Genomic DNA, 48,796 nt, shown 5'->3' on the forward strand with positions numbered 1-48,796 from the left:
GGGAGCCGCAGCCGCAGGAGGCACGAGCACCGCGTCGATCACGTGCACGACGCCGTTACAGGCGTTGATGTCTGCGCGGGTCACGTTCGCGTTGTTGATCCGCACCGCGTTGCCCGACACGCTGACCGTCAGGGTGCCGCCCTGCACGGTGCGGACGCTGCGCACGCCCCGGACCTGCTGGGCGGTGACCTTGCCGGGCACCACGTGGTAGAGCAGCACGGCGCGAAGCTGCTCGGGGTCGTTGAGCACCGCCGCGAGCGTGTCGCTGGGGAGCTTGGCGAAGGCCGCGTTCGTCGGTGCGAAGACCGTGTACTGCCCGCTGGAGAGCGTCTCGGCGAGCCCCGCCGCCTGCACCGCCGTCAGCAGCGTGCTGAACTGGGGATCGTTCGTGATGAGCTGCGCGATGGGCTGGCACGCCGCCCCGCCCGTCGCGGGCCGCGCGGCAGGAGCGCCGCCGCCCCCCGCCAGGGCAGGCGTGGCGAGCAGCAGACTGAGCGTGATCAAGCTGGTTTGCTTCTTCATGAACTCACCTCTGGATTGAAATGTCCGCTTCCCAATGTTCACCACACTCCCGTGAAAAGCAACTTTGGTATCCGTTGAGACAGAACATCTAAACGAAGTTCCCGCACGGTTTTGCCGAGTCCTCACGCGAGGTTCATGCGGGCCGCTGGCCTCCTCCGCCCCCTTCGTTCCCGTGGAAGGGCGCACGAGGAGGGCGGGGAGGCCCGTGACCTCACCCGCCCCGCCGGTGCCCGGCGCCTTACCGTCCGAAATACTCCGGCAGGTCGGCCTCGGTGATCAGGACCTCGCGCGGCTTGCTGCCCTGGTGCTTGGAGACGATGCCCATCGCCTCGAGCATGTCCATCAGCTTACCTGCCCGGGCGTGGCCCACCGAGAGGCGCCGTTGCAGCCGCGAGACGCTGCCCTGGCCCTCCTCGATGCAGATCAAGGCGGCCTGGCGCAGGTGGGGATCGGAGAAGTCCATGTTCGCCTTGTCGGCTGTGGGCCCGCTCGCCGAGACGGTGCCGTCGAAGTCCGCCCCGTACTCCTCCACGAACACGTCGTCGAAGACCTGCCGCCGCAATTCGTCGGTGATGCGCGCCGACTCCACCTCGGAGATGTAGGGCCCCTGGAGGCGCAGCGGCTTGATCAGGCCGGGCTGGTAGAACAGCATGTCGCCCATGCCGGTCAGCCGCTCGGCACCCACCGAGTCGAGGATCGTGCGCGAGTCGTGGCTGCTGCTCACCGCGAAGGCGACGCGGGCGGGCACGTTCACCTTGATCAGGGAGGTCAGGATGTCCACCGAGGGGCGCTGGGTCGCCAGCACGAGGTGCATCCCGGTCGCGCGCGCCATCTGCGCCAGGCGCATGATCGCCGACTCGACCTCCTTGGGCGAGGTGATCATCAGGTCCGCCAGCTCGTCGATGATGATGACGAGGTGGGGCAGCTCCGCGTCCCCAACCTGGCGCATCTTCGCGTTGTACTGCTCCAGGTTCTTCGCGCCGACCTGGCTCATCATCTTGTAGCGCCGCTCCATGTGCGCCACGCCGCCGAACAGCACGCCCGCCGCGTCCATCGGGTTGGTCACCACGGGCCGCACGAGGTGGGGAATCCCGTCGTAGGGGGTGAGTTCCACCATCTTGGGGTCCACCATCAGGAAGCGCAGCTCGGTGGGCAGGTAGCGGTAGAGCAGCGAGGTGATCAGCGTGTTCACGCACACCGACTTGCCCGAGCCCGTCGAGCCCGCGATCAGGAGGTGCGGCATCTTGGCGAGGTCGCCGACCATCAGCTCCCCGTCGATGCTCTTGCCCAGGATGATGGGAAGCTTGGCGCGCGTTCCCCGGAAGGTGGAGGAAGCCGCCGCTTGGTGGAAGGTGACGGGCTCGCGCTCGGTGTTGGGGACCTCCAGGCCGATCACGCTCTTGCCGGGCACCGGGGCCTCCACGCGCACCCCGCCCACCGCGAGCGCCCGCGCGAGGTCGTTGGAGAGGGAAGCGATGCGGCTGATCTTCTCGCCGGGGGCGGGCTCGATCTCGTAGCGGGTCACGGTCGGCCCGCGCGCGAAGTCCACCACCCGCGCCTGGAGGCCGAAGTGCCGCAGCGTCTGGTCGATCACCGCCGCCCGCTGCCGCGCCGCCACGTCAAGCTGCGCGGGGTTCACCGTGCCCACGGGCAGGGGGTCGAGCAGGTCGTAACCGGGGAGGGCCAGGTCCACCGCCCCCTGCGCAGGGCGGCGCCGTTCGGGTTTCGCGCTCTCCCAGGGGGCGGCGCTCTCGTCGTCTTCCTCTTCCAGCGTGGCCTGGGCGGCGCGGCGGCTGGGAGCGCTCGCCTGCACACCTGAACTGCCCAGCAGCGGCTCGGAGGCGCGGGGCGGCACGGCGCCGATCACGGTGGTGGAGGGGGGAGGGGAGAGGGGCGTCGGCTGCTTTTCCTCGCTGAGGTTCACCGTGCCCCCCCGCGCCGGGGCCTCCCCCGTGAAGTCGAAGTCGAGGGCCGGGGTCTCGGTGGAGCCCACCGCCATCAATTGTACCCGCTCCAGCGCCTCCTCCTGGGCGCGGGCGAGGCGGGCCCGCCACTCCTCCTGGGTACTCAGGGTGCCGTCGGGGTCGCCCGCCAGCGCCTCGGCGAGGGTGGCGGCGATTTCCGTGGGAGCGCGGTCGAAGGCCGCCGCGAGGTCGGGCCAGCCGGGGTAATGCCGCTCGCGCTCACGCCACGCGGTGAAGTCCTCGGCGAGGTCGCGCCACGCCCGCTCGCGCTCGCGCCACGCCGGCAGCTCGCGCGTCAGGGTGGCCGCGTCCGCCTTGCCGAGCGCCTTGAGGGCCGCCTGCCGCTCGCGCTCCAGCTTTCCGGCGCGGCCCGCCAGCCGTTGCAGGTCGGCGACCATGTTGCGGCGCAGCCGCTCCAGGGCGCCGCTCGCCAGGGTGCTGGGGAGTTCGATGCTCAGCTCGTGCCGCCCGGCCCGGACCTCGTTCGCCACGGCCTCGGCCTGGGCGCCCGCGTCGGGGGCCTCGCGGGAGACGGCCTCGCGCAGGTCGCGGGCGGCGCCCCGGGCGAAGGTGCTCAGGCCCTCGCGCCACCGGCCCAGCTCGCCCTCCATGCCCTTGAGGCCGGACTCGTCGAGACCGCGCACCTCGCGGCGGGCGGCGCGGACCTCCTCGTCGAGGCCTCCCAGCTCGCGGGCCTCGGGGTAGAGACGGCGCAGGGTCTCCACGTCGCGGGCCTGGGCCGCCAGCCCCTGCCGCACGCCCGCCCGGGCCCGGGCCGCCTCGCGCCCCTCCTGCCGGGTCTCGATCACGCCCTGCACGCGGGTGGTCGCTCCCCCCAGCAGCACGCTCAGGCGCCGGAAAAGCCCCTTGAGCAGCGTGAGGGGCCGCAGCCGCAGCATGATCTCCAGGCCCAGGGTCAGCGTCACGAGCGGGAAGAGGACCGCCGCGTACCCCAGGGCGTCCACCAGCGGGCCCATCAGCCGCGCCGCCCCCTCGCCCGCCGCGCCGGGAGAGAAGACCTCGTGCAGCGCGAGAAGGGAGGCCACCACGACCACCCCGCCGAGCACGCGGCGGGTCAGCCCCTTGAGGTCCCGTCCCAGAAACACCAGCACCCCGTACGCGATGGGCACCACGGGCAGGAGGTAAGCCCCCCAGCCCAGCCACCCGGTGAGTACCGCACGCGCCTGCGTCATAAACCCGCTCTCCGCGATCTGAGGCAGGGTCAGGGTGACCGCCAGGAAGATTCCCAGCGCGAACAGCACCAGCCCCAGCGCCTCCCCGTCGAAGCGGCTGGCCGGAGGAGCGCTTTTTGCACGAGCCTTCGCCATGAACAGAATTGTAGCCCACCGGACCCACCCGCCACGGCGCGCCCAGCGCGCATTTTCGGAACCCGCGCACTCTGTGGACCCGGGCACGATTGCCGCGCTCCCCCCCCGCCTGGGCCCGATAATGCCCGGGTGGCCCTGATCCTCCCCCCGCCGCTCGCGCACGCCCTGTGGGCGCACGCCGGGCGCGAGGCTCCCCGCGAGTGCGTCGGGGCGCTCGGCGGCCACGCCCGCGACGGGGAGGCGGAGGCGGTCGCCCTCTACCCCCTGCCCAACATCGCGTCCGAGCCGGAGCGCACCTACCTCGCCGACCCCGGCCACCTGCTGCGGGCACTGCGGGCGATGGAGGCGGGCGGCCTCACCCTCGTCGCCCTCTACCACAGTCACCCGCTCGGTCCGGCCTCACCCAGCCCCACCGACCTCCGGCTTGCCGCGTACCCGGTGCCCTACGTCATCGCCGACCTGACGACCCGCACCCTGGCCGCGTACCGACTGCCGGGGGGAGAGGTGGTGCCGATTCGTGCCGGGGGCTGAGCCCGGTATCCACGCGCTGCACGGCTTCGTCGGGAGTGGCAAGACGACCCTTGCGCGGCGGCTGGAGCGCACGCTCCCGGGAATGCGCTTCTCACCCGACGAGTGGCTGGTCGCCCTGTCCGGCCCCGGCCTGAACGCCGAGGAATTTCCGCCCGCCTTCGCCCGCGTCATGGCCCTGATGGAGGAGCAGTGGACCCGCGCCCTGGAACTCGGCGTGCCCGTCATCCTCGACCACGGCTTCTGGAGGAGGGCCGACCGTGACGCCCTGCGCGCGCAGGCCGCCGCGCTCGGGGTACCCCTCACCCTCTACGCCCTGACCCTGCCCGACGAGGAGGCGTTGAGGCGGGTGCGGGTGCGGAACGCTCAGCCCGGCGCCCTGCCGATCAGTGACGAGACCTTTCGGCTACTGCGTGCCCCCTTCCAGCCGCTCGAAGCGGACGAGGAGGCGGTTTGGGTGGGGCAGGAGTAGGTGGGTGGCGGCAAGAGTTGGGCGGTAGATGGGGCTGGTTTGCGCGGCCTGTTCACCCCCTCCCAGCCTCTCGCGGTGCGAGCTGTACCAGTCCCCCTCAAGGGGGAGGGGTAAAAGATGATCGCTACGGCAACCTGCCCAGCCGCTCCAGCAGCAGACCGAACACCCCCTCGTCGTCCACGCTCACGGCGACCTCTGCGTTTGCGGGCTGCCGGGTGACCCCGAACAGGTCGCACACCGTCCGCCCGAAGTTCAACCCCTCCTGAAGCTCGACCTGCACGGACATGGGCTGCATCTTGAACAGGTCCGGGCGCAGCACGGCGGCCACCGCCACAGGGTCGTGCAGGGCGCCGCCGCTGAGCCCATAACGTTCGCGGTACACCCCCGCGTAGAAGGTGAGGAGTTCGGCGCTCACGGCCCCCGCCCGGTTTCCCAGAGCACGCAGGGCGTCCAGGCGATCCGGGGTGGCGATGACCTGCATGGTGACGTTGAGGCCGAACATCCGTAGGGGAACACCAGAGCCCAGCACGATGTGGACGGCGTGCGGGTCGGCGAGGGCGTTGAACTCGGCGGCGGGGGTGCGGTTGCCTCCGGCGGTGCTTCCGCCCATCCACACGACCTCGCGCAGCAGGCCGGGCACGTCTGGGGCCAGCCGGAAGGCGAGCGCTATGTTCGTGAGCGGCCCGGTGGCGACGAGGGTGACCTCGCCGGGCCGTTCGCGTGCCGTGCGGACGATGAAGTCCACCGCGTGTTCGGCCTCGGGCTCTTTTTCCGGTTCCGGCAGGTTGGCGGCGGGGAGGCCGCTGTCCCCGTGGACCGCCGCCGCCGTCAGCGGAGAGCGGACGAGCGGGCGGTCCGCCCCGGCATAGACGGGCACGTCCGCCCCCGCCAGCGCCAGCGTCACCCCGGCGTTGCGGGTGGTCAGGGGCAGGCCGACGTTGCCGTGGACGGTCGTGACGCCCAGCACCCGCACCTCCTCCGGGCTCGCCAGCGCGAGCAGCCAGGCGATGGCGTCGTCGAGGCCGGGGTCGCCGTCGAGGATGACGGAAAGGGGCAGGGAAGGGGCGGAGGTCACCCGGGCATTGTAGGAAGAGAGGCCGCCCACGCCACAACGCGGACGACCTCCCGGCAGGTTCTTCCCGGCTAAACCGTCAGGTTCCGCAACTCCTGCGCCGCCGCCTCCGGCAGCTTGTCGTTGGCGAACTCGCCCGCCCCCTGCTCGGTCCCGGCGAGGTACTTCATCCGGCCCGGGGCACGCAGGTAGGGGTAAATCTCGATGTGGAGGGGGAACTCGGGGTGAGGGTCGCCCCCCACCGGGCCCTGGTGGACGGTCAGCAGGTACGGCATCCGCACCCCGAAGAGGGCGTCTTGCCGCAGCAGGGCGTCTTTCAGCGTCCGGGCGAAGGCGGCCTTCTCCTCCGCGCTCAGCTCGCTCAGCAGGGCGACCGGGCGGGTGGGCAGCACCCACGTCTCGTAGGTGTAACGGGCGAAGGGAGGCACGACGCTTATAGCCGCGCCCTCGTCGTGCAGGACCCGCAGGCCCGCCTCCCGCTCCCCGGCCACGAAGTCGGCGAGCCAGGGGCGCCCGTTCTTCTCCAGGTAGCCCTGGGCCGAGTCGAGCAACCGCGCCTGCACGGGCGGGATGTGGTCGTACGCGTAAATCTGCCCGTGCGGGTGGTGCAGGGTCACCCCGACCTCGACCCCCCGGTTCTCGAAGGCGAGGACGCTCCTGATCTTGCCCGTCGCCGCGAGGCGGGTGGTGCGGTCGGCCCAGACCTCGATCAGGAGGGTCATCTGCTCGGGCGTCAGGTCGGCGAGGCGGCCTTCGGGGCTCTGGCTGAAGACGACGACCTCGCAGCGGCCCACTCCTGCCCGGACCTCGACATTGGGGAAAGGTTCGGGCTCGGGCGCGTCGAGGGTCAGGCTGGGGAAGCGGTTCTCGAAGACGGCGAGGTCGTACACGCCGCGCGGCAGCTCGGTGGGGTGGCCGCCCTCCCGGATCGGCGCGAGCGGGTTGTAGTCGGGCGGGGGCAGGAAGGTGCGGTTGAGGCGGTGGGCGGCGTACATCACCCACTCGGAGCGCAGGGGGTGCCAGCGCATCACCGGGCGGGCCTGCACCGGGTCGCCGGGGGTGGGAATCTCGGACTCGACCCGCACGGGTTCCAGGCCGTAGAGGGTCAGCTCGCGCCCGTCGGGCTTCTCGAAGGCCTCGGCGTGGAAGGTGGGAGAGGGCTGGGTCATGGTCGCTCCGCGTTCATGGGCCTACCCTACCCGCGCTGGAGAGGAATCGTCACTCGGCGGGGTCGGCGTCTCTACGACCTCGAAGCTCACGGGCGCGAGCGTCCGGCCCTCCCACTCCACCGCCTCCGGGTTCCAGTTCTGCACGAGCGTCACGCCCGCCCGGCGGCTGAGGCGCACCCCGCCCGGCAGGTCCACCGTCTCGACCCCCGCCTCGGCCAGCACGCCCCGCAGCACGGCGTGGATCAGGGGTTCGGAGTGGGCGCCGATGACGGTCGCGCGGCCCTGCCGGGTGACGGCGGGCAGGCCGTCCTGCGGGCCGCCGACGTAGGTGGACATGGCCTCTGCCCCCGTCAGCCGGTAGCTCTCCGCCCAGGCGTGGGCCTCGAACTCGCCGTCCGGCCCCTTGACCTTCTGCGTCAAGCCGGGCCGCAGCGAGTCGAATTGCAGGAGTTTCACGCCGAGCAGCTCCGTGAGCGGTCCCGGTTGCCCCTGCGCCCACGTCTGCCCGCTCGACGTGCGGACGCCCGTGCGGGGTCCGCAGACGAGCCGCGCGCCGCCCTCCGTCGCCGTCCACCAGCGGGCCGCCCGTTCCTCGGTCGCCAGCGTGATCGCCGGGGCCACGACGACCGCGTACCCGCTCAGGTCCGCGTCCGGGTGCAGGATGTCCACGTCCACCCCGAGCGAACGCAACGCCCGGTAGTACGTCACCGTCTGTGCCCAGTAGCTCAGCGAGGCGCTGTGGGGCTGCGCGCCCAGCAGCCACAGGCTCTCGTAGTCGTGGAGGAGGGCCACGCGGGCGGGCACTTCGCCGACGGGGAAGAGGTTTTGATCGAGCGCCGCGACCTCCGCGTATCCCCGGTCGGGCGTCTCGTCGTGGCGCAGGAGCCCCGAGTGCAAGACCTCCTGCGCCATCGTGGCCGCCCGCCAGCGGAAGTAGCTCACCACGTCGGCCCCGTGCGCCCACGCCTGCGCCGTCCACAGCGCGACCGCCCCATCGGCGGGGAGGGGGTTGAAGGGCGCCCAGTTCACCTGCCCGCACTGCTGCTCCATCACCCAGAAGCCGCTCGGGGTGCCCTCGCCCTCCCGGCCCAGCCTGCCTGCTCCCCTGACCAACCCGCGGTAGACGTCGTGGTTCCAGCCCACCAGATCGGGGTGCCCGGTGCGGGCGAAGCGAAGTTTGGCGTCCTCGCCTACCATGCGCCCCGCGAAGAACTCCAGCATCCCGGTCGGGTAGTTGTCCCAGGTGGCGAAGTCCAGGCCCTCGGCCACCCGGTAGTGGTCGAAGCCGCTCTCGAAGATCATGAAGTTGTGGGTGACGAAGCGCCCCGGCGAGAGTTCGCGCAAAATCTCGACCTGCTCGCGCTGGAAGGAGGCGATCTGGTCGGACGCGAAGCGGTAAAAGTCGAGGATGTGGGCCGGATTCGCCTCCGTCACGGTGAGGTTGGGCGGCCTGACCTGCGCCCAGTCGCCATACTCCATGCTCCAGAAGACGTTGCCCCACGCCTCGTTCAGCGCCTCCAGCGTGCCGTACCTCTCCCGCAGCCAGCCCGGGAAGGCCGCCGCGCTCGCCCCACCGTAGCTCCTCCCGGTGCCGTGGCAGGCGAACTCGTTGTCGGTCTGCCAGCCGACGACCGCCGGATGCCCGCCGTACCGCCCCGCCACCGCCCGGGTGACCCGCCGCGAGTGCTGCCGGTACACGGGCGAAGCGAAGTCGTAGTGCCGCCGCGAGCCGAACTCGCGCACCCGGCCCTCCTCGTCGTAGGGCAGGATTTCGGGGTGAGACCGGATCAGCCACGCGGGCGGAGTGGCCGTCGGGGTACACAGCACCACCCGCAGGCCCGCGGCGTGGTACGCCTCCACCGCCTCGTCCAGCCACCCCCAGTCGAACTCGCTGGGCCGGGGCTCCATGCGGCTCCAGGCGAACTCGGCGAGGCGCACGAAGGTCAGGCCGAGGTCGCGCTGCTGCCGGGCATACGTCTCCCAGCGGTCACGCGGCACATGCTCTGGGTAGTCGCACGAGCCCAGCAGGAGGTGAGGGGGGGTGGAGGCGTCGGGTGAGGTCATGGTGGGGTCCTGTCGGGGGAGGGGCTGGAGAACGAAGGAGGACCCGTGACGGCAACCACCGTGAGGGACCTCACCATCTTCCTTCTTTGCGGGGAGCTTAGGGGGATAGGCGGCGGAGCGTCAATCGGGCGCCGTGAACCCCGCTTCACGCCCGACACACGCGCCCCCACGCGGGCACGCCTACGCTTCCCCCCATGACCGGACGCAGCGACGACGAGCAGATGGGCGCGGGCGCCCCCCAGGCCCAGCGCAGCACCGATTCCGAGAGCGCGACGAAGTCCCCCACCCCTCAGTCCGGCGTCGTGCAGGACAGCCCCGGCACGACGGAGCTGAGCATGGAGGAGGCGGGCCTCATCGACGGGCAGGGCAACAACGTCGGCGACGACGACGTGGGCACGGGCGGCGGCTGAACGGCGAGGGAAAACAACGAGAACGCCCCAACCCGCGAAAAGAGGAGTGGGGCGTTCTTCTTGCCCTGGAACTTGACCGCTTCCCTCAGCGCACGTCCACGAGTTCCACGTCGAAGACGAGGGTGGAGTTGGGCGGAATGACGCCGGGAACGCCTGCCGCCCCGTAACCGAGGTGCGGGGGAATGGTGAGGCGGGCCCTGTCCCCCACCCGCAGTTGTGCAATGCCCTGGTCCCAGCCGGGGATGACGTAGCCGACGCCGAGCGGGAACTCGATGGGTTCTCCCCGGTCGCGGCTGGAGTCGAACTTGCGCCCGTCGGGCAGGGTGCCCGTGTAGTGGACGCGGACGGTCTTGCCGGGCGAGGCGGGGGTACCGTTGCCCTCCTGGTACTTCTCGACGATCAGTTCCTGCTGGTTCATGCCGCTCAGCGTAAGTCCCCACCCTCCCCCCGTCCCGGACTCTGAAGCGGGCGTGAAGGAGGGTGACTGCCGCCCCGTCCCCGCTGCTAGGATGCCCCGCGTGACGCCCGTTCCCTCCCGCCGGTCCTCGGGCGGCGATCTTCTCGGCGAGTTGCGGGCCTTCTGGCGGGTCTGGGTCCTCGGGGCGCTGCTCCCGGTGTGGGTCTTCACGACCTTCGTGGCGACCCTTGCGCGGGTGGACGGCGACAGCATGAACCCCACCCTGCATCACCGCGATCTGCTCCTGCTGCTCAAATACCCGCGCTGGCTGCACGCGTGGGGCCTGCCCACCTCCTACCCCCAGCGGGGCGACCTCCTCATCTTCAAGTCCCCGGCGGACAGCCCCTACAGCTACGAGACGGTGTGGGGCGTGCGGCACCGTCCTTACAACATCAAGCGCGTGCTGGGCCTCCCCGGCGATACGGTCGCCATCACGGACGGGCGCGTGATCGTGAACGGGCGGCCCGTGGCCGAGAGCTACGTCAACGACGGTGTTCTCACCGACCAGCCTGCCCTGCGTGTGCCGCCCGGCAAGGTGTGGGTGCTGGGCGACAACCGCCTGATCGGCGAGAGCCTGGATTCCCGCGCCTACGGACCCGTCTCGCTCACCGACGCCGCCGGACCCGTCAACCTGCGGCTGTGGCCGAATCCCGGGCTGGTGCACCGCTGAGGCTTTGAAGCACACCCCATGAGAAGGCCGTCAGCACCAGGCCGGACGAGACCCTTCACTTCGTTCAGGGTGACACTTCTTCCGACAACCGCTCTAGGCGTCCAGCCCCGGCAGCCGCTCCCCGGCGCGCACGGGCTGGGCCACCCAATTCTCGCGGGGGGGCAGCGGACAGGTCCACCCCTCCCCGTAGGCGCAGTACGGGTGATAGGCGAGGTTGAAGTCGAGGTGGACGAGCATCCCCTCACCCTCCGGCGCCCGGACGAGCGGCGCGTCGAGGTAGCGCCCCGCCCCGTAGGTCTCCGGCCCGCTCGTCGCGTCGCGGAAGGGGACGAAGACCCTCTGCGGGAAGTCCTCGCCGGGGGGGGCGTACAGGGTGAAGGTGTGCGGGCCGCCGGGCAGCTTCGCGGTCGCCGTGCCGAAGCGGGCCATGACGCGCGTCTCGCCCGTGTTCGTGCCCAGGGTGACCTCGGCTCCGTCGGCGCGCTCGACTGGAGCGGTGAAGGCCCAGGCCGGGTCGGGCGGGTAGTAGCTCAGGCCCCGGAAGCCCGCCAGCTCCGCCCCCGTGATCGGCCCGCGCCCCGAGGCGAAGTGCTCGTCCTTGCGGCGGCGGAAGTCGGTGACCGCCCGCGCGTGCGCCTCCCCCGCCGTCACCAGTCCACCCGCACGCGCTCGCCCGCGTACTCCACGATGTCCCCGCGCCGCAGCTTCTTGCGCCGCCGCGTCTCGATGGCGCCGTTGAGCCGCACCTCGCCGCCCTGCACCCGGAACTTCGCCTCGCCGCCCGTCTCGACCAGCCCGCGCAGCTTGAGGAAGTCCTGGAGGTCGATGGTGTCGCGCTCCTCGGGGGCGGGCCGTGCGTCCTGGGTCATGGGGGCAGGGTAACACCGGGGGTCGGGAGAGGGGAGGTCCGGGGTGAGGAGAAAGTCGCCTTCCCCGCCCCCTGCTCGACCCAGGACCAGCGGCACTCTCCTGGGCGGCGGCGTTCACTCCCCCACGTCCGGGGCCGGGTTCGCCGCTCCCTGACCCGGCGCCAGCCACGTCTGGGCCCACACGTCGAGGTGGCGCAGCACCCCGCCGAGCGCGCGGCCCTTCTCGGTGAGGTGGTACGTGATCCGCACGGGCGTGTCGGGAACGACGGTGCGGGTGACCAGGCCCTCGGCCTCGAACTCCTTGAGACGCTCGCTGAGCAGGCGTCCGCTCAGGCCCGGCACGGTCGCCGTCAGTTCCGAGAAGCGTGTGCGGCCATGAAACAGCGAGAAGAGGATCGCGCCGGTCCAACGCTTCCCCACAAGGTCGGTGGCGTGATGGAAGGCCGGACTGAAGGGGTCGCCGGACGGTCGGGGCATGATCCCAGTGTAAGCCAGAGGTCACTAAGAATAAGCTGGTTGACAAAAGTAACCGCCTCTGTCTACCCTATGGGCGTGGTTACGAAAGGTAAGTAGACCGCACCCCCAGGAGGTCCCATGACGCTCGATCTCTCCCGACACGCCCGGTCCTCTCTGATCAGGAACAGCGCTCTGGCCGCGCTGGCCGCCAGCGTTCTCGCGCTCGCCGTCTTTCTTGGCGCGACGGCGGCGGGCGTACCCCTGAGCGTGCCCGGTCCCGGCGGGGCCCTGCTGGAGATCAGCGCGGTCATGATCGTGGTCGCCAGCGTCGCCGGGACTCTGGGGGCCACGCTGGTACTCGCCGCCCTGAACGCGCTTGCCCGCCACCCTCGCCGCAGCTTCGAGGTCACGGCGTTCGCCGTGCTCGCCCTGTCCCTGGTGCCGGTGCTCGCCGGAGGCCTGCCCGCCGTGACGGCTCTGTCGCTCGGCGCCATGCACCTCGTCGCGGCGGCGGCCATCGTCGCGCTGCTGCGCCCGGCGGCGAGGACCGTGCGGTGAGGGTGCTGCTGCTTGGCGCGACCGGCCACCTCGGCCTCCCCCTGCTGCGCCAGACCCTCGCCGCCGGGCACGAGGTCACCGCGTTCGTGCGCCGTCCCGAGGGGTTGGAGTCTCACCCACGCCTGCGGGTCGTGCGGGGAGACGTTCTCGACCCGGCGGAGGTCGCCGCCGCCCTGCCCGGCCACGGCGCGGTGCTGAGCACCCTCGGCGGTTCGCCGGACGTGCTCACCCGGGGGGCGCGGCACATCGTCGCCGCCATGCAGGCGGGCGGGGTGCGGCGCCTGATCGCCGTCGCGGCGGCGGGCATCCTGCCGCTGGACGACCGGACCCTCGTGCGCGACCTGCCGTCTTTCCCGGCGAGCTTCGGCGAAGTCTCCGCCGCCCACCTGCAAGTCCACGAGGAGCTGCGCGCCTCGGACCTGGACTGGACGCTGCTGTGCCCGCCCGCGCTCGTTGACGCTGCCCCGACAGGCCGCTACCGGGTCCAGGCCGAACGCGCGCTGGCGGACGCGCGGGCCGTCTCCACGGGGGACGCCGCGCACTTTATCCTCGGCGAACTGGCTGCCCCCCGCTTCGTGCGGTCGCGCGTCGCCATCGCGTCTTAAACCCAGGCTCGAAACTCCGCCTCGCCGCCCGTCCCCATCAGCCCGCGCAGCTTGAGAAAATCTTGGAGGTCGAAGCTGGCGACCTCTTCGGGGGAGGGCCGGGCGTCGTCATTCCTAGGAAGGGGAACAGGGAAACGGTTGCGCCGATCCATTCTTGAGGAGAAGCGCCGGAGGTCCAGTCACGAATGAGAAAGGCCAGGGACGGTTCCTGTTCTATAGGAAACCTTCGTGGGTACTGAGGATAGCCAGCGATGCGGCAAGCCTCCGGTGAAGTGCCGGGTGTCGTGATGCTCAGGCCGTCGCCCACTCGAAGCTCCCCCGACCATTGCCTGATCTTGACGGCCAGCACCCAACCCCGCCCCGTGATGAGAAAGGCGGCTTCCAGCACCCCCTCGAACCTTCGCTCCTCCGTCAAGGCTTGTACTGCGCCGCGAACAGCCTCAAGTCCGCGTCGTCCACCCGGCGATCCTGGTTGAGGTCGCCCACTGTGGCGCCCGTCTTGCCGTAGTTGTTCATCAGGAGGGCGAGGTCGGTGAGGTCGATCTTTCCGTCGCCGTTGAGGTCGGCGCCGCTCAGGCGGGTGCGGGCGGCGTCGGGCGTCCAGGCACTCAGGCCGAGTTCGTCGGTGAGAGCCGAGCGGATCGCCTGCGCGAGCGGCAGCGGCCCCTGCGGGTTGAACTCGATGCGGCGCACGCCCCCCACGCTGACGGTGCGGGCCACCACGTCCGGGTTGAAGGCCACCCCGGCGGTCGGGCCGCTGCCCCCCACGGTGATCAGGGGGCCGCCGCTGGTATCGAGCGTGACGGGGCTCTCCCGGGTGCTTAGCGCAGCCAGGGCGTCCTGCACGGCCTTCGTGAGTTCGGCGCCCTGGGGCCGCAGCTTGACGGAGGCGGCCTGCCCCCCCCCGGCGGCGAGGGCGAGGGCCAGCAGCAGCGCGCGTCTCATCTCGCCTCCCGGGCGGCGCGAAGGGCGTCACGGAAGCGGGCGGGATCGCTGGGAATGGCGTTGGGTTCATTCACGGGTGGAGTGGTGGCCGCGGGCGAGGTGGTGCCGGAAGCCGGGGTGGTCGTCGGCGTGCTGCCAGCGGTGGAGTTGGGGGTGGTCGCGCCCGGAGCGGAGGCAGTCGCGGAAGGGGTGGTGCCTGTGGCCGTGCTGGGAGTCGTCGTGCCGCCCGCTGTGGAACTGGTTGCGCCTGCACTGGTGGTCGTTGCCGGGGGAGTGGTGCCGGGTGCCGTGGCCGTCGCGGTGCCGGAGGTGGCCGTGCCCGGCGCCGTGGTCGTCGCGCCGGAACCGGGGGCCGCCGTGGAGGTCGTCGAGCCGGGCGGCGTGGGTGCGGTCGCCGTGCCGGTGCCGGAGATCGCGGTGCCGCTCGTGGTGGAAGTCGCTGCCCCGGTCGTGGTCGGGGTGGCCGCAGAGCCGGACGGGGTGGTGGTGCCGGAGCCGGTCGAGGCCCCGGTGCCCGCGGTCGTGCCCGCCGCCTCACCCGGGCGCGTGACCCTGCCGTTCACGATGGGGTAGACGCCCTGCGCGAAGCCCACGATGGGGTTGTCCATCCGCCTGCTGTAGAGGAGCAGAAAGGCCTCCTGCCCGGCGCGTAACTCCGGCAGGTCCTCCAGCCCCGAGAGCACGTACAGCACGGGCCTGCCCTCCCGCTGCGGCAGGGTGGCGGGGTCCCCGGCGACCGTCTCGGTGACCGTCAGGGGGTAGGTGATCCAGGTCGCCTCACCCTCCGTCACGTTGGTGGGCGTGCCGAGGGTGGCGCGCACGATCACGTCCGCCTTCCTCGCCTGCTGCGTCAGGGTGAGGGTCGGGGCGGTCGTCGCGTGGGCGCTCAGAGGAGCGGCCCCCAGCGCGAGGGCGGCGAGCAGGGTCAGGGCACGCCTCACGGCTGGCCCCCGCTCTGGGAGGTCCCGGGGCTGGTCGTCGTCGAGGTGCCCGGCGTGGTCTGGGTCCCGGTCGAGGTGGAGGTTCCGGTGCTTCCCGGGGCGGTCGTCGTGCCCGTGCCCGTCGAGGAGGGCGTGCTCGCCGGGGCCGGGGCCGGCCCGCCCGAGGTGGCGAGGACCTTGCCCGTGCCGTCGCGCGCCTCGAAGGCGAAGCGGCCCGCGTCGAGGGTGACGGCCTTGGGCGGCTTCACGCTCACCAGGGCCACGCGAGCCCCGTTGCGGGGCACGGTCTTGAAGCCCACGTCCACCGTCAGGGTGCGGCCCGCCTGTTTCCAGAACAGCACGCCGCCCCCCTCGGCGGGTTGCACGCGGGTGACGGCCACGCCTTCGGGCAGGTCCCAGGTCATCCGCGCGGCCCGGACGGTGCGCGGCGCGGTGATGTTGAGCGGGATGCGGGTCTCGCCGCGAATCTCGCCGCTGGGAAGCTGGGGCTTCAGGGCCAGCGGGGGCAGCTCGCCGATGTTCAGCGTGTACGTCTGCACCTTGGTGCTGAGGTTGGCGTCCGCCGCCTCGACCGCGAAGGTGTACGTCCCCGTCTTCGTCGGCGTGCCGCTGAGTCTCCCGCCGCGCAGGGTCAGGCCGGGGGGCAGCGTCCCCGAGCCCACCCGCATCGAGTACGGCCCCGCCCCGCCCGCCACGCCCACGGGGGCGTCGTACGTCTCGGCGAGGTAAGCGACGGGCAGGCTGGTGGTCGTGAAGTAGAGGGGGTCACTCGTGCTCGACGTGCCGGTGGTGGTCGAGGTGGGGGTCGTGCTGCCGCAGGCGACGAGCAGCATCCCACCCGTCAGCAGCGCACACACGGGCAGGACCCGGCGGAGGGCGAGCTGTCTCATGGCGGGTAGTGTAATGGCCTTTCATGAGGCTCCTGGCGTGGAGATGGGGGGTGGGGGCCCCCCTGGCCTTCGTGCCCTCCGCGCTGTCTGTGTGCTGGCCGGGCGGTAAACTTCCCCGCATGACAACTGGAACCTTGCCCGCCCTCCCGACTCCCGGCGAGCGGTTGGGGCGTTACACGGTGGAGAGGGTGGAACCCTTACCCGAGATGCAGGGCACCCTCGTGCTGCTGCGGCACGAGCTGGGCGCCCGGCACGCCCACGTCGCCCGCGACGACGACAACCTCGCCTTCGGGGTGACCTTCCCGACCGTGCCGGGGGACTCGACCGGCGTGGCGCACATCCTCGAACACGTCGTGCTGATGGGCAGCCAGAAGTACCCGGTGCCCGACCCCTTCTTCGCCATGCTGCCCAGAAGCCTGAACACCTTCATGAACGCGATGACGGCGAGCGACTGGACGACCTACCCCTTCTCCACCCGCAACGAGCAGGACTTCTACAACCTGCTCTCGGTCTACCTCGACGCCACCTTCTTCCCGCTGCTGCGCTACGAGAGCTTCCGCCAGGACGGCCACCGCTTCGAGTTCGAGACGCCGGACGACCCGACTACGCCGCTGAAGCTCCAGGGCGTCGTCTACAACGAGATGAAGGGCGCGATGGCGAGCCCCGGCGCGGTGATGTACCGCGAGTTCGGCAAGGCGCTCTACCCGGACCTCACCTACGCGAACAACTCCGGCGGCTCGCCTTCGGCCATCCCGGGGCTCACGTACGAGGGTCTGCGGAATTTCCACGCCGCGCACTACCACCCCAGCAACGCCTTTTTCTACACCTATGGGCGGGTGGAGCTGCGCCGGGTGCTGGACGAGATCGAGTCGCACGTCCTCTCGCGCTTCTCGGCGCAGACGCTCGACGTGAGCATTCCCGACCAGCCCGCGTTCGAGGGGCCGCGCCGGGTGGACGCGACCTACCCCGGCACCGACGTGGAGCGCGGCGGCCAGGTCAGCGTGGCGTGGAAGCTCGGGCACTCGACCGACCCCGACCTGAACCTGCGCTGGAGCGTGCTCTCGGACGTGCTGCTCGGCAACCCGGCGGCGCCCCTCACCCGCCCGCTCATCGAGTCGGGGCTGGGAAGTGCGCTGGCCGACCTCTCCGGCTACCGCGACAACTTCCGGGAGGGCGCCTTCGCGGTCGGCCTCAAGGGGGTGAGCGCCGGGAGGGCGGGTGAGGTGCAATCTCTCGTGCTCGACACGCTCGCGGCTATTGCGAGGGACGGCATCGACCCCGAACTCATCGAGAGCAGCCTCCACCAGTTCGAGATCGGGCAGCGCGAGGTGTCGAACGCCGGGACCCCCTACGGCCTGCAAGTGATGTTCCGCCTCCTCGGCCCATGGCTCTACGGCGGCGACCCGGTGACCGGGCTGCGGCTGGACACCGAGTTGGAAAGCCTGCGGACCGACCTCGCCCGGGGGCGCGTGTTCGAGACGATGATCCAGCGGGACCTCCTCGACAACCCGCACCGGGTCACCCTCGTCCTCGCGCCCGACCCCGACCTCGCCGCGCGCACCGAGCAGGCCGAGCGCGAACTCGTGGGGCGGCTGAGCGCGGGCTTCACCGACGAGGACCGCGCCCGGATCGTCCGGGAGAGCCTGCAACTCCAGTCCCTCCAGGCGCAGGAGAGTGACCCCGACGTGCTCCCCACCCTCGGCCTCGGGGACGTGCCGCCGACCGTCGCCCGCCCGCCCTACACGACCGAGGAAGAGGGCCGCGCGCTCGTCGGTCGGGTGCCGCAACCCACCGGGGGCCTCACGTACCTCGACGTGCAGGTGCGCTTGCCCGACCTTCCCGACGACCTGATCGACACCCTGCCCCTCTACGCCTTCGCGGTCACCCGCAGCGGGGCGGCGGGCCAGGATTACGTGGCCCTTGCGCGGCGGATCGAGGCCGTGACGGGCGGCGTGAGCGCGAGTGTCGGGGTGGGCGGCAAGCCGGACAGCCTCGACGATCTGCGCCTGTCGCTGACCTTCAGCGGCAAGGCGCTGGCCCGCAACGGGGACGCGCTCGTGGGCGTGCTGCGCGACGTGATCGCTGCCCCCGAGTTCGACCGCGAGCGGCTGACGCAGCTTCTCAAGCAGCGCCTCGCCGGGCTCAAGGCGAGCGTGGTCAACGCGGGCAGCGCCTACGCCGAACGCCTGGCAAGCGCGCAGGTGAGCCCCGCCGGGAGCATCGAGGAGCGCCTGAGCGGCCTGACCGCCCTCGCCACCCTGAAACAGATCGTGGAGGGGGACGGGGTGAACGCGCTGCTGGGACGCTTCGCCCGCCTCCGCGAGTTGATCCTCGCCGGGAAGCCGCTGCTGTGCCTGACCGCGACTTCGGACGACCTGGGCCTTGACCTCCACTCCATCACGGGGGAGTTCGGCGGGGACGCCCCGGTCGGCCACCCTGCGCCCAGTCTCCTCCCCGGCGGTCCTCAGGCGCGCACGGCGGACTCGCCGGTCGCCTTCAACGCGGTCGCCTTCCGCACGGTGCCGTACACCCACCCCGACAGCCCGGCGCTGCTCGTCCTCTCACGGCTCTTGAGAAGCGAGTACCTCCTCAAGGAAATCCGCGAGAAGGGCGGCGCGTACGGCGGCGGGGCGAGCTTCGACGCGCGGGGCGGCGTGTTCACCATGTCGAGCTACCGCGATCCCCACATCACCCGGACCTTCGAAGTCTTCCGGGATGCCCGCGCCTTCCTCGACGTCACACCCCTGACCGAGCGCGAACTCACCGAGGCGGTCTTGTCGGCGAGCAAGACCCTCGACCCCCTGACGAGTCCCGACACCGTGGGCCGCCTGCGCTTCTACGGCGATCAGGCCGGGTACACCCCCGAGGTGCAGGAGGCGTACAAGGCCCGGCTCCTGCGCGTGACACTGGACGACCTGAAGCGGGCGATGGACGCGCACCTGACGGCAGAAAACGTCGCTTACGCCCTCGTGGCGGGCCGTGACCCGAACCCCGAGACGGAGGCGCTGGGGCTGCACTTCGAGGTGCAGGGCGTGTAGCTCGTCGCTGGTCGCTCGTAGCGCGAAGGAAGGGTGGGGGAGGCCGCCCGCGTCTCCCGCCCCTTTGGCTACCGCTTGACCGCTACGTCCGGTCAGGCCCCTCACATTCGGCACGCATGAGGGCTGGCGAGACTGAACCCATGCGGCGACTGAAAACGGTGGTGGCGCTGGCGGCCCTCTCGGCGGGGGTGGCGGGCGCAGAGACGTTCGGGGTGCAGGCGGGGGTCGGAAACGCGGGGCTGCACCTGGGGGCCTACAGCCGGGTCGCGGGCTTCGGCCCGGTGCAGACCGAGCTGCGCGGCACCTTCGACCGCTCGCTCACGGGCGGGGGAGAGACCCGGGTGGGTGCCGACGCGCTCCTCAGCGTGAATCTGCTCCTGCTGCGCCCGTACGCCGGGGTGGGGGTCGGCCTGCCCCTGGGCGGCGGGAGCGGCGCGTCCTTTCAGACGACCCTGGGCGCCCGCTTCGGCCTGCCCGGCCCCTTCTCGGGCTTCGCGGAGGGGAACTTCGGCTCGCGGAACGTGTACCGGGCGGGGTTGCTGCTGCGGTTCTAAGGGAGAAGGCAGGTTGTGACAAGCCGCTGAGAGGACGGGGGGTAGGCTGCGCCGCATGCGCTATCCCGCCCTGGAGAGCCTGCGCGGCCTGGCTGCCCTGATCGTGGTTTTGCACCATCACCTGCTGGTCTTTCCTGCCCTCTACCCCTACCGGGTGGAGGCGTCCGGCGCGGCGGGGTGGTTGACCCGTTCGCCCCTGCATCTGCTCTGGGCCGGTTCGGAGGCGGTGGTGTTCTTCTTCGTGCTCAGCGGCTTCGTCCTGAGCCTCTCGTCGTGGCGGGGCGAGCCGCTGGACATGGAGGCCTTTGTGGTCCGGCGCCTGCGGCGCATCTGGGTGCCGCTGATGGTGGCGGTCACCCTGGCGTGGGGGTGTGCGGCCCTCCTCGGCCACGCGCCTGTTCCGGGGACGAGCGAGTGGTTCGCGGCCATCTGGCGGCAGGCGGGTGCCGAGGCCTACGTGCAACACGCCCTGGCGCTGGGCAATCTCGACACGGTGAACCACGCGTTCATCCCGGTGGTGTGGAGCCTCAAGTACGAGCTTTGGCTCTCCCTGCTGCTCCCGCTCGTCCTGCTTGCCGTTCGGCAGCGGCCCGGTTACGTGCTGGGTGGGGGTGTCCTCCTGCTCGCGCTCTCCCACATCACCCCTGGCTCCGATACCACGCTGTCCCTGATGCGCTTTCTGCCGATGTTCGCGCTGGGCGCGCTGTTGGCCCGGCACCGGGAGGCGCTGGGCGCGTGGGTGGCGGCGCTGCCCCGGGGGGCCCGCCCCGGGCTGCTGCTGCTCGCGCTCCTCGTGATCCCGGTGCAGTGGTACGGCGGCCCGTTTCCTGCGGCATGGAGGCGGGTGCTCGACGACCTCGGCACCCTGGGCGGCGCGGCCCTGTTGATGCTGCTGGCGCTGGGCTGGTCCTCCCTACGGGTCCGGCTGGAGCGCCCGGCGCTCGCGTGGTTGGGGCGGGTCAGCTTCAGCCTGTACCTGTACCACGCGCTGGTGCTCGCCGTCGTCGTGCGGTTGGGGGCCGGGCTGCTCCCACTTCCGGCTCTGCTCGCCCTGTCGGTCCTGCTGGCCCTGCCGGTCGCGGATCTGGCCCACCGCTGGGTCGAGGTGCCCGCGATGGGTCGGGGGAGGCGGCGCGACCGTGAGGTTCACCCTGTACCCTCCCAACCGTGACGGGCGCGAGCTCCTCTACCCCCGGTGGTACGGCTCCCCCGCGCTGATCGTCGCCGCCCGGTAGAGGGCCTCGGCCATCACCACCATCGCCAGGTCGTGCGGCAGGGTCAGTTGCGAGAGGCTCCAGAGGGCGTGGGCCGAGGCGCGCAACTCGTCCGTATGTCCCTCCGGGCCGCCGATGGCGAAGGCGAGTTCGCCGGTGCCGCCCACGGCCTGGGCGTCGAGGTACGCGCTCAGGCCCGCGCTGGTGTACTGGCGCCCGCGCGGGTCGAGGAGGACCAGGGGGGCCCGGCCCGCCGCCCGCGAGGCGGCCTCGGATTCCTGCGCCGGGGTCTTGCCCGTCACGCGGGTGACCGTCAGCTTGTGGTAGCGCCGCAGCCGCCGCTCGTACTCGTCCCACCCGGCGCGGGCGTAGGCGAGGCGGGGCTCGCCGACGGTGATCAGGTGCAGGCGCATGGGGGGCAGGATAGGGCAGGGGGGAGGGGCAACGAGAGATCAAGGCCGCCCTCTTCCCCCTCCCGCTACACTGGCGCTATGGGCTTCCGGTCGCGTTTCGCCCCCCCCGGGGTGGGGCCTTGAATTACGCGGCGACCCTGGCCGTGCTCGTCGTGTTGGCGTTTTGTTTTCCGCTGACGGTGCGGCTGGGCGCGCAGCTCGGCGTGCCGGAGGTCTACACGGCCTCGGCGCTCGGGGCGCTGCTCACCTTCGCGCTCGCGGCCTACCTCGTGCGCTGGCAGGTGGGTCGCCACGCGGTCACGCTGGAGCGGCTGGCGCGGGCGCGGGCGCAGGTCGCCGCGGAGCCGGACAATCCCCGGGCGTATTTTGTGCAGGGAGAACACCTCGGCATGGTCCTCTTGCGGCTCGACCGGCGGCGGGAGGCGGCGGAGGTCATCGACCGGTACGCGCGGCTCGGGGGTGCGCGGGAGGGGGAGATCGTGGCCCTAAGAGAAGCCTTGTCGAACGCGGAGCGGCGCCAGCGCCGCGCGCAGGGGAGCGAAGTATGAGGGCGTACAAGGGCATCGTGGAGGACGGCGTGGTGGTCCTCATCGGAACGAGGTTGCCGGAGGGCACGGTCGTCACCGTCACCGTCGGCGAGGCCGAGCTGTTGCGGGCGCGCATCACCAGCGCCCTCAAGCGTCCCCGCAAGGTGCGTGTGCGCCTCAAGCCGACCCCGGGGCTGGTCGCCGAGGCGGCGCTCGCGGGCGGGGTGAACGATACGGGGAATGATTAGGAGCCCTGGGCACAGGAGGCTGGCGGCTCCCGGCGGCCCCCCGTGACCCCCGACTCGCCTCCTTCCCACCTCTGGCTCGTGCCGACCCCGGTGGGCAACCTCGGCGACATCACCTTCCGGGCGGTGGACGTCCTGCGCGGCGCGGACGCCGTGGCGTGCGAGGACACCCGGCGCACGGGCGCGCTCCTCACACACCTGGGGATCAGCCGTCCCCTCGTGCGGCTCGACGCCCACACCATGCACCGCGCTCCCGCCGTGCTGGAGGAGCATCCCCGCCTCGCCTACGTCACCGACGCGGGCACGCCGGGCATCAGCGACCCGGGCGCCGAACTCGTGCGGGCGGCGGTCGCGGCGGGCGTCCCGGTCGAGGTGCTGCCCGGCCCCACCGCCTTCGTGCCCGCGCTGGTGCTGTCGGGCCTGCCGAATGCGCGTTTTACCTTCGAGGGCTTCTTGCCCCGTTCCGGTCGGGAGCGCCGTGAACGCCTCGCCGCCGTCGCCGCCCGGCCCGAGACGACCGTCCTGTACGAGAGCCCGCACCGCCTCGCCGACACGCTGGGGGACCTCGCGGGCGCGTGCGGCCCCGAGCGGCAGGCGAGCGTGACCCGTGAACTCTCCAAGCGCTTCGAGGAGACGGCGCGCGGGACTCTCTCCGACCTCGCCGCCCACTTCGCGGGAGAGGTGCGCGGCGAGATCGTGGTCGTCGTGGCGGGGCGCCCGGCGGGGGAGACCCTTCCCGGCGAGGAGACGCCCGACCACGCGGCCCTCGCCCAGACCTGGGCCGCCGAGGGCCGGAGTGCGCGCGACATCCGGGAATTGCTCATCGCCCGGGGTTTGCGTAAGAATGACGCTTACGCCCTGGCCCTGCGGGTGACGCAGGAAGTCTGACGCCCCTCTCCGCCCAGGCCCAGCCCAAGGAGCCTTCCGTGACCGAACTGCATGAACTCCCGACCGACCACCCCAACCCCGCAGGCGTCCGCCGGATCGCCGTCCTGACGAGCGGGGGAGACGCGCCCGGCATGAACGCGGCGATCCGCGCCGTCGTGCGCACCGCCACCCACCACGGCGTCGAGGTCGTGGGGGTGCGGCGCGGATTTTCGGGGCTGCACCAGGGGGACATGGCCGTGATCGGCCCCAGGGACGTGGCGAACACCATCCAGCGCGGCGGCACGATCCTCCTGACCGCCCGCTCGCGCACCTGGCGCAGCCCCGAGGGCCGGGCGAAGGGCGCGAAGAACCTGCGCGACTGGGGGGTGGACGGCCTCGTCGTGATCGGCGGCGACGGCTCCTTCCACGGCGGGCACTACCTTCAGGAGGAGCACGGCATCCCGGTGATCGGCGTGCCCGGCACCATCGACAACGACCTGTACGGCACCGACCACACCATCGGGTACTTCACGGCGGTCGAGACGGCCCTCGACGCGGTGGACAAGCTGCGCGACACGGGCGCCTCGCACGAGCGCATCTTCGTGATCGAGGTGATGGGTCGCCACGCCGGGCACATCGCCCTGGAGGTCGCCGTCGCCGGGGGCGCCGAGGAGGTCTTCATCCCGGAAGACGAGAAGCCCGTGGACGGCGTGGTCGAGATCGTCAAGGCGAGCGTCGCCAAGGGCAAGGCGAGCTCGATCATCATCGTCGCGGAAGGGTACCCGGGCGGGGCGCAGGGGGTGGGAAACGCCATCCAGGCCGGAACGGGGCTGGAGACCCGCGTCAGCATCCTGGGCCACATCCAGCGCGGCGGCACTCCCGTCAGCAGCGACCGGGTGCTCGCCAGCCGCCTCGGGGAAGCCGCCGTCCACGCCCTGATGGACGGCAGAAAGGGCGTGATGGTGGGCCGTCAGGGCGGCGCGGCCACCTACACGCCCCTCCACGAGACCTGGGAGAAGCGCAAGGACGTGAGCCGCGACCTCTACCGCTGCGCGATGACGCTGAGCATCTGAAGGCAGGGACCAAACCCGTCACGCCCTGACGCCTTCACCGCCTACGCTCGGGGGAGGAGGCCAGGCCATGACCCTCGAATTCAGCGGTGAACTCTGGCACTGGGCGGGGCCCGCCCCCTGGTACTTCATCGCCGTCCCGGGGGAGGAGTGCGGCGCCCTGCGAGCGGCCTCAAGGTTCGTGACCTACGGCTGGGGAATGATTCCCGTCCAGGTCCGCATCGGCGAAACCGAGTACAAAACGTCCCTCTTTCCCAAGGAGGGCCGCTACCTCGTGCCCGTCAAGGCGAGTGTTCGCCGGGCCGAAAGCCTGAAAGAGGGCGCCGAGGTGCGGGTGCGCCTCCGGGTCGGGGTCTGACCTCCACAAAAGAGGAGGGGGCCGCAGGCATCCCGCCCCGGCCCCCTTCTCGCCTTTCCCTCAGCCCTCGCTCAGTCCCGCCCGACGTTGCGCAGGAAGGCCGGGATGTCGTAGTCCTTGGGATCGTAGCTGCTCGCCGCCTGACCGCGCACGGGCCGCACGATGGTGTCGATGCTCGTGCCGCGCCCCATCCCGGCCCCCGTGCCCAGGCCCAGCCCCGCGGGGAAGGGCGCCTCGTTGAAGCCGGTGGCGATCACGGTCACGCGCACCTCGTCCCCCGCCGCCTCGTCGGGCGTGATGCCGAAGAGGATGTCGGGGTCCTCGAAGCCGGTCGCCTGCCGGATCTTCTCGACGATCTCGTTGGCGTCCGTCATGCTCAGGTCGTAGCCGCCCGTCACGTTCACCAGGATGCGGCGCGCTCCCTCGATGCCGCGCTCCAAGAGAGGCGAGTGGATCGCGCTCATCGCGGCCTCCTCGGAGACCTTCTCCCCGCGCCCCGCGCCGATGCCCATCAGGACCGTGCCCGAGTTGGCGAGGAGGTTACGCACGTCGGCGAAGTCGAGGTTGATCATCCCCTCGACGTTGATCACGTCGCTGATGCCCTTGACCCCGTAGTACAGCACCCGGTCGGCGATCAGGAAGGCTTCCCGGAAAGACACCTTCTTGTCCACGGCGGTGAGCAATTTTTCGTTGTTCACCACGATCATGCCGTCCACCCGCTCCGAGAGCTTGCCGATGCCGTCTTCCGCCACCCGCAGCCGCTTGGGCCCCTCGAACTTGAAGGGGCGGGTCACGATGGCGACGGTCAGGATGCCCATCTCGCGGGCGATCTCGGCGACGACGGGGGCGCTGCCCGTGCCGGTGCCGCCGCCCATGCCCGCCGTGATGAAGAGCATGTCGGTGCCGTCGAGGTACTCCTTGATGCGCTCGCGGTCCTCGATGGCGGCCTTCTCGCCGACGTCGGGGTCGGCGCCCGCTCCCAGGCCGCGCGTGAGGCGGTCGCCGAGCTGGATGCGCACCTCCGCGTGGCTCTTGGCGAGCACCTGCGCGTCGGTATTGCCCGCGATGAACTCGACGCCCTCGAGTCCCGATTCGATCATGCGGTTCACGGCGTTGTTGCCCGCCCCGCCCAAGCCAATCACCCGAATTCTGGCCGCTTGCATCATGTCTCCTTAGCTGCGGCCTCCGCTCTCGGGCGGGCCGCTTTCACGCGGAGTAGTGTAACGCAGCCCCGCCCCCCCTGCCCGCCGCCAGGCATGGCCGGGGCAGGCGGGGACCGGACGGCGCGCCCCTGGGGACTGGGCGCGCCGCGCGTCACATCCAGTCTTTGAAGACGTTGCGCAGCCGGTCCATCAGGCCCGCGCCCTCCTTGGGCTTGGCCTTCTCGGCCTTCTCCTTCTTGGGCGGCGCCGGGGTGATCACCGTCGTGGAGACCACCTCGCCCCCGCCCTTCGCGGCGCTCGGCGGGGTGGGAGGCGTGGGCGCCGCCTGCTTGGGCTCCTCCTGGAAGACGGAGGTCGGCACCTTGCCGTCCTGCCCGATCCCGTACAGCACCAACCCGACCCCCGCCGAGTGCGCCGGGCCGCTCACGATGTCGGTCAGTCCGCCGATGCCGCGCGGGCGTCCGAGCCGCACGGGCAGCCGGAAGCGGTCGCGGGCGAGTTCGGTCGTGCCCCGCAGCAGGCTCGCCCCGCCCGTGAGCACCACCCCCTGCGCCACGAGTTCCACCGGTCCGAGCGCTTGGTCGATCTCGTCGCGGACCATGCCGAAAATCTCGGCGAGGCGCGGCTTGATGATCCTCGACAGCTCAAAGGCGCTGATCGCGTGGGTGCCCCCCGTGGAGGTGGTGATCTCCAGCGTCAGGTCGGGGTCGGCGAGTTCGGGGATGGCGGCCCCGTACTTGCGCTTGACGTTCTCGGCCTCCTCGGTGGGCAGCTTGAGGATCTGCGCGAGGTCGGCGGTCACGTGCTCGCCCCCGATGGGGATACACGACGAGTGGGCGAGGTTGCCCCGCTTGAAGACGCTCACGTCGGTCGTGCCGCCGCCGAGGTCGATCACGATGACCGTGTTCGCCTGCTCGGCGGCCTCCAGGGTGGCGAGGCCCGAGGCGAGGGCCTGAAGGACGAAGCCCTCGACCCGGACCCCCGCCTCCTGCACGCAGCGCCGCAGGTTCAGGAGCGGCCCGGCGGTCCCGGCGACGATGTGCACGTCCACCTCCAGCCGCACGCCGTGCATCCCGACCGGGCTCTTGATGCCCTCCTGGCCGTCCACGACGTACTCCTGCGGCAGGGTGTGCAGGATTTCGAGGTTGGGGTCGAGCGGCACCGCGCGGGCGTTCTCGATGGCGCGGTCCACGTCGGCCTGGGTGATCTCCTGGTTGCGGCGGATGGCGGCGAGGCCGTGGCTGGTGATCGCCTTGGCGTGGTTCCCGGCGACGGAGACGAAGACGCTCCCCACCCGCACGCCGCTGACCCGCTCGGCGATCTGCACCGACTGGCGGATGGCGTGGGTGGCCCGCTCGAGGTTGACGACCGCGCCGCGCTTCATGCCCTCGCTCGCGACCGTCCCCTCGCCGATGATGTCCACGGTCCCGTTCGGGGCGACCTCGCCGATGACTGTGGTGATTTTGGTGGTGCCGATGTCCAGCCCCACGATGATCGGGTTGTCCTTCATTTCTGGACGCTCACCCCCCAGGGATAGATGTGGATTCGCTTGCCGGGAAACTGGGTCAGGGCCCCGGCGTAGTTGAGCAGAGTGTCGAGGTCGCCGCTCCACACCGTTCCGCCCGCGGTTTTGGCCGTGACGCCGGACGGCGTGTATGCAACCGACTGAACATTGTAACGCCCAAGTGACCGGGCGACGAACAGGGCGTCCTCCAGCCGGTCGGGCCCCCACCCCCCCAGCAGGGGAAGCCGCGCGACGTTCCCGGCCCCGGGCAGCACCGTCCCGTCCTCGGCCACCGCCAAGACCTCCCCGTCCGGCCTGCGCCAGCGGGCGAAGGGCACGCGCTCGGTGACCGAAATCGCCACGGTGTCCGGGAAGCGCCGGGTGACCTGCGCCGATTGCACCCAGGGACTCTCCTCCAGGCCCCGCGCCCGCCACGCCCCGTAGTACGCCCAGGAGAAGCCGGGCGTCAGACCCGCGAGGTCCCGCACCCGGGCCTCGCTCAGCCGCGCGTGGCCGCTGACCGTCACCGTGCGGACGGGGAGGCCGAACCACAGCCCGACGAGGGCGCCCACCACCAGCACGAGGGCGAGGCTGGCCCACAGCCGTCGGCGGCGCCGGGCCCGCTCGCGCGTCCCGAAGGCGGAGGCGGCCTCTGCGGCGGCGGGCGGAGCGGCGGGTTCCGGCGCGGGGCCTGGGGACACCCGGCGGTTGAGGGGGCGGGGTTCGGAGTCGATCACGGTCCTATCCTGCCACCGCCCGGGTCCCGTGGTGCCCGGGTGGCCGGGTTCACCCCCGCTCCGGCCACAGTTCGTACTCCAGTTCCAGCGCCGCGTCCACCCGCTCGCGGATGACGCCCAGCAGCGCGTGGACGTCGGCGCTGCTCGCTCCCCCCAGGTTCACGATGAAATTGGCGTGTTCGGGCGCGATCATCGCGTTGCCGATCCGCTCTCCCTTGAGCCCCGCCTCGTCGATGAGCTTGCCCGCCGAAACGCCGCCCGGATTCTTGAAGGCGCAGCCCGGCGTTCTCATCTTGGGCTGGCCCTTGCGCGCGGAGTCGGCGAACTCCATCTTCGCCAGCACCTCGTCCGGTGTGCTCCGGCGCAGCCTCAGGCGCACCCGCGTCACGATGTGATTTCTCGGAATGCCGCTCGCCCGGTAGCCCCAGTCGAGGTCGTCGGGGGTGACCCGCCGCGTGCCCCCCGGCGTCACGATCTCCAGCGTGTGCAGCCCGTCGAAGGTCTCGCCGTAGCGGGTGCCCGCGTTCATCCACACGGCGCCGCCGACCTGTGCCGGGATGCCGACGGTGCCCTCCAGGTTGGAAAGGCCGAGTTTCTGGAGTTTGCGGATCAGGCCGGGCAGGGGGACACCGCCGCCGACCCAGCCCGTGACGACGGTTTCCCCCTTGCTCAACTCGGGGTCGGGCGTCAGGTCACTCTCGGCGAAGGGACCCGTCAGGCGGATGACCCGCTCGGGTACGCCCTCGTCCGCGACCACGAGGTTGCTGCCGCCACCCAGGATGCGGTAGGGGGCCTCCATCGCCTCGGCGAGTTGGGCGTGATCCGAGACGAACCACACCTCGGCCTCGCCGCCCACCCCCAGGGTCGTGAAGCGCGCGAGGGGCAACCTCTCGACGCGGGCGCCCGTGCGGCTGGGCCGGGTGAGCGTCACGCCCCCACCCCCGCGAGTTCGCGCGAGAGCTTCCACACGTCCCCGGCGCCCATCGTCACGATGATGTCGCCGCCCGAGGCCGTCTCACGCAGGTAGCGCACGACCTCGGCCCGGTCGGGGAGGTAGCGCACGCCCCCGTGCCCGCCCCGCGCCATCCGCTCGCTGACGAGGGTGGCGTGGATGCCGGGGATGGGGGATTCGGACGCCGCCGCGATGTCGAGGATGAGCACCTCGTCGGCGTCCATCAGCGCGTCGGCGAGGCGGGGCCACGACTGCTGGGTGCGCAGGTAGCGGTGGGGCTGGAAGACCACCCGCACCCGCCGCCCGGTCTGCCTTGCGGCCTGCACCGCCGCCGCGACCTTGGTGGCGTTGTGGGCGTAGTCGTCGATCACCAGCGCCCCGTTGAGCTGCCCGATCCGCTGCCAGCGCCGCCCCGGGCCCCGGAAGGCCGCGAGCGCCGCCGCCGCCTTGCCGAAGTCGCCCCCGTACAGGTGGGTGACGCTCAAGGCGGCGAGGGCGTTGAGGACGTTGTGCGTGCCGGGCAGCGATACCCGGCCCTCACCCAGCACCTCGCCTCTGTGCTCCACGGTGAAGGTCGTCCCCTCCGGGTCGGGTCGGAGATTCACGGCCCGGTAGTCCGCGCCCTCTGCCTGCCCGTAGCTCAGCCGCTCGCCTGCCCCGGCGCACAGCCCCTCCAGCCCCGGCCAGTCGGCGCAGGAGAGCACCCGCCGCGCGTGCCCCACGAAGTGGGCGAAGGCGGCGTGCTGCTCCTCGACCGTCTCCCAGTAGGTCGCCTGGTTGCCGCCCACGTGGTCGTCCTCGGCGTTGGTGAAGACGGCGGTCTCGCAGGCGAGGTCCCCGAACGAGCGGTCGGACTCGTCCACCTCGGCGACGAAGGGCCCGGCACCCACGCGCGCGTTGCTGCCGAACTCGGGCACGATGCCGCCCACGAAGGCCGCCGGGTCGAGCCCCGCCCCCTGCATGGCGACGGCGATCATGGAGGTCGTGGTGGTCTTGCCGTGGGTGCCGACCACGCCGACCGACGGCCCCGCCCGCAGCAGTTCGTCCAGCAGGCTCATGCGGGGCCGCACCTCCCCCCCCGCCTCCCTTGCGGCCACGAGTTCGGGGTGGTCCTTGGGCACCGCCTCCGACGCGATGAGGACGTCTACCCCGCCCACGTGCGCCGCGTCGTGCCCAACCGCGACCGGGATGCCCTCCCGCTCCAGTTGCTCGGTGAGTTCGGAGGAGGCCACGTCGCACCCGCTGACCCGCACGCCGCGCGCCGAGAGAAGCCGCGCGAAGGCGCTCACGCCGATGCCGCCGATGCCCATCAGGTGGTAGTGGAGTGGACGGGAGGAGGGGGAGGGCTGGGCCGGGGCCGCGGTGGAGGGGGGAGGGGAGGGGTCAGTCATGGTGAAGGTCCGGGGCGCGTGCATCACGGAAAAGCAAAACCACTCAACCAGCTTTTCAACGCAAATGCTGTTCCACGAGGTCCGCGAAGCGTCCCGCCGCGCCCGCCGGGGAGCGCGAGAGGGCCGCCTCCCGCATCGCGGCGCGCCTGAGAGGCGAGGCACACTCTAGCACCGCACTGCCCAGCGCCTCCTCCACCCTCGCTTGCTCGACCACCCGTCCCGCCCCCGCCTCCTGCACGCTTCTCGCGTTGTGAAGTTGGTGGTTCTCCGCCGACTCGGGCAGCGGCACCATCACGAGCGGCACCCCGTGGAAGGCCGCCTCCGCGAGCGTTCCCGTCCCCGCCCGCGTGATCGCCAGGTCCGCCGCCGACCACGCCGCCACCGCGTCCACGAAACCGACGGGTTGATACCACGGCAGGTCGCGCACCCGCGGCACCACGTCGGAAAGCCAGCGCGGGCCGGTGGAGTGGATCACCTGCACGGCGTTCCCCTCGGGCAGCAACCCCTCCACCCCCAGGACGTGCCGCAGGGTGTCGGGCACCGCGCCGTTGAGCGCCAGCGACCCCTGCGAGCCGCCCATCACGAGGATGGTGAGCGGCCCCTCCTGCAACCCCAGCCGCGCCAACGCCTCCGGGCGGGACAGCCGTTCCTCCCGCACGGGCATTCCGACGAGGGTGGCCTTGCGCTCGGAGAGGCCGATCACGCGCGGGTAGGCCGTCCCCACCGCCCGTGCCCGCCCCGCCGCGAGCCGCTGGGTCAGGCCCAGCCGGGCGTTCTGTTCGTGGAGGACGGTGGGGAGGCCCAGACTCTGCGCCCCCAGCACGCCGGGCAGGCTGGCGAAGCCGCCGAAACCGACGACGGCGCCGGGACGCTTCTCCCGCAGGAACGACCGCGCCTCCCCCAGCCCCCGCGCGGCCCGCAGGAGTTCGCGGGGGTCGGGGCGGCCCTGCCCGCTGCGGGCGAGCTTACCAGCGTCCACCCCCTGAAAGGCGAGGCCCTGCTCGCGCGCCACCCGCTCCTCCATCCCGCCCCGCTGCCCGAGGATCCATGCCTCGTGCCCGCGCCCCATCAGCTCGCGCGCGGTGGCGACCGCCGGGTAGATGTGGCCCCCTGTGCCTCCCGTTGCCATGACGACCAGACTCATCCGGGGGAGTGTAGAGCCTCGGGGAGTGGAGGGTGGGAGGTGGTCGATGGGGTGCCGAGGCCCTGCCCGGATCACCGGGCGAACATGGCGGGGCGGTTCGGTGCAGTCGGTCATCAACGCCTCGGCCACGATCAACTCCCCCGAGTGCTTGGGACCGACCTGCCTCCCGTGCCCGGCCTCCCGCTCCAGAACCGCCTGAGCCGCAGAAAAAGCCGTCAGCAGGATGCTGACGGCTGATCGCTAAGGGCTGACCGCCTCAGTCAAACAAATCCCCCAGCGCCCGCCCGACGCCCCCGCCGCCGTGGCTCTCGTCGCCGCCCAGGCCCGCCTCGAACTCCTCGTAGGGCTGCACGACCACGAAGCCGTCGCCCTGGAAAACCATCTGGTACGTCTCGCCGCCCCCGCGCCCGAAGATGCTCTTGAGCGAGGCGTCCATTCGCAACTGGGGCTGGAGGTTGCCGCTCCAGGCGACGGTGGCGTTGGGGTCGGTGAAGATCGGCTCATTGTTCGTCACCCGCAGGGTCAGCGGCTTGCCGTGGCTGAGGATGGCGACGAGGCCGCTTCCCTGGAGCCGCACGCTGAAGAGCCCGCCCGCCGCCATGCCCGCCGCCCGGCGCTGCATGGTGATGTCGTAGTTCACGGAGTCCTCGAAGGCGAGGAGGTCGTTGCCGTTCACGTTCAGGCTGTCGCCCGCGAGCCGGAGGACCGTGATCTCCTTGCCCTGGTCGGCGAGGTAGGCGACGCCGCGGCCCTCGATCTTGGCGAGGGGGCTCATCTCCTGACTCACCGCGCGCTTGAAGGCCTTCATCAGCCCGCCCTCCAGGGTGCCCTCGCGCTTGAAGGAGAGGTTGCCCTTGTAGGCCACCATCGCGCCGAGCTTGCTCCAGATGCGCCCCTGGACCTTGACCTCGAGCATCTTGCTCGACTCCAGCTCGAACACCTCGCCGGGATTGTCGCGCTCGGCGGTCTGGGCGAGAAAGTCGCGGAGGCTGTAACTGCCGTCGGAATTCGTCATGCCCTCAAGGTACGGCAGGAACGCGGGCCGGGTTCCCGTCGGCCCTCAGCCCACCACCTCCCCGATCCGGCGCAGCACCTCCTCGATCTGCTCCAGGCCCGTCGCGTAACTCAGACGCACCTGCCCCGGCGCGGCGAAGTCGGTGCCCGGCACCACGGCGACCCGCGCCTCGTCGAGCAGGATGCGGGCGGCCTCCAACTCGTCCGGGTGGAGGCGGGTGGTGTCCGCCATCACGTAGAAGGCGCCCTGAGGGGTGGGGGTCGGCAGGCCCAGCTCGTTGAGCCCCGCCACGATCCGGTCCCGCCGCTCACGGTAAGCCTGCCGGGCCATCTCGATGAAGCGCGCCGTCTCCTCGTATTCGGTCAGCGCGGCGAGGGCGGCGTACTGGGAGACGCTGCTCGCGTTGCTGGTGCTCTGCGACTGGAAGGCGTTCATGGCCGTGATGACGCCCTTCGGCCCGCCCGCGTACCCGATGCGCCAGCCCGTCATCGCGTACGCCTTGCTCGCCCCGTTCACGGTCAGCGTGTGCTCCGGCGCGTACCGCCCGATGCTGACCTGCTCGGCGTCGTACACCAGGTGCTCGTACATCTCGTCGGTCACGATCACGAGGTCGTGTTTCTGCGCGATCCGGGCGACCGCCTCCAGCACGTCGGGGGGGAAGACCGCGCCCGTCGGGTTGCCGGGGCTGTTCAGCACGATCATGCGGGTGCGGGGCGTCACGCGCGCCTCCACCTCCCCCGGGTCGAGCACGAAGCCCGACTCCGGCGTGGTGGGCACGGCCACGGGCACGGCGCCCGTCAGTGCCACCATCTCCGGGTAGCTCACCCAGTAGGGCGCGGGGATCAGCACCTCGTCCCCGGGGCCCAGCAGCGCGAAAAAGGCGTTGAAGAGGGCCTGCTTGCCCCCGCTCGTGACGGTCACGGCGTCGGGGGCATGGGTCAGGCCGTTCTCCCGGGCGAACTTCGCGCTGATCGCCTCGCGCAGTTCGGCCACCCCGCTCACGGCGGTGTACTTCGTCTTCCCCTCCTCGATGGCCCGCACGGCGGCGGCCTTGACGTGGGGCGGCGTGTCGAAGTCGGGCTCGCCCACGCTCATGCTAATCACGTCCACGCCCGAGCGGCGCAACTCCAGCGCCCGGGACGAGACCGCCACCGTGGAGGAGGGCTTGAGGCTCAGGGCCCGCTGGGAGAGCCGGAAGGGGGAGGAGGTCATGGGGTGAGGGTACAGGGGGCGCGGCGCACCGGGGAGCGTGTGGGCTAGCCGTACTGCGGACAGCGTGAAGAGGTCTTCGAGCCCTGCGGCTCCCAAACCTCCATCTCGGTCCTTGCTATCCTCGGCTGTAAGGAGAGCCCACGTGGCAAGGACGACGCTAACCAGTAAGGGGCAGATCACTGTTCCGCGGTAGGTTCGGACGGCCCTGGGGTTGGAACAGGGGGATCAGCTCGTCATCGAGGCGACGGAGGACGGCTTTCACGCCCGCGTCATCCGCAGACCGCGTGCTGTGTCCCTCCAGGGCATTCTGCGCAGCGCCGTTCCGTATGAAGGTGAAGAAGCGGAACGCTCTGCCGTCGCCGAAGCACTTGTCCGGAAGCACCGCCCCCGCTGATGCCCACCTCGAGTGCCCCGGTGCCTGCCGCCCTGCTCGACGCCAACATCCTGCTGCGGTATCTGACGGGGCAACCCAAGCCCCTTGCCGACCGGGCCCGAATGTTGTTTGAGCGGGCCGAGCGCGGAGAAGTGCGCCTGGTCCTGACCCCGTTGATCGTCGCGGAGTGCGTGTGGGTGCTGAAGTCTTTCTACAAGCCTCCCCTCCCGGCCCTCGCCAGCGCCTTGCAACAGGTCATGGCGTTGGGTGGAGTGACGACGGAGCGAAGAGGGCGCAGTCAGCGCTGCCCTGACCAGCATGGCGCTCCACAACGTCGATTTCGCCGACGCCTATCTGGCCGAACTCGCGCGGCGTGAGGGCCTGAGCGTGGCGACCTTCGACCTTGATTTCAGTCGCCTGGGCGTGCCGCTCCTGACGACCTGAGGGGAGCCGCAGGACAGGGCAGCACGCGGCGACAAATAGAGTGAGGGGGCAAGCCGTCTGGCCGCCCCCCTCTTCCATTTCTGTGCCCCTCAATGCAGCAGCCCGATGCTGCGCGCGCGGCTCACCGCTTCCGTGCGGTCGCGGGCCTCCAGCTTGGCGTACAGGCGGGCAAGGTGGTCTTTGATGGTGTCGGGGCTGACGCGCAGGTTCTTGGCGATCTCCTTGTTGCTGTAGCCCTGGGCGAGGAGCGGCAGCACGTCCGACTCGCGGGGGGTCAGGCGCGGCACGTCCACGTGGGGGAGGCGGTCGACCTCCGGGTGGGCCACGATGTCGCGCAGTTGCCGGGCGAGGCTCTCGGGGTCGGACTCCTTGCTGACGTAGCCGCGGGCCCCGGCGGCGCGGGCGGCCTGCACGATGGCGGGCTCGGCGAAGGTGGTGATCAGGACGCTGACGACGCCGGGGTTGGTCTGGCGCAAGCGGTCGCAGACCTCGATGCCGGTCATGCCGGGCATCTTCACGTCGAGCAGCGCGGCGTCGGGCTGCCACGTGCGGCAGGCCTCCAGCGCGCGCAGGCCGTCGGCGGCTTCGGCCACCACGTCGAAGCCTTGGTGCAGCAGCGCGTACTTCAGGCCCATGCGGAACAGGGGGTGGTCATCGGCAATCACGAGTCTCATGGCGTTACCTCCGGCAGGTGCAGGGTGAGGATCGAGTGGACGGCGGCGGACACGTCGTGACCGGAGGGGTCACGCTCGGGGAGGTCTGGGGAATCGGGTGAAGGGGAGGGGGACACGCGGTCGTAGGCGAGCGAGCCCCCGTGCGCCTCCGCCACCCGCCGGGCGATGAACAGGCCCAGCCCGGCGGTTCCGGCGGTGTACTGCTGCCCGGCGATGGTGACGGGCTGCGCGTTGAAGGGCTGCGCGAGTTCGGTCAGGGGGGCGCCCAGGCCGGGGCCGTCGTCGCGGACCTCGACCCCGGCGGGAGTGACGGCGAGTTCGACCCGGGAGCGGGCGTAGCGCAGGGCGTTGTCGGCGAGGTTGGTGACGGCGCGTTCCAGGGCCGCCGGGTCGGCGTGGGCGGTGCCCGTCCCGCTGACGGTGAGGCCCACGCCGCGCCCCTGCGCCCGGCTCAGCAGGCGGCGGGCCACCCCGTCGAGCAGGGGGCGCAGCTCGGTGGGCCGGGCCTGCACCCGCACGTCCTCGCGTTCATAGCGGTGCGCGTCCGCCATCTGCCCGACGAGGGCGAGGAGCCGCGCGTTCTCGGCGAGGAGGTGCTCCCCCACCTCACGCCGCTCGGCGTCGGGAAGGGGGTGCTCGGTGAGCGTGCGGGTGAGGTGCCCGGTGGCGATCAGGGGCGTCTTGAGGTCGTGGACGAGGGTCGCCATGAACGCGCCCCGGCGGTCGCGCTCGGTGCCCAGCCGCTCCAGCAGCTCCGCGAAGGCGCCCCGCAGCGCCCGGATCTCGGCGGGGTCGTCCCCGCGGGGCTGCGAGAAGTCGCCCCGCTGCACCTCCGCCTCCAGGCGGCTCAGCGGGCGCAGCAGGGCGCCGCTCAGGATGTAGCCCACCAGCCCGCACGGGGCGGCGACGAGCCCCATCCAGGCGAGCAGGGTGCCAGGCGGCAGGTCGGGCCGCGCGCCCAGGGTGAGCACCAGGTTCGGCAAGAACGCCAGCAGGAAGATCACCAGCGTGAACTGCGCGCGCAGGGTGCCCTGGGACCGCGCGGGGGCGGTGAGGGGGATCCTTGCGGAAAGCTCTCCTGGGCTCACGTCCCGGAGTGTAGGGAGTGAACTCTGACAGAACCCTCACGGACGGGGTGGTCAGGTGCCCGCCTGTCAACCCCCTCCACCCTCTGCCCCTGACGGGGGTAAAGGGCCCAGGCAAACAAGCAAGGACGCGGCTCGGGGGGTGGGCCGCGTCCTTGCTGGCTTACCGTGTCAGCGGCCCAGACGCCGCAGCAGCAGCACCAGCCCCACCCCCGCCAGGGCGTACGCCAGCAGCCTTCCGCGCGAGTCCGGGGCCGACGACGTGCCGCTCGGGCGGGTGATCGGCACCGGGTGGTCGAGGTACCAGCCGCGCACGGGGCGCACCGCCTCGTCGAAGTTGCGGGCGAGGCGGTGGAGTTCGATGGCCATCTCCGGCCCGGACATGGGGTGCCCGTGCCCGGTCGCGGCGAGGTCGGGGTCGAGGTTCGCGAGAAGTCGCACCGAGTCGCGCGCCGCGTCCCAGTTGGGCGTGTAGTACGCGGGTGGGCCGTGGACGAGGGTGGGCCTCGACGCCAGCGCCCCCGTCACCGTCTCCTGCTTGGTCGTCACGAAGGCGTCGCCCACGATCAGCGCGCGGTCCTCGTCCCGCCACAGCGACACGTGCCCGGTCGTGTGCCCCGGCGTGTGCAGCCAGCGCCAGCCGGGGAGATTCGGCACCGAGCCGTTTTCCGGCAGCGCCTGAACGTGGGGCCGGAAGTCGAAGGGACCGGGCACGAAGGCGGGCGAGAGCGCACTCATCACCCCGCCCACCGTGGGGTCGGGAAAGGGGTAGGGGTGCTCGCCCGTGACATAGGGCAGCTCCAGCGGGTGGGCGTACACCGGCACCGGCCATTCGCGCAGCAGCTCGTGCAGCGCCCCGATGTGGTCGAGGTGCCCGTGGGTCAGGATGATCGCCTCCGGCGCCCGCCCCCCGTGGTGCCGCTGCGCCGCAGCCTTGATCAGCCCGGCAGTGCCCACCATGCCCGCGTCCACAAGCACCCACGGCTCGCCCGGCTGGCCCAGCAGGTAGACGTTGACCATCGGCAGCCGCACCCGCACCACGTTCGGGCGCAGGGCCTGCGTGCCGCCGAAGGTCGAGACGGCGGGAGCGGGGGGGTGGGTGGCGTCGAGGGCGGGAGACTGAGTCATGGGGGCGCGTCCTTTCGGCGAGAGGAGGGAAGGAGGACTTGCCCACACGCTAGGGACTCCGGCGTGTCGGTAGGCGGCAGCGGGACTTAGGGAGACTTAACGCCCATGTGGCAGAGGACCGGAGTCTGCCGCGTCTCTCCCGACATTCCCCGGCGGGGTGCCGACCGGATCCCACGGGGGCGGCTGTCGAAAACCTCGCGGCGCGCTCCGGAAGATGAAGCTAGCCTTAAGGTGTCCGGGAACAATCCACGTCACCTCACCCGCAAGGAGCCTCCCCATGCGCCGTGCATTCATCCTGCCTGCCGTCTTCTGCCTCACCGCCGCGCTCGCCGCCTGCGGGTCGGCGCCGACCGCCCACCCCACCGTCAGTCCAGACGCCACGGCCCGGACGCCCGCTCAGGGGACCGTCACGCCGTATTACATCTTCGCGGAAACTTCCCAGGCGCGCCTCGTTTCGGGCAGCGCGGTGGTGGAGCAGGGCGGAGCACGGGTGCCCGATGGCCGCCTCTACCTGCAAGACCGGGCGACAGGAAGCCTCCGCCTGCTCACGACGCCCGCGCGGTTCGGCGAAGGGTTCTACGCGGACGGCGGCGCGTTGTCGCCCGACGGTCGCACCGCCTACACGGTCGTCAACGCGGGTGGAGACTGGGCGCTGTACGCCATCGACACGGGGAGCGGGGCAGCGGCGCCCGTCCTGAGCCGTCAAACGGCTCTCGAACATGGGCTGACCGAGGCCGAGGGCAAGACGCTGGTGGTCTCGCCCGACGGTCGCCAGCTCGCCTTTCGCGGCTACACCATCCGCTACGACGAACAGGCGGGGACCACCACCCACACCAACGCGCTCTACCTCGTGGACCTTCCGGGGGGCGTGGGGGCGCAGGGCGCGGGCACCTCTCTCGTCCGGGTCGCCATCCGGGGCACGGGCGGCCTTCCCGCGCCGGGCTTCGACGCGCAGGGGCGCCTCGTGGAGACGCCCGAACGCCCCACCCGCCTGTCCGAAGCCGCCCGGGGGCAACTCCAGGCGCAGGACCTCGGCGTCGTGGGGCGTCTTCCGGTCGCCGGGACCGTGGCACTCAGCCAGTCGTTCCACGGCTCGGGGTACGCGGGCGGGAGTTCCTGGGGCCTGGGTCTGGACCTCGCCCCCCGCCCGCTGGGCACGACGATGGCGGCGCGCTCCATCGCCAGCGGGGTGGTGAAAAACGTCTACTCCAGTGGCTGCGGCGTGTACGTGGTCGTCGATCACACCACGACGACCGCCGACACGTACTACTGCCACCTCGTCACCGGCAGCCCGGCGGGCTACGGCATGGCCGCCGGGAAGGCGCTGTACGAGGGCCAGCCCCTCGGGACGGTCGGCAACACGGGCGTCTCGACCGGCGTTCACCTGCACCTGGCGCTCATCCAGGGGGACGTGTTCGGGCTGCGCGGGCGCGACCCCACCCGGACCGGGTGCACCATCGCGGGCGGCAACTGGACGGTAGGCCGCGAGTACCAGTACCTCGCCGATCCCTGCTGAGAGGCACACCGGGAGGCAGGCCGTCCGCTTCCCGTGACGGCGGGCACGCGATCAGTCGGTCGTCACTCCTCACGTCTATGGTGGAGTCGAAGCCCCATGTCCATGAAGTCCATCTTTGTCGCTGCCCTTCTCGGCCTCACCGCCGGTCAAACCCTCGCCTTCACCTCTGCCTGGCGGGAACCCGCCCGTTTCGGGCCGGTGGACAGCCGCGTTCCCGACCTCCACGAGCAGCGCGTGTTCGCACAGGCGTACTGCACGGCCCGGTCACAGGCCACCTGCACGCCTCGCACGGTCGGTTCCCTGGTGTTCTACGACGGGCTGGTCTCCACCGGGATCGTGTACGGCAGCTTCACGGCGGCGAACGCCCGCGAGGCCCTCGTCACCCAGTGCGCCGCCGAGAGTGACCGTTGCGAGAGCGTGACCCTCTTTCGCCGCCTCGGCGACCGCTGGAACGTGGTTCACCGATCCTCCGGCATCACGCCGCGCGACTGCCTGAAGTTCCGCGGCCCGGGCGGACGGGACGTGCTCGCCTGCCGGGGCAACACGGTCTTCCTGCCCGGCCCCGGCCTGAGCCTCGATCTCGTCGCGGTGGGCGGGAAGCAGACATACACCAAGCCTCTCCTGCCGACGCGGAACCTCAGTTGCCAGGGGGCCCAGAATCCAGTGGACTTCGCGCGGCTGGGGGACTGGGCGCGGCGGGACGTGGACGGCGACGGACGCGCGGACCTCACCGTGGGGCTCCGGCAGTTTCAATTGACGTTCGCCGACGAGGAGGCGTGCCGGGCCTTCGACGCCCAGAGCGTGCAGGAGAAAACCACGTCGCTCACCTGGTTCACGCGGGGCGGCACGCTGGTGCCGGGTGAGGCTGCACGACGGGCGTTCAGCGACTTGAAATAGGCTTCTGCGCCGCATTCCTTCCCGGTTGGAAGAACTTGCAGATGGTGGCGGGCTGATCCTCCCCGCCGTCCCTCCAAAACGAAGCGGCCCCGGCACACGCCAGGGCCCCCTCCTTCACTCCTCCGTGCTCAGCACCGCCAGAAACGCCTCCTGCGGCACCTCCACCGTGCCGATCTGCTTCATGCGGGCGCGGCCCTTCTTCTGCTTTTCCAGCAGCTTCTTCTTGCGGGAGATGTCGCCGCCGTAACACTTGGCGAGCACGTCCTTGCGGTAGGCCTTCACCGTCGCGCGGGCGATGATCTTGCCGCCGATGGTCGCCTGCACGGGCACCGGGAACATCTGCCTCGGGATCACCTCCGCCATCTTGTCCACGATCTTGCGCCCCAGCGAATACGCCTTGTCCTCGTGGACGATGACGGCGAGCGCGTCCACCACCTCGTTGTTCACCAGAATGTCCACCTTGCGCAGCTCGCCCTCGCGGTAGCCGATCTGCTCGTAGTCCATGCTGGCGTAGCCGCGCGAGATGGACTTGAGGCGGTCGTGGAAGTCGTAGAGGATTTCGGCGAAAGGCACCTCGTAGATCAGCTCCACCCGCTTGCCGACGTAGTTCATGGTGACCATCGAGCCCCGGCGTTCCTGGAGAAGCTGCATCACCGGGCCGACGTACTCCTCGGGGAGCATCACCGAGAGCTTGATGTACGGCTCCTCGACGGTGGTGATCCGGTCGCGGGTGGGGAACTCGGCGGGGTTCTGCGTCTCGAAGACGGTGCCGTTCGTCAGCGTCACCCGGTACACCACGGCGGGCGCGGTGGCGATCAGGTCGAGGTCGTACTCGCGCTCCAGCCGCTCCTGGATGATCTCGGCGTGCAGCAGGCCCAGGAAGCCGCAGCGGAACCCGAAGCCCAGCGCCTCCGACGTTTCGGGCTCGAAGTTGAAGGCCGCGTCGTTGAGCTTGAGCTTTTCGAGCGCCTCGCGGAGCCGCCGGTAGTCCTCGGTGTCGGTGGGGTACAGGCCCGAGAAGACGACCGGCTGGGCGGGCTTGAAGCCGGGGAAGGGCTCGGGGGTGGGGCGGTCCTTTTGCGTCACCGTGTCGCCCACCTGCGCGTCGTGGATGTCCTTGATGCCCGCCGCGACCCAGCCGACCGCGCCCGCCGGGAGCGACTCGCCGACCACCAGCCCCGGCGTGAAGGTGCCCACCTTGTCCACGTCGAAGGTCTTGCCCGAGTTGACGAGCATGATGGGCTGCTTCGGAGCGAGGGTCCCCTCCAGCACCCGCACGAAGAGGATCACGCCCTGGTAGGCGTCGTAGAAGGAGTCGAAGATCAGGGCCTTGAGGGGGGCCGCCGGATCGCCGGGAGGAGCTGGGATGCGCTCGACAATCGCCTCCAGAATCTCGTCCACGCCCTGCCCGGTCTTGCCCGAGGCGAACACGGCGTCCTCCGCGGGAATCCCGATCACGTCCTCCAGTTCCTTCGCCGCGCCTTCCGGGTCGGCGGCGGGGAGGTCGATCTTGTTGACGACGGGGACGATCTCCAGGTTGTTGTCGATGGCGAGGTAGGCGTTGACGATGGTCTGCGCCTCCACCCCCTGCGAGGCGTCCACGAGCAGGAGCACGCCCTCGCACGCGGCCAGCGAGCGGGAGACCTCGTAGTTGAAGTCCACGTGGCCGGGCGTGTCGATCAGGTTGAAGGTATAGTCCTCGCCGTCCGCGCGTTTGTAGGTGAGCCGCACCGGGGTGGATTTGATGGTGATGCCGCGCTCGCGCTCCAGTTCGAGCGTGTCGAGCGTCTGGTCGCGCTTGTCGCGCTCGCCCATCGCGCCCAGCCGCTCCAGGATGCGGTCGGCGAGCGTGGACTTGCCGTGGTCCACGTGGGCGATGATGGAGAAGTTCCGAACGTTCACAAAGAGCAGTGTAGCGGGGGGCGAAAGGGGCAAATAGGACGCGCCCCGGCGGGGGAGTTCTACAGTTCACCCATGACCCGCCCTCCCCGCTCCCTCGGCTACCAGACCGACCTTGCCCTCCTGCGCCTGGAGGGGGCGCAAGTTGAGGAGGCAGACGGCTACAGCGTCGTTCGCACGCCCGGAAACCCGACCTTCTGGTGGGGGAACTTCCTGCTGCTGGACGCTCTGCCCCAGCCCGGCAGCCTGGAAACGTGGCTCACTCGTTTTCGGGAGGCACACCTGCACGCTGATCACGTGACCTTCGGCGTGGACACGACCGACGGAGTGCTGGACGACCGCGCCGCCTCCGAGTTCGTAGCGGCGGGCTTCACCACGTTTCGCAACACCGTCCTGACCGCCTCGCAGACCGCGCTGCACCGCCCCCTGCCGCCCGGCGTGACCCTCCGCCCCCTCGACTCGGAGGCCGACTGGGAGGCCGCGCTCGACCTGCGCCTCGCCGTGAACGCCGCCGACTCGCAGGCGCACGAGGAGGTGGGCTACCGGGTCTTCGCCGCCCGCAAACTCGCCGCCCTGCGCTCTGCCGGAGAAGCCGGGCACGGGGCCTACTTCGGGGCGTTCGAGGATGGCCGGATGCTCGCGGGCCTCGGCGTGTACGACGCGGGGCGGGGAGTCGCCCGCTATCAGAACGTCGAGACGCACCCGGAGGCGCGGAGCCGGGGGCTGGCCGGGAATCTCGTCCACCGCGCGGGGGAGTGGGCGTGGGACCACCTCGGTGCCCGGACCCTCGTGATCGTCGCGGACCCCGAGTATCACGCGCAGCGGCTCTACGAGCGGGTGGGCTTTCGACCGGCGCAGGTGCAGCTCGGCCTGGAACGTTCACCTGCCCAGCGATAAAAGCCCGCCCCCGGGTGGAGGCGGGGTGGGGAGGGCCGACCTTACTTGCCTTCTTCGAGCGCGGCGGCGTGGTAGCGGTTGGCGAGAATGAAGAAGGTGGGCGCCCACAACCCCACGAAGATGCCGAAGCGTTCGCCGTGGGAGCGTTCCTCGTGGGAGTTACCCTGCCCGCCCTGGGTGAACCAGATGACGATGGACCCCAGGATCGAGGCGAGTCCGGCGAGGGTGAGCAGGTTGGCGAGGTTGCGGTTTTGCATGGTGCGGCTCCTTTGCCAGTCACGTCCCCGGCGGGACATGCACGCGGCAGGCCCCCTGCCCGGCGCACGGCGGCCCACCCGCGTGGATGGGCCCACTGTGAAAGGCGGCGGGTCCCAACTCTGCGGGATGTGAGACAAGTCACCGTAGACCCGAGGTGGATGAAGGCCCGCTCAAGGCAGGCGGTCGCCGTCCGTGCCGGGGAGGGCCGCCTCCCCGCCCAGCCGCCGGGCGACCGGCGCGAAGCTGCGGCGGTGCTGCGGGCTCACCCCCAGCCGCTCCAGCGCGGCGCGGTGGGCGGGGGCACCGTACCCCTTGTGCCCCGCGAACCCGTAGCCGGGGTGCTCGGCGTCGAGCTCGGCCATCAGACGGTCGCGCTCCGTCTTGGCGAGGAGGCTCGCCGCCGCGACGGTGTAGCTCAGGGCGTCGGCGCGGGGCGGCCAGAGGAGGGGCAGGGGCGTGCTCAGACGCAGGTAGTCGGTGATGAGGGCCTGGGGGGGCGGGTCGAGGCGCGCGAGGGCCCGCCCGGCGGCGGCGTGCGTCGCGCCCAGGATGTTGAGCCGGTCGATCTCCTCCGGCCAGGCGTGCTCGACGGCCCAGGCGAGCGCCACCCGCCGGACGTCCGCCGCCAGGGCCGTTCGCTCATGCGCGGGAAGCTGTTTGCTGTCCCGGAACGGCAGCTCGGTCGCCCCCCCAGGCAGGATCACCGCCGCGACCGTCACCGGGCCCGCCCAGGCGCCGCGCCCGGCCTCGTCCACCCCGGCGACCCGGAAGTACCCCCGGCGCCAGTGCTCGCGCTCGAAGGACCAGTCGGGGGTGACGCTCGGGGCGGGCATGGGGGGCAGCGTAGCACCGCCCCTCCTGCCGAATGGACCGGGCCGGGTCTACTGGGCGGCGTAGCGCGTCAGGCCCGTGTAGCGCATCACCCGACCGCTGCCGGGGGCGCCGACGCCGTTCTCGGCCACGAAGGCGTCCCCGTCTGCGTTAAAGGCGATGGAGGTGGGGTAGTTCAGGCCGCTCAGCACCGTTTCCCGGTCGCCGTTCGTCCCCAGCCGGATCACCGAGCCCGCGTTGGCGACGAAGGGGTTGCCGCCTGAAGAGGCGTCGAAGCGTCCGAAGGACACCGCGTAGAGTTTGCCGTCCGGCCCGCGCTCCACGTCGGTCAGCATGGTCATCCCGGTGGCGAAGTCGCTCACCGCGCCGCCCGAGACCCTCACGACCCGCGCCGCGCCGGAGGGGAAGGGCCCGCCGCTGAGCAGCGAGACGTAGAGGCTCCCGTCATTCCCGAACGTCACCCCGGTCGGCACCGACTGCGCGCCCGTCCCCGTGAGGCCCGCGAGCGAGGCGACGAGGCTCACCGCACCCGACGCCGGATCGACCCTGAACAGGGCGTTGGCCCCCGCGTCGGCCACGTAGAGCTGGCCGTCCGGCCCCGCCGTCAGCCCGTAGGGGTGGGTGTCGATGCCGCCCTGCTCGGGGGGCACCCCGTCGGGGTTGGTGGCCGCCTCGAAGGCGAAGATGTTGGCGACCTCCTGCGACCCGCCTTCCCCGACGCGCAGCACCGCGGCCACCTTCGCGGGTCGGGGGACCGAGAAGGCGGCGTTCCAGACCCCGTTGCCGACGTAGACGTTCGATCCGATCACGGCGATCTTGCCGCCCCCCGTCGGGCCGATGCCGGGGACGTTGACCGACGGGTTGGACGCCACGACACTCTGGGTGCCGTCCGGAGCCACCCGCACCACCCGCGCCGTGTCGCCGTAGTTGGCCTGGGCCGGGCCCCCGGGCCCCACCGCCGTGAAGGTCGTGTTCCCGCCCAGGCCGTCCTCGCTGACCCACACGCTGCCGTCCCCGGCGACGTAGACCCCCTGCGGACCGTTCAGGCCGCTCGCCACCAGCCTCGGCGGCGTCTGCGCGGTGGGGGCCTGGGTACACCCCACGAGGAGTCCCCCCAGCACGAGGGCGGCGAGTGGGGAGCGGGCGGAGAACCTGCGGGCCGAAGATGAGCGCATACGAGCCTCCATTCCCTACGGCGAGCGACCACACCCGCCGAACAGGACACCAAGCCAGATCACACGCGTTGAGGGAATCTTTATCCTCCGGGCGCCCAAGGTCCATTCATTCGACGTTTAACGTCTGCTCCGAAAGGGAGGAGGACAGAGTTAAGCCCCGCCTTCGAAGCGGGGCGCCAACACCGACTTCACCCGGTCGGTTGAATTTTGAGACACCCTCAAGGTAAGGGCCGCCCGGTCAGTTCACATGGGGGTTGCGTCAGGGCGCCTTCATGGAGGTCGCCCGGGCCGGGCGGGCGGGTGGGCCTTTCTCCCCGGCCTGTGATAGACGGTGGGGCGTGACGGTGACATGGTAAGGGGGGCAGGGTGACGGGGGGCAGGCGGCAAAAGATCAGGTTCCAGCGTCCGGCGGGCGCGGGTCAGGGGGCGCCGCCCTCCCAGGCGGAAGCCGGGACGTACTTCGACGTGCGGCCCGCCCTCCTCCCGGAGCGGCTAGGCGGCCTGCACGCCCTCACCAAGCCGGGGGTGCGCGGGTGCCCCGAGGTGGACGCGGCCCAGGCGCTCCTCGCCGTGACGATGCGCAAAGGCCGGGTGCGCGGCGACGTGCTCGACCTCACGGCGATGGGCGGCCTCCTCGCGTCTTTGCCCGGCGTGACCCTGCGCGCGGTGGAGGGCTCGGCCCCGGCCCTGAGCGCGCTGCGGGCGGCGGGCCTCGACCCCCTCGCCGCCGTGCCGGGCGACGACCTGCGGGAACGCTGGCCCGAGCGGGCGAGGACGGTGGCCCTCGTGCTCGCGGGGGACCGGGGGAACGCCTATGCCCTCGCCCAGGTGTCGTGGGCGCACGCCTGCACCCCGCCGGGGGGCACCCTTTACCTCGCCGGGGACCGCGACAAGGGATTCGACCGCTACGTGCGCGCCGCGGGCAAGGCCTTCGGCACGGGAGAGACCGTCGCCCGCGACGAGGGGATGCGCGTCGCCCGCCTCGTGCGGCGGCCCGCCCCCACCCCCGCCCCGCCCGAGCCCGAGCGGTACGAGGCCTTCGGCGTGCGGGTCGTCGGCCTGCCGGGCGTCTTCAGCGCGGGGCGCCCCGACAAGGCGACCTCGATGCTCCTCGGGGCGCTCGGGGGGCTCGATCTTGCGGGCAAACGGGTGCTCGACCTGGGCTGCGGCACCGGGTTGATCGGGGCGTGGGCGGCGAGCCGGGGGGCGGCGGTGACCCTGGTGGACGGCGACCTCCAGAGCGTGCGCAGCGCGGCGGCGACGCTGGCCGAAAACGGCCTCACGGGCGAGGTGATCCACAGCGACGTGGACGCCGAACTCGGGGAGCGCACCTTCGACGTGGTGCTCACCAACCCGCCCTTCCACGTTGGGCGCGGCGTGGTGCTCGACGTGGCGCGCGAATTCATCGCCGCCGCCGGGCGACGGTTGAACCCGGGCGGGTCGCTCTTCCTCGTCGCCAACGAGCCGCTGCCGTACGAGGCGCCGCTGCGGGCGCTCGGCGAGGGGCGCGAACTCGCGCGGGAGGGGGGCTTCAAGGTCCTGGCCGTGACGCGGGCGGGGTAGGCGGGAACCCCCCGGGCGGGGGCCACGTATTCCTGTTCCTGCCCGCCTACCCGTCGCCCCCGGCCCGCGCCCGAAGGTGAGGCAGGTCCGAATTCGGAAAGGGTGTTTGCTAGACTGACGCGTTCCGGCCCCGGCCCCCGTGCCGACGCACACGAGCAGTTCGCACTCAAGAGCCACAGGAGCACGCATGGCAGAACCCACCCGCGCCCGCGCCCGCAGCAAGGTCACCCCGCCCCCCGCCCAGGGCGGCGCCCCCGTGACCGAAGACGCGCCCGCCGAACACGTCCAGTCCCCGCTGTCCGCCGACGACGGGGCCCAGACGCCTGCCACCCCGGCGCTCAAAGCGGCCCCCAAAGCCAAGGCCGCCCCGAAAAAGACCGCGGCGCCGCCCGCCGACCCGGCGGAAGAGGGGGAAGGGCCCGTGGGCGACCCACCGGCCCCCGAGGACACCGCCGCCGCGCCCGCCGCCAAGGCCGCCCCGGCGAAGAAGGCGGGAGGCAAGGCCGCCGCGCCCGCCAAAGCGGCCCCCAAGGGGGGCCCCGCCGAGAAGCCGTACTACGCGCACCCCAGCATCCAGGAACTCCTGAAGGCGGGCCGCGCGGCGGGCGTGCTGTCGAGCGAGGAGATCGCCGCGGCCCTCTCGGTCGCGCTGGAGGCGAGCGGGCTCGACCCCGAGAGCGCGGAGGCCTTCGAGGACCTGCAACTCTTCCTCGCCGCCCAGAGCATCGAGGTGCAAGACCTCGACGACGAGGACGAGGAGCTGGAGGAGGGGGAGGAGGTCGCCGCCGCCGGGCCCGCCGAGGGCGCCGACGAGGAGGAGCGCTACTTCGACGACATGCCGCGCGCCGTCTCCAACGACCCCGTGCGGCAGTACCTGCACGAGATCGGGCGCGTGCCCCTGCTCACCCTGGAGGAGGAAATCGCGCTGGCCCGCCGCATCGAGGAGGGCGAGGAGGCGCGCAAGACGCTGGAGGAGGAGCCCGACCTCGACGACCGGGCCCGCCGCCGCCTGATGCGCCAGACTGAGGACGGCGCCGCCGCCCGCCAGGGCCTGATCGAGGCCAACCTCCGCCTGGTCGTCTCCATCGCCAAGAAGTACACCGGGCGCGGGCTGGGCTTTCTCGACCTGATTCAAGAGGGCAACCAGGGCCTGATCCGCGCGGTCGAGAAGTTCGAGTACCGCCGCCGCTACAAGTTCTCGACCTACGCGACGTGGTGGATTCGCCAGGCGATCAACAGGGCCATCGCCGACCAGGCCCGCACCATCCGTATCCCGGTGCACATGGTCGAGACGATCAACAAGCTCACCCGCACGGCGCGGCAGCTCCAGCAGGAACTCTCGCGCGAGGCCACCTACGAGGAGATCGCCGAGGCGATGGGTCCCGGCTGGGACGCGAACAAGGTCGAGGAGGTGCAGAAGGTCTCCCAGGAGCCCGTCTCGCTGGAGACCCCCATCGGCGACGAGAAGGACTCCTTTTACGGCGACTTCATCCCCGACGAGAACCTCGACTCCCCGGTGGACAACGCCGCCAAGACGCTGCTCTCCGAGGAGCTGGAAAAGGCCCTCTCCAAGCTCACCGAGCGCGAGGCCTTGGTGCTGAAGTTCCGCAAGGGGCTGGTCGATGGCCGCGAGCACACGCTCGAAGAGGTCGGCCAGCGCTTCAACGTGACCCGCGAGCGCATCCGCCAGATCGAGAACAAGGCGCTGCGCAAGCTCAAGTACCACGAGAGCCGCACCCGCAAGCTGCGCGACTTCCTCGACTGAGCGTCCGGCAGACCGCAGACCCCCGCCCGCGTGGTGGGGGCTTTTTTGCTGTGTGCCCCAGGTCGTCCCACCCTCCCGCCGGGCACGCTAGCCTGGCAGGCATCGAAGCCGCGCCCGCCTCCACCCCCCCGCGCCGCCCCTGGTGGGCCGACCGCACCACGCTGCTCGTCCTCGTGCCTATCGTGGGCGCCGCGTGGCTGCCGTGGTGGGCGGTGCTCGGCTTCGCCTTGGCCCTCGCCCTGACCCGGCGGGAGGAGGACGCGCGGACGGTGCGGGTGCCGCTCCTGCTGCTGGGGGGCGGCGTGGGGGTGGTGCCGCTGCTGCCGGGCCTGCTCGGGCCGGAGGGAGCGCTGGCCTTTACCCGCCTGGTTCTGACCGTGCTCGGCGGCGTAGTCCTGATCTCCCTGACGCTGGCCGAGCTGGAAGGGGGAAGGACAATGAGGGGGCTGGGCGGCCTCGCCGCGCTCCTGCTCCTCGGGCCCCTGCTCGGGCCGATGTCGCCGCTGGGTCTGGCGCTGGGCGTGCTCGCGTTGCCGCTGGTCCTGCTGGGCGCGTCCGGCGCGGAGGAACGGCCCCCCCTGCGGCTCGGCGGCGGCGGGTGGGCGGCGGGGAGGGTCCTGGGCGCCGGTCTGCTCGCGGCGGCGGTGGTGGGCCTGCTCACCCTCGCCCTGCCGGGGGCAGGCGGCAGGCGGGAGGCGACCCGGACGCCGCCCCCGACCACGGTGCAGGAGCGGCAGGAGGTGGCACCCATCCCGCCCCGGGGCGCCCTGCCGGGAAGACCGCGGACCGTGCCCCCCGCCGCCGCCCGCGGCGCCCCGACGACGACGGGCACCGACCTCGTGCTCCTCGGCGGCCTGCTCTTCATCCTGTCGCTGGCCTTCGCGCTGTGGCGGATGGGCGGACGGGTGCGGGCGGGTCCCCTGCGCGTCCGGTGGTGGGAGGTCGCCGCCCTCCTCGGCCTGCTGCT

At 71.6% G+C, this 48,796-nt stretch carries 48 protein-coding genes and 1 pseudogene; 21 read left to right on the top strand and 28 right to left on the bottom strand.

Going from position 1 to position 48,796, the window contains the following annotated elements; translation table 11 throughout:
- Both A7B18_RS15930 and A7B18_RS15935 read right to left on the bottom strand, forming a co-directional pair.
- Positions 1-522 (bottom strand): fasciclin domain-containing protein (locus tag A7B18_RS15930; protein WP_146009564.1); only part of this gene is annotated, 522 nt, incomplete at its 3' end.
- A gap of 238 nt (positions 523-760) precedes the next feature.
- Complete coding sequence (locus tag A7B18_RS15935) at positions 761-3,814, bottom strand: DNA translocase FtsK (RefSeq protein WP_102127694.1); 3,054 nt, start codon at positions 3,812-3,814, stop codon at positions 761-763.
- 129 nt (positions 3,815-3,943) lie between these two features.
- On the opposite strand from A7B18_RS15935, the gene A7B18_RS15940 reads away from it, so the two are divergent.
- The gene (locus tag A7B18_RS15940) at positions 3,944-4,345 is read left to right on the top strand and encodes a M67 family metallopeptidase (RefSeq protein WP_102127695.1); all 402 of its coding nucleotides are present in this window, start codon (positions 3,944-3,946) and stop codon (positions 4,343-4,345) included.
- Positions 4,332-4,814 (top strand): P-loop nucleotide/nucleoside kinase family protein, encoded by a 483-nt coding sequence (locus A7B18_RS15945; RefSeq protein WP_180970195.1) that lies wholly within the window; start codon positions 4,332-4,334, stop codon positions 4,812-4,814. The genes A7B18_RS15940 and A7B18_RS15945 overlap by 14 nt, the downstream gene beginning before the upstream one ends.
- A gap of 124 nt (positions 4,815-4,938) precedes the next feature.
- Here the strand turns inward: A7B18_RS15945 and A7B18_RS15950 are convergent, their stop codons facing one another.
- From A7B18_RS15950 to A7B18_RS15960, 3 genes are all read right to left on the bottom strand, one after another.
- The gene (locus A7B18_RS15950; RefSeq protein WP_102127731.1) at positions 4,939-5,889 is read right to left on the bottom strand and encodes a nucleoside hydrolase; all 951 of its coding nucleotides are present in this window, start codon (positions 5,887-5,889) and stop codon (positions 4,939-4,941) included.
- Positions 5,890-5,957: 68 nt separating this feature from the next.
- A complete protein-coding gene (gene galT / locus A7B18_RS15955) occupies positions 5,958-7,055 on the bottom strand; it encodes a galactose-1-phosphate uridylyltransferase (protein WP_102127696.1) in 1,098 nt (365 codons plus the stop codon).
- Positions 7,056-7,076: 21 nt separating this feature from the next.
- Entirely contained in the window at positions 7,077-9,119 is a 2,043-nt protein-coding gene (locus tag A7B18_RS15960) for a beta-galactosidase (RefSeq protein ID WP_102127697.1), read from the bottom strand.
- 194 nt (positions 9,120-9,313) lie between these two features.
- On the opposite strand from A7B18_RS15960, the gene A7B18_RS15965 reads away from it, so the two are divergent.
- A complete protein-coding gene (locus A7B18_RS15965; RefSeq protein WP_102127698.1) occupies positions 9,314-9,529 on the top strand; it encodes a hypothetical protein in 216 nt (71 codons plus the stop codon).
- An 85-nt stretch (positions 9,530-9,614) separates the two neighbouring features.
- Here the strand turns inward: A7B18_RS15965 and A7B18_RS15970 are convergent, their stop codons facing one another.
- Positions 9,615-9,947, bottom strand: a complete 333-nt coding sequence (locus tag A7B18_RS15970) for an FKBP-type peptidyl-prolyl cis-trans isomerase (RefSeq protein WP_102127699.1) — start codon at positions 9,945-9,947, stop codon at positions 9,615-9,617.
- A 91-nt stretch (positions 9,948-10,038) separates the two neighbouring features.
- Here A7B18_RS15970 and lepB point away from each other — a divergent pair, with 91 nt between their 5' ends.
- A complete protein-coding gene (gene lepB / locus A7B18_RS15975; RefSeq protein WP_102127700.1) occupies positions 10,039-10,656 on the top strand; it encodes a signal peptidase I in 618 nt (205 codons plus the stop codon).
- Positions 10,657-10,749: 93 nt separating this feature from the next.
- On the opposite strand, the gene A7B18_RS15980 is transcribed toward lepB, so the two are convergent.
- The 3 genes from A7B18_RS15980 to A7B18_RS15990 form a co-directional block, all read right to left on the bottom strand.
- Positions 10,750-11,310, bottom strand: a complete 561-nt coding sequence (locus tag A7B18_RS15980; RefSeq protein ID WP_102127733.1) for a DUF1684 domain-containing protein — start codon at positions 11,308-11,310, stop codon at positions 10,750-10,752.
- Complete coding sequence (locus tag A7B18_RS15985; RefSeq protein ID WP_102127732.1) at positions 11,304-11,525, bottom strand: RNA-binding S4 domain-containing protein; 222 nt, start codon at positions 11,523-11,525, stop codon at positions 11,304-11,306. Before A7B18_RS15985 ends, A7B18_RS15980 begins: the two co-directional genes overlap by 7 nt.
- 114 nt (positions 11,526-11,639) lie before the next feature.
- The gene (locus tag A7B18_RS15990) at positions 11,640-12,002 is read right to left on the bottom strand and encodes a winged helix-turn-helix transcriptional regulator (RefSeq protein WP_102127701.1); all 363 of its coding nucleotides are present in this window, start codon (positions 12,000-12,002) and stop codon (positions 11,640-11,642) included.
- Positions 12,003-12,119: 117 nt separating this feature from the next.
- Here A7B18_RS15990 and A7B18_RS15995 point away from each other — a divergent pair, with 117 nt between their 5' ends.
- Both A7B18_RS15995 and A7B18_RS16000 read left to right on the top strand, forming a co-directional pair.
- Entirely contained in the window at positions 12,120-12,539 is a 420-nt protein-coding gene (locus A7B18_RS15995; RefSeq protein WP_102127702.1) for a DUF6069 family protein, read from the top strand.
- On the top strand, positions 12,536-13,144 hold the full coding sequence (locus A7B18_RS16000) for an NAD(P)-dependent oxidoreductase (RefSeq protein WP_102127703.1): 609 nt from the start codon (positions 12,536-12,538) through the stop codon (positions 13,142-13,144). The genes A7B18_RS15995 and A7B18_RS16000 overlap by 4 nt, the downstream gene beginning before the upstream one ends.
- A gap of 411 nt (positions 13,145-13,555) precedes the next feature.
- Here the strand turns inward: A7B18_RS16000 and A7B18_RS16010 are convergent, their stop codons facing one another.
- Genes A7B18_RS16010 through A7B18_RS16020 form a run of 3 tightly spaced genes read right to left on the bottom strand, consistent with a single transcriptional unit; the run spans position 13,556 to position 15,920 of the window.
- Positions 13,556-14,089: a hypothetical protein gene (locus tag A7B18_RS16010; protein WP_102127704.1), complete on the bottom strand. Its 534-nt coding sequence runs from the start codon at positions 14,087-14,089 to the stop codon at positions 13,556-13,558.
- Positions 14,086-15,030 (bottom strand): hypothetical protein, encoded by a 945-nt coding sequence (locus tag A7B18_RS16015; protein ID WP_102127705.1) that lies wholly within the window; start codon positions 15,028-15,030, stop codon positions 14,086-14,088. The genes A7B18_RS16010 and A7B18_RS16015 overlap by 4 nt, the downstream gene beginning before the upstream one ends.
- Complete coding sequence (locus tag A7B18_RS16020) at positions 15,027-15,920, bottom strand: Ig domain-containing protein (protein WP_245872922.1); 894 nt, start codon at positions 15,918-15,920, stop codon at positions 15,027-15,029. The genes A7B18_RS16015 and A7B18_RS16020 overlap by 4 nt, the downstream gene beginning before the upstream one ends.
- Before the next feature lie 119 nt (positions 15,921-16,039).
- Between A7B18_RS16020 and A7B18_RS16025 the strand changes: the two genes are divergently transcribed.
- From A7B18_RS16025 to A7B18_RS16035, 3 genes are all read left to right on the top strand, one after another.
- A complete protein-coding gene (locus A7B18_RS16025) occupies positions 16,040-18,958 on the top strand; it encodes an insulinase family protein (protein ID WP_102127735.1) in 2,919 nt (972 codons plus the stop codon).
- A gap of 140 nt (positions 18,959-19,098) precedes the next feature.
- Positions 19,099-19,512: a hypothetical protein gene (locus A7B18_RS16030; RefSeq protein ID WP_245872923.1), complete on the top strand. Its 414-nt coding sequence runs from the start codon at positions 19,099-19,101 to the stop codon at positions 19,510-19,512.
- 55 nt (positions 19,513-19,567) lie between these two features.
- A complete protein-coding gene (locus tag A7B18_RS16035) occupies positions 19,568-20,683 on the top strand; it encodes an acyltransferase family protein (protein ID WP_102127706.1) in 1,116 nt (371 codons plus the stop codon).
- A gap of 15 nt (positions 20,684-20,698) precedes the next feature.
- Here the strand turns inward: A7B18_RS16035 and A7B18_RS16040 are convergent, their stop codons facing one another.
- Entirely contained in the window at positions 20,699-21,139 is a 441-nt protein-coding gene (locus tag A7B18_RS16040; RefSeq protein ID WP_102127707.1) for a 23S rRNA (pseudouridine(1915)-N(3))-methyltransferase RlmH, read from the bottom strand.
- Between the two features lie 119 nt (positions 21,140-21,258).
- Here A7B18_RS16040 and A7B18_RS16045 point away from each other — a divergent pair, with 119 nt between their 5' ends.
- The 5 genes from A7B18_RS16045 (at position 21,259) to A7B18_RS16065 (ending at position 24,206) form a co-directional block, all read left to right on the top strand.
- On the top strand, positions 21,259-21,687 hold the full coding sequence (locus A7B18_RS16045; protein ID WP_102127708.1) for a hypothetical protein: 429 nt from the start codon (positions 21,259-21,261) through the stop codon (positions 21,685-21,687).
- Positions 21,684-21,914, top strand: coding sequence for a hypothetical protein (locus A7B18_RS16050; RefSeq protein WP_102127709.1), 231 nt, complete (start codon positions 21,684-21,686; stop codon positions 21,912-21,914). The genes A7B18_RS16045 and A7B18_RS16050 overlap by 4 nt, the downstream gene beginning before the upstream one ends.
- 42 nt (positions 21,915-21,956) lie before the next feature.
- Positions 21,957-22,799 (top strand): 16S rRNA (cytidine(1402)-2'-O)-methyltransferase, encoded by an 843-nt coding sequence (rsmI, locus tag A7B18_RS16055; protein WP_102127710.1) that lies wholly within the window; start codon positions 21,957-21,959, stop codon positions 22,797-22,799.
- 38 nt (positions 22,800-22,837) lie between these two features.
- Positions 22,838-23,851 (top strand): 6-phosphofructokinase, encoded by a 1,014-nt coding sequence (gene pfkA, locus A7B18_RS16060; protein WP_102127711.1) that lies wholly within the window; start codon positions 22,838-22,840, stop codon positions 23,849-23,851.
- 67 nt (positions 23,852-23,918) lie between these two features.
- Positions 23,919-24,206: a DUF1905 domain-containing protein gene (locus tag A7B18_RS16065; protein ID WP_102127712.1), complete on the top strand. Its 288-nt coding sequence runs from the start codon at positions 23,919-23,921 to the stop codon at positions 24,204-24,206.
- A 71-nt stretch (positions 24,207-24,277) separates the two neighbouring features.
- Here the strand turns inward: A7B18_RS16065 and ftsZ are convergent, their stop codons facing one another.
- The 8 genes from ftsZ to A7B18_RS16105 all read right to left on the bottom strand — a co-directional run bounded on the left by ftsZ (position 24,278) and on the right by A7B18_RS16105 (position 33,324).
- The gene (gene ftsZ, locus A7B18_RS16070) at positions 24,278-25,369 is read right to left on the bottom strand and encodes a cell division protein FtsZ (protein WP_102127713.1); all 1,092 of its coding nucleotides are present in this window, start codon (positions 25,367-25,369) and stop codon (positions 24,278-24,280) included.
- A 151-nt stretch (positions 25,370-25,520) separates the two neighbouring features.
- A complete protein-coding gene (ftsA, locus tag A7B18_RS16075; RefSeq protein WP_102127714.1) occupies positions 25,521-26,879 on the bottom strand; it encodes a cell division protein FtsA in 1,359 nt (452 codons plus the stop codon).
- Positions 26,876-27,610, bottom strand: coding sequence for a cell division protein FtsQ/DivIB (locus A7B18_RS16080; RefSeq protein WP_102127715.1), 735 nt, complete (start codon positions 27,608-27,610; stop codon positions 26,876-26,878). Before A7B18_RS16080 ends, ftsA begins: the two co-directional genes overlap by 4 nt.
- A 49-nt stretch (positions 27,611-27,659) precedes the next feature.
- Complete coding sequence (locus A7B18_RS16085) at positions 27,660-28,541, bottom strand: UDP-N-acetylmuramate dehydrogenase (protein ID WP_102127716.1); 882 nt, start codon at positions 28,539-28,541, stop codon at positions 27,660-27,662.
- Positions 28,538-29,872 (bottom strand): UDP-N-acetylmuramate--L-alanine ligase, encoded by a 1,335-nt coding sequence (gene murC / locus A7B18_RS16090; RefSeq protein ID WP_425430337.1) that lies wholly within the window; start codon positions 29,870-29,872, stop codon positions 28,538-28,540. The genes A7B18_RS16085 and murC overlap by 4 nt, the downstream gene beginning before the upstream one ends.
- A 136-nt stretch (positions 29,873-30,008) precedes the next feature.
- On the bottom strand, positions 30,009-31,097 hold the full coding sequence (gene murG, locus A7B18_RS16095) for an undecaprenyldiphospho-muramoylpentapeptide beta-N-acetylglucosaminyltransferase (RefSeq protein ID WP_102127717.1): 1,089 nt from the start codon (positions 31,095-31,097) through the stop codon (positions 30,009-30,011).
- 256 nt (positions 31,098-31,353) lie between these two features.
- Positions 31,354-32,112 (bottom strand): AIM24 family protein, encoded by a 759-nt coding sequence (locus tag A7B18_RS16100; RefSeq protein WP_102127718.1) that lies wholly within the window; start codon positions 32,110-32,112, stop codon positions 31,354-31,356.
- A gap of 45 nt (positions 32,113-32,157) precedes the next feature.
- Positions 32,158-33,324 carry a pyridoxal phosphate-dependent aminotransferase gene (locus tag A7B18_RS16105; protein WP_102127719.1) on the bottom strand — a complete coding sequence of 389 codons (1,167 nt, stop codon included), beginning with the start codon at positions 33,322-33,324 and terminating at the stop codon, positions 32,158-32,160.
- Positions 33,325-34,003: 679 nt separating this feature from the next.
- Here A7B18_RS16105 and A7B18_RS16110 point away from each other — a divergent pair.
- Positions 34,004-34,141 (top strand): annotated as a pseudogene (locus A7B18_RS16110) (PIN domain-containing protein); the annotation flags it as partial.
- Positions 34,142-34,230: 89 nt separating this feature from the next.
- On the opposite strand, the gene A7B18_RS16115 reads toward A7B18_RS16110, so the two are convergent.
- From A7B18_RS16115 to A7B18_RS16125, 3 genes are all read right to left on the bottom strand, one after another.
- Positions 34,231-34,815 carry a response regulator transcription factor gene (locus A7B18_RS16115; protein ID WP_102127721.1) on the bottom strand — a complete coding sequence of 195 codons (585 nt, stop codon included), beginning with the start codon at positions 34,813-34,815 and terminating at the stop codon, positions 34,231-34,233.
- Positions 34,812-35,903 (bottom strand): sensor histidine kinase, encoded by a 1,092-nt coding sequence (locus A7B18_RS16120; protein ID WP_245872924.1) that lies wholly within the window; start codon positions 35,901-35,903, stop codon positions 34,812-34,814. The genes A7B18_RS16115 and A7B18_RS16120 overlap by 4 nt, the downstream gene beginning before the upstream one ends.
- Before the next feature lie 168 nt (positions 35,904-36,071).
- Positions 36,072-37,028, bottom strand: a complete 957-nt coding sequence (locus A7B18_RS16125) for an MBL fold metallo-hydrolase (protein WP_102127722.1) — start codon at positions 37,026-37,028, stop codon at positions 36,072-36,074.
- A 277-nt stretch (positions 37,029-37,305) separates the two neighbouring features.
- Here A7B18_RS16125 and A7B18_RS16130 point away from each other — a divergent pair, with 277 nt between their 5' ends.
- Together A7B18_RS16130 and A7B18_RS16135 are read left to right on the top strand one after the other, a co-directional pair.
- Positions 37,306-38,544, top strand: a complete 1,239-nt coding sequence (locus A7B18_RS16130; RefSeq protein WP_146009565.1) for a peptidoglycan DD-metalloendopeptidase family protein — start codon at positions 37,306-37,308, stop codon at positions 38,542-38,544.
- A 96-nt stretch (positions 38,545-38,640) separates the two neighbouring features.
- Entirely contained in the window at positions 38,641-39,441 is an 801-nt protein-coding gene (locus A7B18_RS16135; RefSeq protein WP_102127724.1) for a hypothetical protein, read from the top strand.
- A 114-nt stretch (positions 39,442-39,555) separates the two neighbouring features.
- Here the strand turns inward: A7B18_RS16135 and lepA are convergent, their stop codons facing one another.
- Positions 39,556-41,376, bottom strand: coding sequence for a translation elongation factor 4 (lepA, locus tag A7B18_RS16140; protein WP_102127725.1), 1,821 nt, complete (start codon positions 41,374-41,376; stop codon positions 39,556-39,558).
- Between the two features lie 39 nt (positions 41,377-41,415).
- Between lepA and A7B18_RS16145 the strand changes: the two genes are divergently transcribed.
- The gene (locus tag A7B18_RS16145; protein WP_102127726.1) at positions 41,416-42,237 is read left to right on the top strand and encodes a GNAT family N-acetyltransferase; all 822 of its coding nucleotides are present in this window, start codon (positions 41,416-41,418) and stop codon (positions 42,235-42,237) included.
- A 41-nt stretch (positions 42,238-42,278) separates the two neighbouring features.
- Here the strand turns inward: A7B18_RS16145 and A7B18_RS16150 are convergent, their stop codons facing one another.
- The 3 genes from A7B18_RS16150 to A7B18_RS16160 form a co-directional block, all read right to left on the bottom strand.
- Entirely contained in the window at positions 42,279-42,494 is a 216-nt protein-coding gene (locus A7B18_RS16150; protein ID WP_102127727.1) for a hypothetical protein, read from the bottom strand.
- 171 nt (positions 42,495-42,665) lie between these two features.
- Positions 42,666-43,328 carry a ribonuclease HII gene (locus A7B18_RS16155; RefSeq protein WP_102127728.1) on the bottom strand — a complete coding sequence of 221 codons (663 nt, stop codon included), beginning with the start codon at positions 43,326-43,328 and terminating at the stop codon, positions 42,666-42,668.
- A gap of 48 nt (positions 43,329-43,376) precedes the next feature.
- The gene (locus tag A7B18_RS16160; protein WP_180970197.1) at positions 43,377-44,501 is read right to left on the bottom strand and encodes a ScyD/ScyE family protein; all 1,125 of its coding nucleotides are present in this window, start codon (positions 44,499-44,501) and stop codon (positions 43,377-43,379) included.
- Between the two features lie 366 nt (positions 44,502-44,867).
- Between A7B18_RS16160 and A7B18_RS16165 the strand changes: the two genes are divergently transcribed.
- The 3 genes from A7B18_RS16165 to A7B18_RS16175 form a co-directional block, all read left to right on the top strand.
- Positions 44,868-46,064, top strand: a complete 1,197-nt coding sequence (locus A7B18_RS16165) for a methyltransferase (RefSeq protein ID WP_180970198.1) — start codon at positions 44,868-44,870, stop codon at positions 46,062-46,064.
- Between the two features lie 187 nt (positions 46,065-46,251).
- Positions 46,252-47,829 (top strand): RNA polymerase sigma factor RpoD, encoded by a 1,578-nt coding sequence (rpoD, locus tag A7B18_RS16170; protein WP_180970199.1) that lies wholly within the window; start codon positions 46,252-46,254, stop codon positions 47,827-47,829.
- A gap of 50 nt (positions 47,830-47,879) precedes the next feature.
- Positions 47,880-48,796 (top strand): hypothetical protein (locus A7B18_RS16175; RefSeq protein ID WP_219722146.1); only part of this gene is annotated, 917 nt, incomplete at its 3' end.

This window comes from Deinococcus planocerae (assembly GCF_002869765.1).
GTDB lineage: Bacteria > Deinococcota > Deinococci > Deinococcales > Deinococcaceae > Deinococcus > Deinococcus planocerae.

Bases quoted from the DNA above. Each gene is read 5' to 3' on its own strand.
- A7B18_RS15935 (WP_102127694.1), bottom strand. From the start codon at position 3,814: ATGGCGAAGGCTCGTGCAAAAAGCGCTCCTCCGGCCAGCCGCTTCGAC.
- galT (WP_102127696.1), bottom strand. From the start codon at position 7,055: ATGACCCAGCCCTCTCCCACCTTCCACGCCGAGGCCTTCGAGAAGCCC.
- A7B18_RS15960 (WP_102127697.1), bottom strand. From the start codon at position 9,119: ATGACCTCACCCGACGCCTCCACCCCCCCTCACCTCCTGCTGGGCTCG.
- A7B18_RS15965 (WP_102127698.1), top strand. From the start codon at position 9,314: ATGACCGGACGCAGCGACGACGAGCAGATGGGCGCGGGCGCCCCCCAG.
- A7B18_RS15970 (WP_102127699.1), bottom strand. From the start codon at position 9,947: ATGAACCAGCAGGAACTGATCGTCGAGAAGTACCAGGAGGGCAACGGT.
- lepB (WP_102127700.1), top strand. From the start codon at position 10,039: ATGCCCCGCGTGACGCCCGTTCCCTCCCGCCGGTCCTCGGGCGGCGAT.
- A7B18_RS15985 (WP_102127732.1), bottom strand. From the start codon at position 11,525: ATGACCCAGGACGCACGGCCCGCCCCCGAGGAGCGCGACACCATCGAC.
- A7B18_RS15990 (WP_102127701.1), bottom strand. From the start codon at position 12,002: ATGCCCCGACCGTCCGGCGACCCCTTCAGTCCGGCCTTCCATCACGCC.
- A7B18_RS15995 (WP_102127702.1), top strand. From the start codon at position 12,120: ATGACGCTCGATCTCTCCCGACACGCCCGGTCCTCTCTGATCAGGAAC.
- A7B18_RS16010 (WP_102127704.1), bottom strand. From the start codon at position 14,089: ATGAGACGCGCGCTGCTGCTGGCCCTCGCCCTCGCCGCCGGGGGGGGG.
- A7B18_RS16020 (WP_245872922.1), bottom strand. From the start codon at position 15,920: ATGAGACAGCTCGCCCTCCGCCGGGTCCTGCCCGTGTGTGCGCTGCTG.
- A7B18_RS16025 (WP_102127735.1), top strand. From the start codon at position 16,040: ATGACAACTGGAACCTTGCCCGCCCTCCCGACTCCCGGCGAGCGGTTG.
- A7B18_RS16030 (WP_245872923.1), top strand. From the start codon at position 19,099: ATGCGGCGACTGAAAACGGTGGTGGCGCTGGCGGCCCTCTCGGCGGGG.
- A7B18_RS16035 (WP_102127706.1), top strand. From the start codon at position 19,568: ATGCGCTATCCCGCCCTGGAGAGCCTGCGCGGCCTGGCTGCCCTGATC.
- A7B18_RS16040 (WP_102127707.1), bottom strand. From the start codon at position 21,139: ATGCGCCTGCACCTGATCACCGTCGGCGAGCCCCGCCTCGCCTACGCC.
- A7B18_RS16050 (WP_102127709.1), top strand. From the start codon at position 21,684: ATGAGGGCGTACAAGGGCATCGTGGAGGACGGCGTGGTGGTCCTCATC.
- A7B18_RS16065 (WP_102127712.1), top strand. From the start codon at position 23,919: ATGACCCTCGAATTCAGCGGTGAACTCTGGCACTGGGCGGGGCCCGCC.
- ftsZ (WP_102127713.1), bottom strand. From the start codon at position 25,369: ATGCAAGCGGCCAGAATTCGGGTGATTGGCTTGGGCGGGGCGGGCAAC.
- ftsA (WP_102127714.1), bottom strand. From the start codon at position 26,879: ATGAAGGACAACCCGATCATCGTGGGGCTGGACATCGGCACCACCAAA.
- murC (WP_425430337.1), bottom strand. From the start codon at position 29,872: ATGGGCATCGGCGGCATCGGCGTGAGCGCCTTCGCGCGGCTTCTCTCG.
- murG (WP_102127717.1), bottom strand. From the start codon at position 31,097: ATGAGTCTGGTCGTCATGGCAACGGGAGGCACAGGGGGCCACATCTAC.
- A7B18_RS16100 (WP_102127718.1), bottom strand. From the start codon at position 32,112: ATGACGAATTCCGACGGCAGTTACAGCCTCCGCGACTTTCTCGCCCAG.
- A7B18_RS16105 (WP_102127719.1), bottom strand. From the start codon at position 33,324: ATGACCTCCTCCCCCTTCCGGCTCTCCCAGCGGGCCCTGAGCCTCAAG.
- A7B18_RS16115 (WP_102127721.1), bottom strand. From the start codon at position 34,815: ATGAGACTCGTGATTGCCGATGACCACCCCCTGTTCCGCATGGGCCTG.
- A7B18_RS16125 (WP_102127722.1), bottom strand. From the start codon at position 37,028: ATGACTCAGTCTCCCGCCCTCGACGCCACCCACCCCCCCGCTCCCGCC.
- A7B18_RS16130 (WP_146009565.1), top strand. From the start codon at position 37,306: ATGCGCCGTGCATTCATCCTGCCTGCCGTCTTCTGCCTCACCGCCGCG.
- A7B18_RS16135 (WP_102127724.1), top strand. From the start codon at position 38,641: ATGTCCATGAAGTCCATCTTTGTCGCTGCCCTTCTCGGCCTCACCGCC.
- A7B18_RS16145 (WP_102127726.1), top strand. From the start codon at position 41,416: ATGACCCGCCCTCCCCGCTCCCTCGGCTACCAGACCGACCTTGCCCTC.
- A7B18_RS16150 (WP_102127727.1), bottom strand. From the start codon at position 42,494: ATGCAAAACCGCAACCTCGCCAACCTGCTCACCCTCGCCGGACTCGCC.
- A7B18_RS16155 (WP_102127728.1), bottom strand. From the start codon at position 43,328: ATGCCCGCCCCGAGCGTCACCCCCGACTGGTCCTTCGAGCGCGAGCAC.
- A7B18_RS16160 (WP_180970197.1), bottom strand. From the start codon at position 44,501: ATGCGCTCATCTTCGGCCCGCAGGTTCTCCGCCCGCTCCCCACTCGCC.
- rpoD (WP_180970199.1), top strand. From the start codon at position 46,252: ATGGCAGAACCCACCCGCGCCCGCGCCCGCAGCAAGGTCACCCCGCCC.